The sequence below is a fragment of the Microbacterium sp. WCS2018Hpa-23 genome, assembly GCF_031843845.1.
Classification (GTDB): domain Bacteria; phylum Actinomycetota; class Actinomycetes; order Actinomycetales; family Microbacteriaceae; genus Microbacterium.
This window is the reverse complement of sequence record NZ_JAVTIZ010000006.1, coordinates 1-55,624: the sequence shown is the minus strand read 5'-3', so window position 1 is coordinate 55,624 and position 55,624 is coordinate 1. Positions and strand designations below refer to the sequence as shown.

The window sequence follows — 55,624 nt, the reverse complement described above, 5'->3', positions numbered from 1 at the left end:
AGCTGCGCCGATTCCGCGCGAGCGGCATCGCGACCGTTCTCGTCGACCGGTTCAGCGCCGACAGCGGGTTCTCGTCGGTCTCGGTCGACAGCGTCGCCGGTGGCAGGTTGGCCGTCGAGCACCTGATCGACGGCGGGCGGAGACGCATCGCCTTCGTCGGCGGCCCCTTCGACATGCGTCAGGTCACCGATCGGCTCGCGGGAGCACGCGCCGCAGCCGAGAACGCGGCGGTGCATGTCGAACTCGAAGTCGTGCCGACCTCGGCGATGACCGTCGAAGAGGGTGTCGCCGCCGGTGCCAGGCTGCTCACGCGCCCGCGGCGCGAGTGGCCGGATGCGCTCTTCGCCGCCAACGATCTGCTGGCCCTCGGACTGCTGCAGTCGCTCGTGTCGGGTGGCCGTGTGCTCGTACCCGACGAGATCGCACTGATCGGCTTCGACGACAACCCGTTCGCTGCGGCTGCCGCCGTGCCCCTGTCATCCATCCGCCAGCCCAGTCGCATGATCGGCCGCACCGCGCTGCGCATCGTGCTCGAAGAGGCGGCCGACCCCGAGAGCATCCCGCGGCAGACCGTCTTCCCGCCCGAGCTGATCGTCCGCCGCTCCACCGGCGGCTGACGAGGGGCCTTGAGATGATTCCCACTCCCCTCCCTTTCTCCGGTAAGCGCTTTCCGTTATGATGGGCAGACACCGAAAGGCTGGGCACGATGATCCATGACGTTCTGCTCGTCGGCGCTCGCGGATTCGGCGCCTCGCACCTGCGCAATCTCGAGCGCCTGTCCGATCGCGCTCGGCTCGTCGCGATCGCCGACCCCGCGGGCCCACCCGCAGAGGGCTACGGGTCGGATGTCCCGGCGTACCCGAGCCTGGACGCCGCACTCGCAGCCGACGTGCGATCCGATGTCGTGATCATCGCGACCCCCACCGGAACCCACCACTCCCTCGCACTCGCCGCCCTCGAGGCCGGCGCCGACGTCTACCTCGAGAAGCCTCCCGTCGCGACGATGGCGCAGTTCCTCGACCTGCTGGCAGCCGAGCGAGCCTCGGGGCGCAGCGTGCAGATCGGCTTCCAGAGCTTCGGATCGCACGCCCTCGAAGATCTCGCCGCCCTCGGCAGACCGACCTCGGTCGCGACCTGGGCGACCTGGTCTCGGGATGCCGCGTATTGGTCGCGCTCAGCCTGGGCGGGCAAGCGGATGCTGAACGGCACACCCATCGTCGACGGCGTCGTCACGAACCCGCTCGCACACGCCGTGGCCACCGCACTGCGGATCGCGGGCGCCCGGCGTCGCGAAGACGTCGAGCGCATCGAGCTCGAGCTGTTCCGCGCCAATGACATCGAAGCCGACGACACGTCGAGCCTGCGCGTCACGCTGCGAGACGGACTTCGCGTCACTGCAGCCCTGACTCTCGCGAGCCCCGAGCAGACCGCCCCGCTGATCGAAGTGCGCACCCCCGAGGTCGACGTGCTCTTCGGATACACGACAGACGAGCTGACCTACCCGGACGGACGCATCGAGCACACCGGCCGCACCGACCTCGTCGAACAGCTCTTCGACCACCGCGAGCACGCCACCGCGCTGTCGTCGCCGCTGGTCGAGGCAGGAGCGTTCATGACGGTGCTCGAAGCCGTGCGCACCGCCCCTCGGCCCGCTCCCGTGCCCGTCTCCGAAATCACGGTGCTCACCGATCGGGAGTCTCCGCTCGCCACGATCGACGGAATCCAGGAGATCGTCGAGCGGGCCGCGCGCTCGGGAGCACTGTTCAGCGAGGTCGGGGCCGCGTTCGCCGTCTGACTCGGCCTGGCGGGTGACGCCCGCCGGACTCGGGACTCAGTAGCCGCGCGTGGTCGGGCGCCGCATCCCCCCGTACTCGACCGACGGCCATCGCTCGTCGACGGTGAGAACCTCCCAGCCGTCGGCGCTGCGCAGCATGGTGTCTTCGACTTTGGCGCCGGGCGCGGACGGGTTCCAGGCGAACGCCTGATTCTCGACGAGCGGATCTAGGGTGGATGCCGTGGCGCGCGGGTCACGCCCGGCATAGCCGGTCGGCCCACCCTGATGGTGCCGCCGCCACTCCTCGGGGTCGAACCCGAAGCGCTCATAGGCCGCGCATCCTGCGTCGAACGCCTCGTCGAGGCGGGCTCCCGGCACCGAGGCGTCGAGGAACGCGCGCTCCACTCCGAGAATCGGCTCATCGTCGACGCCGGCACCGATCCAGCGCGTGGCGTTGGCGATCAGGCCGTCACGGCGCCCGCACACCACGATCATGGCGCGCTCCCCCAGCAGCGCGGCCGTGGGAAGCGGATGCCGATACGAGACACGGGCGGCGCCCGTCACGAGCACGACCAGTGGATCGATGCCTCGGGACACGAGCCCGGCGGCGAGAACCGACGCGGCGTCCCACTCGCTGCTCTCTGGTCTGACGCCACCCGCCAGGGCATCCGTCACGGCGCGCGCGAGATCGCGGCCGAGCGAGCGATAGCGTGAGGTCTCAGCCGGCAGCATGCGTGCCCGTGCTGCGCGCAGCTCCCCGGCGACCGCAGCTTCTCCCACGGCCGACGCCGAGCCGGCGTCCTCCGCCGCCGCGACCGCCGGCGGAGTCCACCACGGCACCCGCACGATCCGATCGACATCCGGCGGCAGCAACTCCTCGGCGATCAGACGATCTGCCTCGTTGTCCGCGACGAACAGCGTGTCTCCGTCGGCGTCCGCGCGCACCGCCAGCACCGGCGGACCGGCCAGCGACACGTGCGTGCGCACCCCCTCGAGGTACCAGGACACCGCCTCGTGAGAGGTGATCAGGATCGGCGCCCCGGCACCCCGGCGCACTCGGGACACTCTGTCCTGCTTCTCGATACGATCCTTAGACGACCCGACCATGAGAACTCCTAGCAAACGTTTTCTCACATATGACCACATCCGCCGCCATTCGCGGAAGAGGGGACCCTGATGACACGCTCCACCCGAGCAGGCATCACCGACGTCGCGAAGCTCGCCGGCGTCTCGCTCTCCACTGTCTCCCGCGCGATGAACGGCAACCCCACCGTCGACCCGGTGCTCGTCGAACGCGTGCAGGCCGCAGCAGCGGAACTCGGCTACACGGCGAACCCCCTCGCTCGCAGCCTCGTGCTCGGGCAGACGCAGACGGTGTCGGTCATGATCCCCGATCTGGGCAACCCGACATTCCAGGCGATCCTGCACGGCCTCAGCCGCGCAGCCGCGACCGACGGCTATCACGTGCTCATCTCGGACACCGCCGAGCAGGTCGGCGATGAGGTCGCGCTCGCCACGACCACGCGGCGTCGCACCGACGGAGTGATCCTCTGCGCCCCGCGCCTGCCGCAGAGCGAGCTGTCTGCACTGCTGCCGTCGGTCGCTCCGGCCGTCGTGATCAACCGCCCCCCGCAGGTCGACGTGCCGACGGTCGCGGCCGACTACGAGGCCGCCATGGCCGAGCTGATCGCGCATCTGCGCGACCTCGGACACCGCCGGATCGCCTTTCTCTCGGGAGTCGTCGCCAGCGCATCGGGAGAGGCACGCGCGCGGGCTATCGCGGATGCGGAGCGGATCGGCGGTCTCGAGTTCGTCGAGATCCCCGCCGGCGTCGACTTCGACAGCGGCGCCGCAGCGGCGGACGCCGTCGTCGAGAGCGGCGCGACCGCCGTGCTGGCGTTCAACGACCTCGTCGCGATGGGCCTGCTGTCCGCGGTGACGACCCGAGGCCTGCGGGTGCCGGAGGATCTCTCTATCACGGGCTTCGACGACATCCCGTTCGCCGCGTACACCACGCCACCGCTCACGACGGCGACCGTGCCCGCCGCCGAGATGGGGCGACTGGCCTGGGACGCGATGCACGCGCTGCTCACCGGAAGCGAACCCGTCGCGTCTGCGACCTTCACGCCGAAGGTGGTCGTCCGCTCGAGCACGGGTCCCGTCAGGAGCTGATGCCGAGGTGCGCGCTCCCGCCCCGGTAGTCGCGTAGGTCGCTGAGGCCCTGGCGCGCGGGGCGGGAGCACGTGCCGAGCACGGGCCCGGGCACCCCGTGGACGCGCGGCACATGTGCGCAGAACTGACTGTTGTCGGCTCCTGCCTCCCATGCTAATCTCGGGAAACCGGTTACTTGAGGAAACGCTTTCTCATTTTCTCAGCACCCGACCTCGATGACGAGAACAGGAAGGCGCACCGATGGTGAGCGTTGACGCGACGGCGGGGCAGGCACCCGCCACGTACCGCAGACGCCCGTGGTGGCAGAGCATCTGGCGCCAGCGCGCGCTCTACCTCATGGCCGTCCCCGGCATCGCGTACTTCATCATCTTCAAGTACGTGCCGATGGGCGGCCTGGTCATCGCCTTCCAGGACTACTCGCCGTTCCGCGGCATCGCGGGCAGCCCCTGGGTCGGTTTCGAGCACTTCATCCGGTTCTTCAGCGAGAGCACGTTCGTGATGCTGCTGGTCAACACGGTGACCGTCTCGCTGCTCCTGCTCATCTTCGCGTTCCCGGTGCCGATCATCCTCGCGCTGCTGCTGAACGAACTGCGCTCGAAGCTGTTCCAGCGCAGCATCCAGACGGTCATCTACCTGCCGCACTTCATGTCGTGGGTCATCGTCGTCTCGCTCTTCTACGTGCTGCTGACCACCGACGGCGGCAGCATCAACAGGCTGCTGGAGTCGTGGGGCATGCAGGCGGTGCCGTTCCTCACCGATCCCGACTGGCTTCGACCGCTCTACACGATCCAGGAGATCTGGAAGACAGCGGGCTGGGGCACGATCATCTACCTAGCCGCGATGACCGGCGTCGACATGGAGCTCTACGAGGCCGCCGAGCTCGACGGCGCCGGACGCTGGCTGCAGACCTGGCACATCACACTGCCGGCGATCCGCCCGACCATCATCGTGATGTTCATCCTCGCGATCGGCGACTTCCTCGAGCTCGGGTTCGAGCACATGTTCCTGATGCTGAATTCGCTGAACCGCGAAGTCGGCGAGATCTTCGACACCTACGTCTACACCGCCGGAATCCAGAACGGCCAGCTCAGCTACGCGACTGCGGTCGGTCTGTTCAAGGGGCTCGTGGGGCTCATCCTCGTCATCGGCGCCAACAAACTCGCCAAGAAGCTCGGCGAGGAGGGCGTGTACTGATGTTCTCCTACGAAGCGTTCATGCGCCTGAACCTGTTCCTCCGGGCCGTCTACCGGGTGGCCTACCTCAACCTGCTGTGGGTCGCCGCGACCGTTCTCGGACTCGTCGTGTTCGGCATCGGCCCGGCGTCGTACGCGGTCGCCGCGTACCTCGACGGCTGGTTCCGCCGCGGCGAGACTCCACCCGTCACCGCCGCCTTCATCGGGCACCTGCGCGCCCGCTACTGGCCGGCCACGGCGATGGGGGCGATCCTCCTCGCCGCCACCGCGATCGTCGTCACGAACATCTTCACCGGCTCCAGCTGGCTGCTGCAGTTCGTGAACGTGGTGGCGCTCGTCGCGATCGGCATCATCGCCGCATACGTGTTCCCGGTGATGGCGGCCACCGACACCCGCGGCATCCACCGTCAGATCGTCGCCGCGCTGCTCATCGGCCTCGGCTCGCTGCACTGGACGATCGTCGCCACGGCAGCCGTCGCCGGCGTCGTGTGGCTGCTCGCCTCCTTCGCGCTGCCGATCCTCGTGCTCTTCGGCATCGGCATCCCCGCCGCCGCGATCGGCGCCGTCACCCGCACCGTCTTCGGCCGGCTCGCCGCCGAAGAGACCCAGACCTCACCCCCCATGCCGCGCGAGACCTCGCCGGCCCTGCTCCACCTTGCGAGAGGAAGATCACAATGAGGAATCACTCCAGGCTCGGAATCGCCGTCGCTTCCGTCACCGTCGCAGCACTCGCGCTCACCGCGTGCGGCTCGTCGGGCGATGCGACGGGAGACGGCGGCGGCGATGTGAAGCCCCCCGAGAGCGTCACCTGGATGACGATGCTCCACACCCCCACGACGCCGGAATCGGACGGTCCGATCCAGACCGCGCTCGAGGAGTACACCGGCACGGAGCTCAACTTCCAGTGGGTGCCCGATGCGTCGAAGGACGAGAAGATCAACGCGGCGCTCGCGTCCGACACCCTCGCCGACATCACCTCGATCACGAACACCACGAACACCTCGGTGCGCCAGGCGCTCAAGTCCGGTCAGTTCTGGGACGTCGAGCCGTACCTCGAGGACTACCCCAACCTGTCGCAGATCGACGAGCAGACCATCGCATCGGCCCGCGTCGACGGCCACCTGTACGGCGTGCCGTTCCAGAAGCCGAAGGCCCGCTACGGAGTGCTGATCCGCCAGGACTGGCTCGACAACCTCGGTCTCGAGACGCCGCACACCATCGAGGACCTCAGCGAGGTGGCGGTGGCGTTCGCGACGCAGGATCCCGACGGCAACGGCCAGAACGACACCACCGGCTTCATCGATCGGCTCGAGAGCTTCAAGCTCGGCTTCAAGTCGCTCGCCGGCCACTTCGGTGCGGGGAACAACTGGGCGGTCACGGATGACGACGAGGTCGTCCCGTCGTTCCAGACCGACGAGTTCAAGCAGGCGATGGAGTGGTACCGCGGCCTGTACGAGCAGGGTGCGGTGAACGGCGAGTTTGTGACGATGCAGAAGCAGAACCAGCAGGACGCGATCGCACAGGGCAAGGGCGGGATCGTCGTGACGGGTCTGTTCGAGGCGAAGAACTACATGAACCTCGCCCTGAGCGCCGACCCGAACACCCCCATGGCTTGGGCACTCGTCAATGACATGACCTTCGAAGACGTGCCGCGTCGCACCCTCTCGGACACGGGCGGCGGCTTCGGCGGATGGCTGGCGCTGTCGACCACGCAGGTGAAGGACGAGGCCGAGCTGAAGTCGATCCTCGCGTTCATCGACAAGCTGCTCGACGAAGAGGCGTTCGCACTGATGACGAACGGCATCGAGGGCGAGCACTACTCGGTCGACGGCGACGGCGTCGTCTCGATCACCGATCAGGCCAAGTGGGAGCAGGAAGTGCAGCCCTACAACTCGTCGCGACCGTCTGACATCGTCACGACGTTCAAGAGCTCCGCTCCGTACGTCGACGAGGGCAACGAGAAGATCGCCGAGAACGCCGAGTTCGCGATCGTCGACCCGACGCAGCCGCTGACCTCGGCGGCCTTCGACCAGAGCTGGTCGACGATCCAGCAGGCGGCCAACGACGCGTACAACAAGTACATGGTCGGCCAGATCGACATGGACGGCTACGAGGCCGCGATCGACAAGCTCGGCGGACAGGGACTCGACACGATGATCGAGGAGTTCACCGCCTCGTACGCCGAGAGCAAGTGACATGAGCGGAACGCAGGTGCAGAGCAGCGAGAGCACTGTCGAGCGCACGACGCGCGCGCTTCAGGATGCCATCGATCGGGCAGCCGCCGAGGGGGGCGGTCGCGTGAGCGTCTCCCCCGGCGTGCACGAGACCGGTGCTCTGCGCCTGCGTTCCCGCGTGGAACTCCACCTCGAGGCGGGGGCGGTGCTGCGATTCGTCGCCGATCCCGCCCTCTATCCTCCGGTCGAGGCACGCTGGGAGGGCGCCTCGACGACCATCCACTCCCCGTGCATCTACGCCAAGGATGCCGTCGACGTCGCGATCACCGGTCGCGGCGAGGTCGACGGCGGCGGCGCATGGTGGTGGGCGGCGTTCCGCGCCGGAACCCTGGCGCACCCGCGTCCGACCCTGATCGGTCTGCACGGATGCTCGCGGATCGAGATCGCGGGTGTGACGTTGCGCGACTCCCCCGCCTGGACCGTGCATCCGCTGCTCAGCGACGACGTGCGGATCACCGGCATCCGCATCATCAACCCGCCCGACTCCCCCAACACCGACGGCATCGACCCCGAATCCTGCCGCAACGTGCGCATCAGCGACTGTCACATCGACGTGGGCGACGACTGCATCGCGATCAAGGCCGGCAGCGAGGGATCACCCGATCGCGTGCCGTGCGAGAACATCGCGATCACGAACTGCACCATGATCCACGGACACGGCGGGGTCGTGATCGGCAGTGAGATGTCCGGCGGCGTGCGCGGCGTCGTCATCTCGAACTGCGTCTTCCAGGGCACCGACCGCGGCATCCGCATCAAGTCACGACGCGGCCGCGGCGGCACCGTCGCCGACGTGCGCGTGTCCAACATCGTGATGGACCGGGTCATGTGCCCGCTCGTCATCAACCCCTTCTACTTCTGCGGGCCCGAAGGCAAGCTGCCGATCGTGTCGGATCGCTCGCCGCAGCCAGTCGACGGGGGCACGCCGCGGTTCCGCGGCATCCACCTTTCGCACATCACCGCGACGAACGTGCAGTCCTGCGCCGCGTTCATCTCGGGTCTGCCCGAGGCACCGCTCGACGACGTCTCGCTCGACCACGTGAGCATCTCGTTCGCGCCGGATGCCGAGCCGGCCGTTCCTGCGATGGCCGATGGCGTTCCGGCGATGGCCGCGGCGGGGATCCAGGCGCAGTTCATCACGGGCCTGCGCATCTCGGGCCTGCGCCTCGACGGCGTGATCGGCCCTGACCTGGTCGCCGACGACACCGTGGAGGTCGCCCGATGACGGCCACGGCCGTCCGGGAGGCGGACACCGTGTCACCCCCGTTCCGGCGCCGGGCCGAGCTCATCATCGCCGGCATCGGCATGGCCGCGTGCGCCGTGCTGCAGGGCGGCTTCGCCCTGGTGATCACCCGCAGCGACGACGCCACCCTCGAATCGACGATCGTCCCCGCCCTCCGGGCTGCGGGCCTCGACCTGGCTGACGCCGACGCGCATGTCGTGCTCAACACGATGGCCGCGTGGTTCGGGTTCTCGTTCATCGCGGTCGCGCTGTGCACCGCGATCGGCTTCTTCTTCGCCCGGCTGCGCCCGCGCCGCCGGGCGACCGGCTTCTGCTTCCTCGCCGCGGGACTCGCCTGCCTGTTCGGCACGCAGTTCGTGCTGTACCCGGTCGCCTTCTTCTTCCTCGTCTCCGCCGCACTGTTCGCGGTGCGCACCGCAACCCCTCGGAGTTCGTCATGACCAGCACCCTGCCCCGCGTCGACGACGCCACCGTCCCGATCCGCGTGCGAGAGGCCGCGCGCAAGCGCCGCTCGGTCACTCCCGGCCGCCGCGTCTTCATGGTGGTCAACGCCGTGATCCTTACGGCGTTCGCCCTGGCGTGCCTGCTGCCGTTCGTGAACGTGCTGGCGAGTTCGCTGGCGACGCCGGGCGAGCTGGCGACGAGGCCGTTCATCCTCTGGCCCGAGACCTTCAGTCTCGACGCGTATCGCTACATCCTCTCCACCCCGACCATCTTCCGCGCCCTGGGGGTGTCAGCCATCGTCACGATCGGCGGCACGTTCATCAGCCTGATCCTCACGGCGTTCATGGCCTACGCGCTGTCGAAGAAGCACCTGAAGGGTCGCCGGGTGATCAACTTCCTGGTGCTGTTCACGATGCTGTTCTCGGGCGGCATGATCCCGACCTTCATCGTCGTGAAGAACCTCGGCCTGATCGACTCGCTGTGGTCGCTGATCATCCCGGTCGCGATCAACGCGTTCAACTTCGTGATCATGCGCAGCTTCTTCCAGGGCATCCCGGAGAGCCTCGAGGAGGCCGCGCGGATCGACGGCTGCAGCGAGCTCGGCGTCTTCTGGCGCATCGTGCTGCCGCTGTCGCTGGCCTCGATCGCGACCATCGGGCTCTTCTACGCCGTCTACTATTGGAACACGTACCAGAGCGCGATCCTCTACATCAACAGCTCCGAGCTGTGGCCCATGCAGGTGCTGCTGCGCCAGATCGTGATCGTCGCGAGCGGCATGAACGCCGACGGTGCGGCCGTCGAGGTCGTGCCGCCCGCGCAGTCGGTGCGGATGGCCGTCATCTTCGTCGCCACGCTGCCGATGCTGCTCGTCTACCCGTTCGTGCAGCGCTACTTCGTCAAGGGTGCGCTGATCGGCTCGGTCAAGGGCTGACCCCCGCCGCTTCGCGACGCGGCCGCACGAATCACGACGCCAGGTAGCTGCCGCGCCAGGTCCATTCGGGTCCGATCCCCGGTCCGAACCCCTGCGACATGACGGTGAGGATGCCGTCATCGGTCGCGACCAACCGCAGCCGCACCGATGCGATGTCGTCGGCGGACGCGCTCACCCGCACGTCGAGCACGCCGGGCGCTGACCACCCTGCAGTGACGACCGCGTCGCCGAGCGGCAGCGTCGTCACCGTGGGGCGCGCGGTGTCGAACCGCAGAGCAGACCCGGCGACGTCGAGCTCGCCACCGTCGGCGTCGGCGTCGACGGTGATTCGCTGCGGCGCTCCTTCGCCCGAGACCAGTGTGCAATCGCCGCGCAGGGGCCGCGCCGACTCCGGGTCGTGCGGCGGCGTCGGTGGGTACAGCAGCACGTCGCCATCGAAGTCGCCTCCGAGGGCCGCCACCACGAGGTCCACGAGCCGCTGATCCCCACTGGCCAGGGTGGTCGTGTCCGCAGTGACCACCGCGGCGATCCGCCGGGACGGGTCTCCGTACACCAGCTGCCCGCCCAGTCCGAACATCAGCCAGCATCCCTCGCCCGGCAGCCAGACCTGCCGTCCATACCCGTGACGGAGTGCCGCGCCCCAGGTCTGGGTCGCCGGGCTGCTGCGGTGTTCGAGCAGCCTCTCCCGGACGGATGCCGGCAGAACCTCGACCTCGCCGTTCACGGCCTGCGCGACTCGCAGCATGTCCGCCGGCGCGGCGATCAGCCCCGAACCGCCGTGACTGATCCCCTCAGGCCCGGTGAGGAACGTCATGCTGTGCCCCGCGCCGAGCGGATCGAGCAGCCGCGGCCGCAGATAGTCGAGCATCGGCATCCCCGCCAGCCGTTCGACCAGGGCGCTGAGCACGTAACTCGCGCTGGTGTCGTAGGTGAACAGCGTGCCGGGTCGATGGGTCGGCGGCACCCGGAAATACGATTCCAGCCATCCGTCGCCGTCGGCGTCGTAGGTGGTGCGGCTGTGCGGTCCGGTCATCGCGAGCATGTCGTCGATGCGGGTGGCGGCGAGCCACGGGTGCACGGGCCCCATCTCCGGGAAGTGGTCGGCGATCGGGTCGGCGAGACCCAGCCGCCCCTCCTCGGCGAGCAGCAGGATCGCCATCGCCGTGACCGACTTCGACACCGAGTACATCCGGTGCGGCACATCGTGTCCCCACGGATCGACCCCGGCGCGAACGACATCCTCGCCGGCGACGCTGACGGCGAGAGAGTGGATCGCGAGATCGGCGGCGTGCGCCCGGTCGAGCATCTGCTGCAGCTGTGCGGCCATGGCTCACGCACTCAGTCGTCGTGCGACGGCTGCCGGATCGACAGGCGGGCGCTCGAGGATCGACACTCGGAGGTCGAGCTGCAGTTCTTCGCCGGCGGCGAGGGCTCTGCGCCCGCCCACGGCGACGGCAGGGCCGAAGCCGACGTACCCGTCCGCGCGGACGAACCAGGGCATGTCGTGGTTCGAGGTGGTCGCGACGAGCGAGACGCCCGGCCCGTCGACGGCGAGCCACGGCGAGAGCGAGCCGTGCGCGGCATCCGCCCCGTCACCGCCCGCACAGCGCACCCGCCCGGTGAGGAACGACGCCCGCCAGAAGATCCCTCCGTAGAAGGCGCCGTCGCGGCCGTTGGTCTGCGGGCTGCCGACGCTGACCGCACCGTGGGCGGCGGTCAGGACCGTGCTCCAGAGCACATCGATCCCGTCTCCGCCGGCGCGAGCGATGATGGTGCGACGCTCGTCGAGCAACGCAGTCTCGTCGGGGGTGACCCAGACCAGCTCCTGGGTGACCCGCCCCTGGCCGACCTCGCGTGAACGCTCCACCTGCCGGCCGTGATTCGCCAGCATCCGCGAGCCCTCGCCGCGCACGAAGGTGCGCCCGCCCCAGAACGTCGTGCCGTTCACGTCGGGGATCGCCACGCTCACGCCGAGGTGATGCCGGTGGTCGTCGGGACCGACGGCGGTCGCGGCGACACCGCCCGCCGTCGTGGCGGTGAGGTAGGGGCGCGCAGACAGCAGCGGATCGACATCGATGCCGTCGTGATAGCGGACGCCGCCCGACTCGGTCACGAGCAGGTCGACGCTCACGAGATCGCCCTGGTGCTCGCGCGGGTCGCCAGCTCCGGAGAGAACATGATCGGCTCGCGAATCGGATCGTCGGTCATCTCGGCGCGCAGCACCTCCCAGATGCGCGCGCCGATCTCTGACAACCTCGACGTCATCGTGGTGAGAGACGGCGAGGAGAAGCGCGAGAACGGGATGTCGTCGAATCCGGCGACCGAGATCTCCTCAGGCACTGAGACGCCTTCCTCCGAGAGACGGCCGAGGAGCCCGAGCGCCACGACGTCGTTGTATGCGATCACGGCTGTGGCGCCTGTCGCGCGCAGAGCGGGCCAGACGTCGTAGCCGTCTTCGAACGAGTGACCGCACGGCACATCGATGATCTCGACGTCGGATTCTGCGCCTCGCAGCTCGTCGAGTCCGCGCTCGCGTTCCCAGTTCGCCCGCGCGTAGGCGGGACCGGCGAGGAACGCGATGCGGCGGTGACCGAGCTGCATCAGATGACGCGCGAGCAGGAGTATCCCCTCGTGGTAGTCGATGAGCACCGATCCGGCGTTCTTGCCGGTCGTGCGGTTGAACACCGCGACCGGTGCCACCCTCGGCAGCAGCTGCAGCAGGCTCTCCCTCGGCATTCGAGGCGCGAACAGCGCGACGGCATCGGTTCGGTCGCGCAGGTCTCTGGCGAGCTCCGCCTCGGCATCGGCGTCTTCGAAGGCATCCGTGACGATCACGTGATAGCCGTCCTGCGACGCGGCGCGATTGAAGCCGTGCAGCACCTGGTGGAACATGGGGTTCCCCAGGTCGGGCAGCAGCACCCCGACCGTGCGGCTCGAGCCGAGCGACAGCGACCTGGCGGTCTGGCTCGGCGTGTATCCGAGCTCGTCGATGACCGTGCGGACCCGCTGCGCGATCTCCTCGTTCACGGTGCTCACGCCGTTCGCGACGCGCGAGACCGTCGCCTTCGAGACCCCAGCCACACGGGCGATGTCATTGATCGTCGTCTCGCGCGTGGGGGTGCTGCGTGCCCGTCTGATGGCCATGGTCAGCTTTCCTGCGCGTCGATCGTGAAGTCTGCGAAGCGTCCGATCGCCTCAGGTGCTCCGTACGGGGCTGCGGCGAACAGTGACAGCGACGCGCCGACCCAGTGGCCCTCCACTGCGGTGAACTGCGGATCGACCGGGGTCGCGCCGAGCGTGAAACGCACGCGGGCATCGGCATCGACGGTGACGCCCACCCGGATGCGAGCATCGTCGAGCGGGAACGTCGCGATGACGCGCTCCGCCTGGTCGTCGCGGGTGCGGACCGCGACGACGGCCTCGATGCCGGCATCCGCGCGTCGTATGCCCGCCCAGGCGTAGTCTCTGCCGAGCACGGCGATGCCGGCGCGCTCGTCCGCGCCGGAGGTCTGCAACGCGACCTCGACATGAGCGACGCACGGCTGACCGGGGAGGTTCTGCGAGAGCACCCGGGGCAGAGTGCGCACATTGCCGCCGTCCGGGCTTCCCCGCAGGCCCAGCCCTGACCCCTCGCCGACCACCGTCTCAGGATCGACCCTCGCCTCCCACTGCCAGTGATCGCTCGGCCGTCCGTCGACGAAATCATCGGATCGCGCGAGAGTGCGCGGGCCCTGAGCCGTGCCGAACGGGGTCGGATGCCGCAGCACCGGCTGCGCGTCGCCGCCACTCACCGCCTCACCCATCACGGGCCACCCGTCGGCGCCCCACGCCATCGGCTGCAGGTGCAGCACCCGGCCGTAGACATCGCGGTCCTGAAAGTGCAGGAACCAGTGACCACCATGACCGTCGTCGACCCAGGCGCCCTGGTGCGGGCCGTTCACCGGCGTCTGCCCCTGCGCGAGGGTGATGCGGTGCTCGTACGGACCGAACGGCGTCGGCGCACGGAACACGGTCTGCCAGCCGGTGGCGACACCGCCGGCCGGGGCGAAGATCCAGTACTCGCCATCACGTTTGTAGAACTTGGGCCCTTCGAGCGTCGAGAATCCGTCGAGGAGGTCACCGTCGATGACGTCGATGGCAGAGCCGATCGGGTTCCTCAACTCGGCATCGACGGCGATCACGGTGACGATGTTCTTGCGTCCCGCCCGTGAGCGCGCCCAGCCGTGCACGAGAAATGTGCGACCATCGTCGTCCCACAGGGGGCACGGGTCGATGATGCCTAGACCGGGGAGCAGCAGATGCGGCTCGGACCACGGTCCGGCAGGGTCGACCGCGGTGACCACGAAGACCCCCTGGTCGGGGTCGGGGTAGACGACGTGGAAGAATCCGTCGTGGTGCCGGATCGACGGCGCCCACACACCACCGCCGTGTCGGGGCTGCGCGAACCATGCCTCCGGAACCGAGCCGTCGAGCGCATGGCCGATGCGCTCCCATGTGACCAGATCGTCCGATGCGAAGATCGGCAGTCCGGGGGCACGGTGAAAGCTCGACGCCACGAGGTAGAAGCGATCTCCGACGCGGATGGCGTCGGGGTCGGGAACATCGGCATCGATGATCGGGTTGCGATAGGAGCTCACGTCTTCGATGAGTTTCATCCGTCTCAAGGTAGTCGGGAAACCGGTTCCTGTCCACGACGGCAATCATCCGGATCGTGGAGAGAAGCTATCGGAGGGTCGCGGTTCCTGCTATTCTGAGAAAACGTTTCCTGAGATTCGGAGTGTTTGATGTCCCGTCTGCGTTATGCCCTCGCCGGAGCCGGAGTCCGCGCACAGATGTATGTCGATGCGATCACCGGCGTACACCGGGACCGCGCCGAACTGGTAGCGATCGTCGAGCCCAACCCCGTGCGCGCGGCCTTCCATTCCGAACGCGCGGTCGACGCCGGTGCACCCGCTCCCCGCCTCGCGACCCCCGACGAGCTCGAGCAGGTGATCCGCGACGAACGCGTCGACCGCGTCATCATCTGCTCGCGCGACGACCTGCACGCCGAGCTCATCGTGCGTTCACTTGAGGCAGGCGCCGACGTCGTGGTCGAGAAGCCGCTGACGATCGACGCGGCGAGCGCGGCCCGCATCGAAGACGCTGTCGAGCGCACCGGCCGTCAGGTCGTGCTGACGTTCAACTACCGATACTCCCCCCGCAACAGCGCACTGCGCCAGATCATCCAGGACGACACGATCGGGCAGGTCACCTCCGTCGACTTCCAGTGGATGCTCGACACCAACCACGGCGCCGACTACTTCCGCCGCTGGCACCGCGAGAAGAAGAACTCGGGTGGACTGCTCGTACACAAGTCGAGCCATCACTTCGACCTCGTCAACTGGTGGATCCGCTCGCAGCCGACCCGCGTCTATGCGTCGGGCGGCCTGCGCTTCTACGGCGCCGAGAACGCGGCCAGCCGCGGCCTCGGCGAACGACCGGCGCGAGGAACCCACGACGGGGGCGACCTCTTCGAACTCGACCTCCGCACGGATGAGCGCCTGACCGCGCTCTACCTCGAAGCCGAGCAGCACGACGGCTATGTGCGCGACCTCGACGTGTTCAGCGAGGGCATCACCATCGAAGACAACCTCGCGCTCGTCGTCGACTACGCCTCAGGCGCGACCATGTCTTACTCGCTGAACGCCCACTCACCGTGGGAGGGCTACCGCGTCGCGGTCAACGGCACGCTCGGTCGGGTCGAGCTGGAGGTCGTCGAGCGCGGAGCCGTGCTCGCCGGCGAGGGGCTGCACCCTCACATCGACCCGAGCCTCTCGGGTGGCGACGGCACCACCGCGCTGCGCCCCGAAGGCGAGCGCATACTCGTGCAGCGGCACTGGGAAGCGGCCTATGAGGTGCCTATCGACGGCGGCGACGGCGGGCACGGCGGCGGCGATGCCCTACTGCTCTCGGATGTCTTCGAAGGCCCGGGCGACGACCCGCTCGCCCGCCCGGCGGACTGGACAGACGGCATCCGCTCGATCGCCGTCGGCATCGCCGGCAACCGCTCGCTCGAGACGGGGCTGCCCGTGAAGGTCGACGAGCTGGGGATCGCCCTGCTGGCACGGCGATGAGGATCGTCGTCACCGGCGGATCCGGTCGGCTCGGGCGCACGCTCGTGACGGGCCTCGCCGATGCCGGGCACGAGATCGTCTCGATCGATCGCGAGCCGACGGACGACCTCGATCACCTCGGGATCACGCAGTTCTCCCTCGACCTGACCGATGCGGATGCCACGGCCTCGACACTCGCCGGCACGAAGGCCGACGCACTCATACACCTGGCAGCGATCGCGGTGCCGTTCAGCGCCCCGGAAGACGTGATCCTCCGCACCAACGGCGCTCTCGCGCAGTCGGTGCTCGGCGGAGCGGTGCGCGCCGGCATCCATCGGGTGGTCGCTGCGTCCAGCCCGACCGTGATCGGCTACGGCGCTCCCCGCGGATGGACGCCGGAGCGACTACCCCTCGATGAGACATCAGCCGCGGAGCCGTGGAACGCCTACGCCCTGTCGAAGCTGCTGATCGAGCAGACCGTCGACATGCTGCGACGTCAGACCGGCGACGACGTGCGCTTCGCCTCCTTCCGCCCCTGCTACGTGATCGCCCCCGAAGAATGGGCCGGCGCTCCCACTCAGCAGGGGCACACCGTGCTCGAGCGACTCGACGACCCGGCGCTGTCTGCGCCCGCCCTGTTCAACTACGTCGACGCCCGAGACGTGGCCGGCTTCGCCGACACCCTGCTCGCCGCCCTCGACGACATCCCGAACGGCGAGGTCTTCTTCGTCGGCGCCGACGATGCGCTCGCCCGCCGCCCCCTCAGCGAGCTGCTTCCGCAGTTCCACCCCGGCACCGAGAACGCGGCCAGCGCCCTGACCGGCAGCGCCCCCGCCTTCTCGTCCGCCAAGGCCGCCCGTCTGCTCGGCTGGCACCCGACCCGCAGCTGGCGGGCCGAGCTCGCCTCCGCCACCGCATCCGCCACCGCATCCGGCGCCCCATCCGTCTCCTGAAAGGCTCGACATGGACTTCGATGGAATCCTCTTCTTCCCGGTGACCCCGTTCACCGCTGACGGCACGATCGACCACGAGCTGCTCGCCGCCCATGTCGCGACCGGTGTCGAGGCGGGAGCCGGCGGAGTGTTCCCCGCGTGCGGCACGGGCGAGTTCCACGCCCTGTCGGAGAGCGAGGCCGCCGCCGTCACCCGCACGGCTGTCAGCGCTGTGGCCGGACGTGTACCGGTCATCGCCGGTGCCGGTGGTCCGCTCGGCCACGCGATCGAGGTGGCGAAGGCCGCAGCGGATGCCGGCGCCGACGGACTCCTCGTGCTGCCGCCCTATCTCGTCGGCGGCACACAGGCGGGGCTCGCCGCCTACGTCGAGCAGATCATCGACGCCGCAGACCTGCCGGTGATCATCTACCACCGCGGAAGCGCGCAGTACTCGGTCGAGACGGTGCGCCGACTCGTCGCGAACCCCAAGGTCGTCGGCTTCAAGGACGGCACCGGCGACATCGGTGCGACGCAGTTGATCGTCCGCGCCGTCGCCGAGGAGGGCCGCTCGGACTTCGCCTTCTTCAACGGGCTGCTCACGGCCGAGCTCACGCAGGGCGCGTATCGCGGTATCGGCGTTCCCCTCTATTCATCGGCCGCCTTCGCCATGGCGCCCGACATCGCGAACGCCTACTACCGCGCGTACGCCGAGGGAGACGAGGCACGGCGCCTCGCCCTGCTCGACGGCTTCTACCGACCTCTCGTCGAGCTCCGCGATGAGACCCTCGGATTCGGCGTCTCTCTGATCAAGGCGGGGCTACGGCTGTCGGGACTCGCGGTCGGGTCGGTACGCGCACCGCTCGTCGACCCGACGCCCGCCCAGGAGGCACGCCTCGCCGAGATCCTCGCCGCAGGACGCGCGCTGCTGTGACCACGATCCGGAGTCTGACGACGCGTCTGCAGCGGGTGCCGCTGACGCGCCCGTGGGCTGCCGACGTCACCTCGGTCGGCGTCATCGCGACGCATGTCGTGCGCTCCGACGGCGTCGAGGGCTGGGGCTTCTCGTGGAGCCCGCAGATCGGGGCGCCCGCGGTGAGGGCTCTGCTCGAACACGACATCGCACCCGCCGCCGTCGGACGATCGGCCGTCCCCGGCGAGGCCTGGCAGGGTCTGTGGGAGCACCTGCACGAAGCCGGAGGCGGAGGCATCACGACCATCGCGCTGGCAGGGCTCGATCTCGCGCTGTGGGATGCCGAGGCCCGGTCGGCCGGCGACACGGTGTCAGGACTGATCGGCCGCCGCCGCGAGCGCGTGCGCGCCTACGGCTCGGGAGTGAACCTGCACTATCCGCTCGAGGAGCTGCTCGCGCAGGTGCAGCGGTGGATCGATTCGGGGTTCACCGCCGTGAAGATCAAGGTCGGCAAGCCCGATCTCGCCGAAGACCTCGATCGCGTCGCCGCCGTCCGCGAGCTGTTGGGGTCCGATCGGTCTCTGATGATCGACGCGAACCAGCGGTGGGACCTTGCGCGCGCGACCACGTCGGTCGAGGCTCTGTCCAGGTTCGACCTCGCCTGGATCGAGGAACCGCTGCGGGCCGACGACCTCGACGGCCACACGGAGCTCGCACGGCGCATCGATGTGCCGATCGCGCTCGGCGAGAACCTTCATACCGTGCACCGCTTCGGCGACTTCCTGCGCGCGGGGGCGGCACAGATCGTGCAACCCAACATCGTGCGTGTCGGCGGCATCACCCCGTTCCTCCGCATCGCCGAGCTGGCGGCATCGCACGGCGCCGCCCTGCATCCGCATCTGCTACCCGAGCTTTCGGGACAGCTCGCTCTGACGCTGCCCGAGACAGCGGCCGAGGTGCTCGTCGAAGACGTCGAGGACGCCGGGTTCGGCGCGCTCGGCGCCCTGGTCGACCCCTCGCCCGTGACGATCGCCCACGGCTGGCTCACCGAGAACGCACACGACGGCCTCGGCATCCGCTTCTCCCCTCTGCTCGACACACCGACGCTCACCGACGCCACCGCACGTACCGACGCCCCTCTGCTCGATATCCCCGCGTTCACCGCACGAAAGGACCCCTCGTGACCACGTCTCCCGAAGACCTCGACGCGATCGTCCGCGCCGCAGCCGCCGCCGCCCCGATCTGGCGTCGCTCGCCCGCCTCGGACCGCTCGAGCTGGCTGCGCGCTGCGGCCGATGTGCTCGACGCGAACGTCGCCGAACTCGTCGCGATCGCCGATGAGGAGACCCGCCTGGGCGCGACCCGCCTGACCGGCGAGGTCGCCCGCACGAGCGGCCAGCTGCGGCTGTTCGCGACGGTCGTCGAGGAGGGGTCGTACCTCGAACTCACGGTCGATGATGCGGATGCCGGCGCCACCCCGCCGCGACCGGAGCTGCGCCGCCTGCTCACCGCTCTCGGCCCGGTCGCCGTCTTCTCGGCGTCCAACTTCCCCTTCGCGTTCTCGGTCGCCGGTGGCGACACGGCCTCGGCCCTCGCCGCCGGAAATCCGGTCGTCGTGAAGGCGCACTCGGGCCATCCTCGACTGTCGGCGCGCACCGCCGAGCTCGTCTCCGCAGCACTGGAGGCCGCAGGGGCCCCCGCCGGTTCCCTCGCGCTCGTGGAGGGTCGCGAAGCGGGCAACGCGCTCGTGCAGCATCCGCTCGTCCGGGCCGCCGGCTTCACGGGTTCGGTGTCGGGCGGACGCGCACTGTTCGACCTCGCCTCGGGGCGCCCCGACCCGATTCCGTTCTACGGCGAGCTCGGCAGCATCAATCCGGTCGTCATCACCGAAGCCGCGGTCGCCGCACGCGGTGACTCCCTGGCTCAGGGGCTCGTCGGATCGTTCACGCTCGGCGTCGGCCAGTTCTGCACCAAGCCGGGTGTCGTCTTCGTTCCCGCAGGCTCGGGATTCGAGGATGCCGTCGCTGCCGCCGTGCCCGCGACCTCGGGCGGCCCACTGCTCACCGATCGGATCACAGCGGCGTTCCCCGCCGGCCTCGCTCACCTCGAGGGAGACCCCTCGGTGTCGATCCTCGCCGAGGGCGCCGAGGTCGACGGTGTGCGCCCGGTCGCCCTGCTCACCGATGCGCGTGCAGTGGCCGCGCGGCCCGAGACGCTGCTCGAGGAATGCTTCGGCCCGGTCACCCTCATCGTCCGCTACGACTCCGAGTCCGACCTGCACGCGGCGCTCGCCACCGTGCCGGGGAGCCTCACCGCGACCCTGCACGCCGAACCGGGCGAAGACTCCGCCACGACGCTCGACCTGCTGCAGGAGCGTGCAGGACGCGTGCTGTTCTCCGGCTGGCCGACCGGCGTAGCGGTGACCTGGTCGCAGCAGCACGGTGGCCCGTGGCCGGCGACGACGTCGCTGCACACCTCGGTCGGCGCGTCCGCGATCCGCCGGTTCCTGCGCCCACTCGCGTTCCAGGACGCACCGCAAGCACTCCTGCCCGAGGCACTCCGCGACGAGGCGCTCACGCGGCTTCCGCACCGCCGCAACGGCGCGCTCGTGCTGCCGGCCTGATCGCGGCACCGGAATCGCGCACGATCCGAAACGCCCTCCCCGTCGCAGGACGGAGAGGGCGTTTCGGCATCCGGGGAGGGCGGTCAGCTCTGCGTCAGCACTCCCGCGTTCGCGCCGGCGAGCAGCTGCTCGATCTGCTCGTAGGTCACATCCACGCCGGGGAAGCCGATCAGGCGTCCGATCGGGAACGACGCCATCATCTTCTCCATCGCCTCGTCGTTCGGCATCATCGACGCGGCCGACGAGTCGGCTCCGGTGAGCCCGTCCATCAATCCGCCGAGTGCGGCCATCGCGATCGGGCCCGCGACGGGGTGCGCGACCACGTCGCCGATCGACGAGTTCATCGTCAGGGGCAGCGAGACGACGTCGCCTTCGACCGAGACAGTCGACGACGAGCGGATGTCACGGCTCGACGCCGCGACCTCGACCGTGCACTCACCGCTCTCGACGATGAATCGATCGACACGGATGTCCCAGTACGCCAGGTCCTCCCGGCGGACGACGAGTTCGACCGTGCGGGTCTCTCCCGCGGCCAGCGCCACCGACGAGAAGGCCTTCAGCTCACGCGGCGCGCGCTGCACCGACGATGCGACGGGAGCGACATACACCTGCACGACCTCGCGGCCGTCGCGCGCTCCCGTGTTGGTGACGTCGACCCGCACCACGATGTCGCCGTCTGCGTCGGCCGACACCGAGGCCTCTCCGTAGGAGAACGTCGTGTACGACAAGCCGTGGCCGAACGGGAACGAGACGTCGAGGCCCTTCGCGTCGTACCAGCGGTAGCCGACCAGCACACCCTCGCCGTAGCGGACATGACCGAACTCCCCAGGGAAGTTGCCGAACGAGGGGTTGTCCTCGAGTCGCACCGGGACGGTCTCGGTGAGCTTGCCCGACGGGTTCACCGCACCGTACAGCACGTCGGCGACGGCGCCTCCGCCTGCCTGGCCGAGCAGCCAGGTCTCGACGATCGCCGGCACGCGGTCTGCGAACGGCAGCGCCACGACGCCGCCGTTCGAGAGCACGACCACGGTTGCGGGGTTCGCCTCGATCACGGCATCGAGCACCGCGAGCTGGTCGGCGGGGAGGTCGATGTGCTCGCGATCGAAGCCCTCCGACTCCTCCGCGGCGGGAAGCCCGAGGAAGACGACGGCCACGTCGGCTGCGGATGCTGTGGCCACCGCCTCGGCGCGCAGGTCGTCATCGGAGCGACCGGATGCCGCGACAGCCCCACCCACGACGGCGAAGCCCGGCGCGTACGACACGTCGTCGCCTCCGAGCGCGCGCAGCTCGTCGAGCGCCTTGTCGACTCGGGTCGGGTTGATCAGCGACGATCCCGCGCCCTGGAAGCGCGGTTCGGTGGCGAAGGCGCCGATGACCGCGACCTTCTGGCCGGCAGCGAGCGGAAGCACGTCGCCGTCGTTCTTCAGCAGCACGATCGAGCGACCGGCGGCCTCCCTCGCGAGCGCATGGTGGGCGTCGATGTCCAACGGCCCTGACACGGCCGGACGCTCGCCGGCCTTGCGGACCAGGTCGATGGCTCGGGCTGCCGCGGTGTCGAGCACACTCTCGGCGAGATCACCCGCGCGCACGGCAGCGACGAGCTGAGCATCCGTGCGTCCGCCCGACGACGGCATCTCGAGGTCGAGTCCGGCGGCGACGCCGGCGACCCGGTCGTTCACCGCGCCCCAGTCCGACACGACGAGGCCGTCGAAGCCCCAGTCGTCGCGCAGCACCTGGGTGAGCAGCCACGGGTCCTCCGAGGTGTACACACCGTTGAGACGGTTGTACGAGCACATGACCGTCCACGGCTGGGCGTCCTTGACGACGCGCTCGAACCCGCGCAGGTAGATCTCGTGCAGCGGGCGCGGATCGACGTCGGAGCTCGCGCGCATCCGGTCGAATTCCTGGTTGTTGGCCGCGAAGTGCTTGAGCGACGTGCCGACACCCTGCGACTGCACGCCGCGCACGGATGCCGCGCCGAGGACGCCCGACACGATCGGGTCTTCGGAGAAGTACTCGAAGTTGCGTCCGCACAGCGGCGAGCGCTTGATGTTGATGCCGGGGCCGAGCACGATCGCGACGTCCTCGATCGCGGCTTCCACGCCGATCGCGGCGCCCACGCGCTCGATGAGCTCGGGGTCGAACGACGACCCGATGCCGACGGCGGGAGGGAAGCACGTGGCGGGCACACTGCTGGCGAGGCCGAGGTGATCCGTGCCTCCGGACTGCTTGCGGAGGCCGTGCGGGCCGTCGGTCATCATGATCGACGGAAGGCCGATGCGGTCGATGGCCTTGGTCGTCCAGAAGTCCGCTCCGCTCGTGAGCGAAGCCTTCTCTTCGAGGGTGAGGTCGGATGCCGAGGGCTCGGTCATGGTCTTCCTTTCGCAGGCGACAGCAGTGTCTTGCGAAAACTATATGCGAGTAGGTATTGGATTTCAAACGTTGTTCAGGATTACTCTCGAGAGATGACACGACGAGGTTCTTACGCGAAGGGCGTCGCACGACGCGGAGAGATCCTCGAGAGCGCGCTCGATGTGATCGGGCGCAAGGGGTACCAGAACGCCTCGCTCAAGCAGATCGCCGAGGTCGTCGGGGTCACCCCGGCGGCCCTCCTGCACTACTTCGGGAGCAAAGAGGAACTGTTCACCGAGGTGCTCCGCACCCGCGATGAGCACGATCTGATGAGTCCGCAGCCGTCGGATCCAGCCGACGCGAAGGCCGCCTTCGTCGACGTGATCCGCCGCAACGCGGAGGTCCCCGGGGTCGTCGAGCTGTTCTCCCGCCTCTCGGTCGATGCCGTCGACCCTGAGCATCCCGCCCACCGATACTTCCTCGATCGCAGCGAAAGACTGCGGGAGAGCATCGCGGTCGCCTTCGAGAGCGGCGATGAGCGTCGCGCGGCCCTCGACCCCGACACCATGGCCAGGGTGATCCAGGCCGTCTCCGACGGACTGCAGCTGCAATGGATGATCGATCGATCCGTCGATATGCCGGGAATCATCGAGGCGCTGATGGACGTGCTCTACCCGCCGACCCCCGAGGCGACGTCGCCGCCGGCGGAGCCGACACCCGAGGCCTGAACGCGAGAGCCGCCTCTCCCGGTACGAGGAGGGGCGGCTCTCAGCGAGTGATCTCGCGGATCAGCGGACGTTTCCGTTCGAGCAGGTCTGCTGGGCGGCCGAGTTGCCCTTGATCGAGTCGGGCAGAGCCACCACGTTGTCGGGGGTCGCCGCAGGATCCGGCGTCGCGACCGCGTCCGTGGGAGCCGCCGGGACCGGATCGGTCACGACGACGCCGTCGTTCGCGGTGTTCTCGTGCGTGACCTGCAGCTGCGCGTTGGCGTTGATCGCGTCCCACATGGCCTGGGCGGCGGTCTTGTTCGCGACGACCTTGTTCGGGTTGGCCGCGTCGGTTCCCGTCGGGTACTGCAGGAAGACGATGTCCTCGAACGGCACGGACTTCACAGCCAGAGCGATCTGCACGATCTTCATCGGATCGGCGAGCGAAGTGCTGGCCTCGACGTTGCTGAGTCCGGTGTTCGCGAGCTTCAGCATCATCGGGACGTTGCCGAGCGTCTCGCTGCTGATCAGCTTGCGCACGAGGCTCGACATGTACTGCTGCTGGTTGCCGATACGACCGAGATCGCTGCCGTCTCCGACACCGTGGCGGGTACGCAGGAACTGCAGGGCCTCGAGGCCCTGCACGGTGTGCGTGCCGGCGGTCATATCGAGACCCGTGTAGCGGTCCTTGATCGGGGTCGCGAGGCACACGTCGACGCCGCCGATCGCATTGGTGATCTCGATCACACCGCCGAACGTCACCGAAGCCGCGAACTGGATCTCCTGGCCGGTGAGCTCGGTGACGGTCTTCGCGACGCAGTTAAGTCCGCCGTCGGTGTACGCGACGTTCAGAGGCTGCTTGCTCATCGCGGAGTGGACGTCGCCCTCGGCATCCTCGCACTCGGGGATCGACAGCAACAGGTCGCGGGGGAAGCTGACGACGGTGATGCGGCGCGGCTCCTGAGAGACGTGCACGAGCAGGTTCACGTCGTTGAGGGTGCCCTCGGCGTCCGAGCCGCTGCACCGGTCGCCGAAGTAGGCCGCATATGCCTCTTCGCAGGTGTCGACGCCGGTGAGCAGGAGGTTGAAGCCCTCCTTGTACTCGCCGATGTCCGGCGGCAACTCGGTCTTCGTCTCGAGTTCGACCGCGTTCGCGGTGACGGTGCTGGAGAGGTCGTAGACCACGTACGCGGCGACGCTCGCGCCGCTGACGAGGACGACGGCGAGACCGATCGCGATGAACTTCAGAAGCTGGTTCAGTGGTCCGGGAGTGCGCAGCTGACCGTGTCGCGCGATGGTACGACGGCGTCGGGTGTTCGGACTCACTCGGGGCCTTTCGGTTCAGCGTGCGGTGCGGGGATACACCGTTCCCTGTAAAGCGGAGGGTGTGGGATTCGAACCCACGAGACATCTCTGCCCACTGGTTTTCAAGACCAGCTCCATCGGCCGCTCGGACAACCCTCCCGACAGACGAATCTGCCGACAAGCCGTGAGTCTAGCCGAGTTCTATTCTCCCGCGCTGACCTGGGCAGGTGCTGGAAGCGTGTTCAGCGCCGCCGCCAGACCGCCGTCCTCGACATTCGCGGTCACTTCGCCGGCGGCATCCTTGACCTCGTCGGGGGCCTGTCCCATCGCCACCGCACGCCCGTCGAGCCCGAGCGCCCAGCCGAACATCCCGATGTCGTTGCGGCCGTCTCCGGCGACGAGCACCTGGCCGCGCTCGAATCCGAGCTCGGTGCGCACGCGCTCCAGCGCCGTGCCCTTGTCGACGCCCTGCGGGGCGATGTCGAGCCAGGCCGTCCAGCCGATCGCGTACGAGACCTCGTTGAGCCCAGCATCCGAGACGAGCCGATGGAAGTCCTCCTCGTCGTGCCCCGGAGAGACGACCACGACGCGCGAGACAGGTTCGGCGACGAGCTCCTCGAACCCGACCTGACGCCCGCCGTCGAGCGTCCAGTCATCGAGGTGCTCGGTGTACAGGCGCAGGCCCGACCCGAGCTCGACCATGTATCGTGCCTCCGGCAGCCGCTCTCGCAGCAGCGCGAGAACCGGCGCGGGGTCGAAGACCTCGATGTGCCACCGCTCCCACTCGTCGCCGACGCGCCGCATCGTCACGGCCCCGTTCGAGCAGACGACGAACTCGGCCGTCAGACCGAGCAGTTCGACGTAGCGACGTGTGGCCATCCAGCTGCGCCCCGTGGCGATGGTCACCTCGTGACCGGCACCCCTCAGTCGCGCGACGGCCTCGGGGACGCCGGGGCTCATCGACTCGTCCTGCAGGATTATCGTGCCATCGACGTCGAGGCCGACGAGCCAGGGCGCTGTCATGCCTCAGGCTCCAGCACGTCGAGGCCGCCCAGGTAGGGGCGCAGTACCTCGGGCACGCGTACAGAGCCGTCCGCCTGCTGATGCGTCTCGAGCAGCGCGACGATCCAGCGAGTGGTGGCGAGGGTGCCGTTGAGCGTGGCGACGGGCTGGGTCTTGGCCGTCTGACCGTCCTGAGCCTCCGGACGGTGACGGATGTCGAGTCGACGAGCCTGGTACGTGGTGCAGTTGGAGGTCGACGTCAGCTCGCGGAAGGCACCCTGCGTCGGAACCCACGCCTCGATGTCGTACTTGCGCGCGGCGCTCGATCCGAGGTCGCCGGCAGCCACGTCGATCACCCGGTACGCGAGGCCGAGCGAGGTCAGCATCTCCTCCTGCAGCGCCACGAGGCGCAGGTGCTCCGCCTCGGCGTCCTCGGGATTCGTGTATACGAACATCTCGAGCTTGTTGAACTGGTGCACGCGGATGATGCCGCGGGTGTCCTTGCCATGCGAGCCCGCCTCGCGCCGGTAGCAGGTCGACCAGCCGGCATAGCGCAGCGCGCCCTTGCCGAGGTCGAGGATCTCGTCCTTGTGGTACCCGGCGAGGGCGACCTCGCTGGTCCCGACGAGGTACAGGTCGTCGTCCTTGTCGAGGTGGTAGACCTCGTCGGCGTGCTCGCCCAGGAACCCGGTGCCCTGCATGATCTCGGGGCGCACCAGCGTGGGGGTGATCAGCGGCACGAAGCCGTTCTGCAGCGCCTTGTCGAGCGCGAGGTTCATGAGCGCGATCTCGAGACGAGCGCCGATGCCGCGGAGGAAGTAGAAGCGCGCACCCGAGACCTTGGCGCCGCGCTCCATGTCGATCGCGCCGAGGATCTCGCCGAGCTCCAGGTGGTCACGGGGCTCGAAGTCGAACGCGGGGACCTCCCCCACGCGGCGGAGCTCGACGAAGTCGGCCTCCCCTCCGGCAGGCACGCCGTCGACGACGACGTTCTCGATGCGGGCGAGAGCGGCGGATGCCGCATCCGACGCCTCGTTCGCGGTCTGCTGCGCCTGCTTGACGCGCTCTGAGAGATCCTTGACCTGCGCGACGAGCGCGGCCTTCTCCTCCTTGGGCGCCTTCGCGACCTGCTTGCCGAACGCGTTCTGCTCGGCGCGCAGCTCTTCGAAAGCGGCGAGGGCTGCGCGACGCGATCGATCGGCCTCGAGTGCGATGTCGACGGTGCCCTGGTCGTTGCCACGGGCGGCCTGAGAGCGGCGGACGATCTCCGGGTTGTCGCGGAGGAGTGCGAGGTCGATCATCCACCAAGTCTATGGTGCGGGCCGGGCGAGTCCTCCGCGAACGAGTGGGGCGGATGCCGGGGCTAGAGTAGCGCCATGATGATGAGCGCCCCTGCCCGGCGACAGGCGGCGCTCGTGTACAACCCGATCAAGGTCGACGGGAAGCATCTGCGCGCGAGGGTCCGCGCACTCTCCCGCGAGGCCGGCTGGGAGCATCCGGCGTTCTATCCGACCACGATCGAGGACCCTGGGCAGAAGGCGACGGCTCAGGCGCTCGCGCGTGAGGTCGATGTCGTCCTGGTCGCCGGGGGCGATGGCACGGTGCGCGCGGTCTCGGAGGCCATCGCGAACAGCCGGGTGCCTCTCGCGATCCTCCCGAGCGGCACGGGAAATCTTCTGGCGCGCAACGTCGGTCTTCCGCTCGGCAACCCCGACGAGATGATCCGCGCAGCTCTGGGCGACTTCCGCCACGCGATCGACATCGGGTGGGCGCGGCTCACCCGTGAGAACGGCGAGCACGAGGAGCACGCCTACGTCGTCCTCGCCGGAGTCGGGCTGGATGCCGACATGATCGCGAACACGCGATCAGACCTCAAGAAATCGGTCGGGTGGATCGCCTACGTCGATGGCGCCGCGAGGTCTCTGGTGACGGCCGAGCCGTTCCGCGCGGTGTTCCAGATCGACGACGGGCGGCTGCATTCGACCAAGGTGCACAGCATCCTCTTCGCCAACTGCGGCCTGCTTCCGGCGGGCATCGCGCTGATCCCCGACGCATCCATCACCGACGGCATCCTCGATGTCGCGGTGATCCAGCCGACGGGGATGCTGGGGTGGCTCGGCGTCTGGCGCAAGATCTGGTGGGACAACTCGGTGCTCCGCCGCTCGCGCGCCGGTCGCCGCGTGCTGGAACGCCGCGGCCGGGATGCGTCGGTGCACTACTTCCGCGGAAGCGTCGCCGAGGCGGCCGCGAGCTCACCCACCCCGATCGAACTCGACGGCGACGAGTTCGGCACCGCAGTGCGCATCACCTGCCGGGTGGATCCGGGCGCGCTGCTGCTCGCCCTCCCCGCGGACCATCCGGTCGCCGGGCTCTGATCCGCGGAGCGGGTCAGCGCGTCGTTTCAGCCACGGACCTCGACCGTGCCGTCGAGCCCGCCGCCGACCAGCGTGAGGGTGAAGGCGTCGTCGTCCACGGCATCGTCGCCGAAGGCGATGATCGTCGCCCGAGGTGCCATGTCCATGGTGCACACCTGGGTGTCATCGGTCACGAAGGTGGCGGTTCCCGTCGCACCCGCGCCCTCCACACCCTCGACCACGGGGGCACAGCTCGAGGAGCCCCAGGTGAGCAGCACGAGCGAGCCGTCGCCGATCCATCCTGCACTCGGCGTGTACTCGGTCGATGACCCCGGCGTGCCGGAGAAGGACGGGTCACCGTCGAGGTCGACGTCATCGGACGCATCGCCGTACGTCACCTGCAGCGTGATCTCCTTCGTCGGGTCCACTCCGTCGGGAAGCGCCCCGACGCTCGCGCGCTGCACCATGTCCGCCGTGCACGCGGCGTCTGCGTCGGCGTCGACGAGTTCGACCGACACGGTCTGACCCTCGGCCGACACCTGGTCGACCTGCGGAACGCAGGTGGATGAGCCCCAGGTCACGACCGCGAACATCCGCCCGTCGTCGAGAAGCGCGCCCTCGACGTCGTCGAAGTCATCGTCGCTCCCCGCCGACGGCGAGGTCGACGGCGCGTTCGTGGGTGCGTCCGCACCGGGGGTCGACGTGCATCCGGCGATCAGCGCGACTGCGGCGAGGGCGGACAGGGCGGCGATGAGGCGTGTGGGGGTGGCCATGCACAACAGGGTAGCGGCCGACATGATCGGCGGGCACCCCATCCGGGCGGATCGGCGGGCTACTGCAACGCAGAGGTGAGTCGCGCGAGATTGTCGAGGACGGTCGAGCGCAGCGGCTGCTGCATCCACTCCTCCAGAGTGAGCTCCCGGCTGAGCGAGCGGTAGTGGTCTTCGACCTCACGCATCTCGGTCACGAACTCCTCGCCGCGCACGAGCATCGACACCTCGAGGTTGAGACCGAACGATCGCATGTCCATGTTGCTCGATCCGATCACGGCGACCTGATCGTCGATCGTGAGGCTCTTCGTGTGCAGGATGTAGGGCTTGCGGTACATCCAGATGCGGACGCCGGCCTTCAGCAGCACTTCGTAGTAGCTGCGCTGGGCGTGGTAGACCATCGCCTGGTCGCCCTCTTCCGAGACGAACAGCTCGACCACGACGCCACGGTCGACCGCGGCGGTCACCGCCAGCAGCAGCGCCTCGTCGGGGACGAAATAGGGGCTGACGATCATGATCTTCTCTTTGGCCGCGTACAGCAGCCCGAGGAAGAGTCGCAGGTTGTTCTCGACCTCGAATCCCGGTCCCGACGGCACGACCTGGCAGTCGAGGTCTCCCGAACCCGCTTCGGCGTGCGAGATGTCGATCTCCTGCAGCACCTCGTCGGTCTCGCTGTACCAGTCGCTCAGGAAGATCGCGTTGACGCTCAGGACGACGGGGCCGTCGATGCGCACCATGAGGTCGACCCAGTGCAGACCGCGCTTTATGTTCTTCGGGAGGTTGTACGTCGAGTCCGTGACGTTCTGCGACCCGAGGAACGCGACCTTGCCGTCGACGACGAGGAGCTTGCGGTGGTTGCGCAGGTCGGGTCGCTGCATGCGCCCCTTGAGCGGCTGCACAGGGAGCATCAGATGCCAGTTCGCGCCCATACGGTTCAGTCGACTGATCGTCTGGCGGTACTTCGGCTTCCACCGGTTCGCCCAGTGATCCAGAAGCACACGGACGTGCACCCCGCGCGCGGCCACCTCTTCCATCGCGCGGAAGAAGTTGTCGGTCGATGCGTCGGACTGCAGGATGTAGAACTCGACGTGGACGTAGTCCTCGGCCTTGCGGATCTCGTCGGCCATCGCATCGAGCGAATCCTGATATCCCGAGATCAGGTGCGCTCCGTTGTCGCCGGAGATGGGCAGGGCGCCGAGCCGATGGTTCATCTCGACGAGCGGGGGGAACCAGCTCGGAGCGTTCGGTCGAAGGGTGCCGAAGTGCAGGTGCTCGCTCGTCTCGGCGATGTACTCGTTGATCTGGTCCTGCTTGCGCCGACGCGCACGCGGAAGGCGCGGGTTTCCGATGAGCAGGAAGAGGAACACGCCCACGAACGGGATGAAGAACACCGCGAGCAGCCAGGCCATCGCCGCGGTGGGGCGCCGGTTGCGCGGGATGATGATGATCGCCGTGATGCGGATCGCCAGATCGAGGGCGAGCAGGAACGCCGTGATCCACCAGGCCCAGGTCTCGGGCGTCATCCCTCGTCCTCTCGGCCGGTCGGCACTTCGACGGTGCGCCTCAGTGGGCACCTGGGAGGTGCACTGGCTACACAGTAGCCGATGGTTCGGACGTCGCTCAGGAGCGCGGGGGCAGACCGCGCGCGGCGCGCTCCTCGGCCTCGATGCGCGCATGCACCTTGCGCTCGGTGCGATCGAAGCGCAGGATCCCCCGGAGCACGAAGAAGAACACGACGCTCACTCCGATGGTCGGGATGATCGACCATGCGGCTGCGAGCCAGAAGTTCTCCATGGCTCCATGGTACGCGACCGACTGCTCCTCCACATTCGAAAGCCCACGGGACAGGGGCGGCCTCGGCTGTGGATTCGCCCCGCTGCGGTGGCGGCGCGACGACACTCGCAGCATGACAACAGTGCTCCGAGCCTCCGGCTCCGCTGAGTTCCTCAGCATCGTCCCGTCCCTCGCAGGCTTCACCCCCACGGAGAGCCTCGTCCTGCTGCCCTTCCACGGCTCCCGCACCTGCGGAGCGATGCGACTCGATCTCCCGAGAGACGACGTCGATCTGCGGGACTACGCGGATGCGGCGATCGGACTGGCGTCCCGGGTCGACAGGACGGATGCCGTCGCCGTGGTCGTGTACACCGATGACGAGGTGCACTCGACACGCGATGGACTCGTCCTGCCGTTCGCCGTCGAGGTCGACGAGGTGCTCGGGCGCGCCGAGGATGCAGGACTCCGCATCGTCGACGCACTCTGCGTCACGGCCGACGGCTGGTCGAGCTACCTCGACGGCGAGCCCGAGCTCCGCTCACTCGAGCGCGCTTCTCCCGACGTGCCGGGCGTCGGAGACGTGTCGGGCGACCAGCTGGCCGGTGCCCCACTTCCGAGCGTCGATCTCGCCGCGAAGGAACGCGTGGCGCGAGCACTGCGCGACATCACCGACCTCCTCGAGCGCAGCAGATCGGGCGATCTGTCGGGAGTCGAGAACCCGCAGGCGCTCGCGGCCCTCGTCCTTCTCGAGGACGTCCCTGCGTTCTTCGAGTCGGTGCTCGCCTCACCCGACGACCTCCCACCGTTCGCGACGGCCGCACTGCTCTGGTGCCTCGATCGTCCGCTCTTCCGCGATGTGGCGCTGACGCAGTGGGCCACCGATGCTCTGGGCGGCGCACGCACGCTCGAGGCGCAGCTCGCCTTCGCCGACACGAGGTCGACCGTGCCCGACGACCTCGGCGACGTGTTCCTGGGCCGGGGCGCGGCGCCCGACCCCGAGCGACTCCGGCGAGCCCTCACCCTGGTGCGCTCAGCTGCCGCCCGCGCACCACTCGAGTCACGGCTCGGCCCGCTCACTGCGGCCGCATGGCTGTCGTGGGCGCTCGGCCGATCGAGCCATGCGGCGCACTACCTCGACCTCGTGCGCGAGATCGACCCCGAGTACGGCCTCGCGGCCCTGCTCGAGACGATGATCGGCGCAGCGATGCTGCCGGAGTGGGCGTTCCGACGCGGCGCGTCGGCGGTTACTTGACCAGCGGGAACAGGATGGTCTCGCGGATGCCGAGCCCGGTGATCGCCATCAGCAGGCGGTCGATGCCCATGCCCATGCCACCGGACGGCGGCATGCCGTGCTCGAGAGCCCGGAGGAACTCCTCATCGACCGGCATCGCCTCAACGTCACCGCGGGCGGCGAGCTTCGCCTGCTCGACGAACCGCTCGCGCTGGATGACCGGGTCGACGAGCTCGGAGTATCCGGTCGCCAGCTCGAAGCCTCGTATGTACAGGTCCCACTTCTCGACCACGCCGGCGATCGACCGGTGCTCGCGCACGAGGGGCGACGTATCGACGGGGAAGTCCATCACGAAGGTGGGGCGCACGAGGTCGCCCTTCACGAAGTGCTCCCACAGCTCTTCGACGAGCTTGCCGTGCGTCGCCTGGGCCGGCAGATCCACACCGTTGGCCTCGGCGAAGGCGATGAGGTCCTCGACCGGGTCGCGCGGGGTGATCGTGCGGCCGGACGCCGCCGACAGCGATTCGTACATCGAGATGCGGTCCCACTCGCCGCCGAGGTCGTACTCGGTGCCGTCGGCCCAGGTCACGGTGGTCGAACCCGACACCGCGACCGCCGCCTGCTGCACGAGCTCCTGCGTGAGCGCGGCCATCTGGTTGTAGTCGCCGTAGGCCTGGTAGGCCTCGAGCATCGCGAACTCGGGGCTGTGGGTCGAGTCGGCGCCCTCATTGCGGAAGTTGCGGTTGATCTCGTAGACCCGCTCGATGCCACCGACCACCGCACGCTTCAGGTAGAGCTCCGGAGCGATGCGCAGGTACAGCTCGGTGTCGAACGCGTTGGAGTGCGTCACGAACGGACGCGCCGACGCTCCTCCGTGCTGCACCTGCAGCATCGGCGTCTCGACCTCGAGGTAGTCATGGCTGCCGAACGTCGCGCGCAGGCTGGCGTTGACCGCGGCACGGGCACGGACGGTGGTGCGCGCCTGCTCACGGACGATGAGGTCGAGGTAGCGGCTGCGGACGCGGCCCTCCTCGCTGAGCTCCGAGTAGGCGTTCGGGAGAGGCAGGATCGCCTTCGAGGCGATCGTCCATCCGTCGGCCATGATCGACAGCTCGCCACGACGGCTGGAGATGACCTCGCCGTGCACGAACACGTGATCGCCCAGGTCGACATACTCCTTCCAGTCGGCGAGCGACTCCTCGCCGACGTTGGCGAGCGAGATCATCGCCTGGATACGCGATCCGTCTCCCGCCTGCAGCGTGGCGAAGCAGAGCTTGCCCGTGTTGCGGCTGAACACGACACGGCCGGCAACGCCGACGACGACGCCGGTCTCGGCGCCTGCCTCGAGATCGTCGTACTCGGCGCGCAGAGCGGGGATCTGGTGCGTCACCGGAACGCTGACCGGAAAGGCCCCGCCCGCGGCATCCGCCCGATTCGCGACCAGGCGCTCGCGCTTGGCGAGACGCACGGCCTTCTGCTCGTGGACGTCTTCTTCGGTGGCGGCGGTGGCCGTCTCGGGCGCGGCAGACGCGTCAGTCATTCGGGGGCTCCTTGAAAGTCGTGTCCAGTTTACCGAGGTCGCGTCCCTCACCCCGCGGTCGAGTCTGGGTAGCCTCGATGCATGGCAGCCATCAGCCTCGCCCCCGCTCTCGTCACGGTCGGTCTTGCCGCCACGGCACTGCTGGCGCCGGCCGCCTCCGCGACTGCGGCGAGCGCCAACACCAGCGCCGACGCAGACGTCGATGACTTCTCCTATGCCTCATGGGACGCACGGTTCGACGTGAGCCTCGACGACGAGGGCCGCTCGCGCATGCACGTGACCGAGTCGCTGACGGCGAGATTCCCGGATTCCGACCAGAACAAGGGCATCGTGCGCGGGCTGCCTACGAGCTACGAGAACGCCTGGCTCGAGCTCCAGGTGCTCTCGGTGACCGATGAGACCGGCGCGGACGTGCCCTACGAGACCGATGAGGACGACGGGCTGCTCTACGTCCTCACGGGCGACGACGACTACGTGCAGGGGCTCACGACCTACGTGATCGAGTACGAGATGCGCGACGTCGTCCTGGCGGCTGACACGGGCGTCGACGAGTTCTACTGGGACCTCCTCCCCCTCGACAGCACCCAGCTCATCGAGGAGTTCCGCGCCGAGGTGGTGTTCGACGACGAGATGACCGAGCGCATGACCGGAGACGTGCGCTGTTACGTCGGCTTTGCGGGCTCGACGAGCGAATGCCCCCTCACCCGGTCATCGGGCGGCTCGGAGTTCCACGTCGAGGCGAACGAGCTGTCCCCGGGCGAAGGCGTGACCCTCGCAGTCGGCTTCGAATCAGGCACTACCGAACAGCCGGCGGCTCGTCGACCCGATCCCGTGACCGACACCGTGCCCGCGATCGCCGCGCTCGGCGGACTCGGCCTCTCGGTCGGCGGCTGGTTCGCCGTGTCGTCGTTCAAGCGGTCCCGCCGCACCTCCAGCGGCGTCATCGTGGCCCAGTACGACGTTCCGGACTCGATGCCACCGCTGCTCGCCGCAGCGATCGTGCCCGGGGCGAAGGATGCGATCCCCGCCGAGATCGTCCACCTCGCCGTGCGCGGCACCTTGCGCATCGAGGAAAGCTCCGAAACCGAGGAGCCGCGGCTCCGTCGCCTCCCCGGAGGCCGTCTCCCCGACCAGCTCGACGTCGAGGCGCTCGATGCCCTGTTCACAGATGCCGACGCCGATGGCGTCGCCGAGCTCCCGAGCTCGAGCGAGGACTTCGCCGCACGCATGACAGCCCTGGCGAAGACCGGCGCCGACGCGTCGATGTCGCGGGGTCTGGTGACGAAGGCGCGCAGCCGGGGCGCGATGATCCTGCAGTGGTGTGCGATCGCCGTCGCGGTCGTCGGCTTCGGTCTCGGCCTGTGGGGCATCATCGCCGGCAGGGTCACGGCGTTGCCCGCATTCATCGCCATCGCATTCGGTCTGTTCCTCGTGCTTCTCTCCTCGCTCTACAGCTTCTCGAAGCACACGGTCCTGACCGCCGAAGGCGCCCGAGAATACGAGTACCTCATGGGAGTGAAGGAGTTCATCCGGGTGGCCGAGGCCGACCGGCTGCAGATGCTCCAGTCGTACTCGGGCGCCGAACGTCGCCAGGACGGCAGCGCGAGCGTGATCGTCGTCTACGAGCGCCTCCTCCCCTACGCGATGCTGTTCGGCATGGAGGACGAATGGGGCCAGGTGCTCGAGAGCGCCTACACCGCGGAACAACGCGGGGCGGCGTGGATCGGCGATCCCGGCTCACCCTTCGTGCGTGGGCAGCTGGTCGCATTCGCCGCCTCGTCGAACGCGGCCGCGAGCTACTCGGCCCCGAGCGCGAGCAGCTCGTCGAGCTCCGGCGGGTCCTTTGGCGGAGGCTTCTCGGGCGGAGGCGGAGGAGGCGGCTTCTCGGGCGGCCGCTGACCTCGGAGATCCTCCGACCTCGGGAGGCCGCTGGCCTCAGATCAGGGGCGAGGGACCGGACGCGTCCCGCAGCGCCCGCTCGACGGTCGACTGCACCAGCGCCGACAGATACCCGCCGGGGTTCTCGATGCCGATCTCGCCGAGACGCGTGGTCGACTGCACGATGATCGACCGCGAGAACTCGGTCGCCGCCTGGATCACATCCGCGTACGCCGCGCGATCGGCTTCGGCGATGACCACGGGCTCGCACCCGATCTCCACCGCCAGCGCCTGGGCGATGGGGAGCACCGCCGCCGGCGCCGTGACTGCGGCATAGCTCGCCTGCAGCTGGCGCAGGTCGATCGTCGTGCCCGTGAACGTGATGGCCGGGTGCACGGCGAGCGGGATCGCACCGCTCTCGGCCGCCGGTCGAAGCACGTCGATGCCGTACCCGGGGTCGGTGTGCAGGACGAGCTGTCCGAGCTGCCACCCGCCCACCTCGGCGATGCCCGCGATCAGAGCCGGCAGCTGGTCGTGGGGAACGGCGATGACGACGAGTTCGCTGCGCCGTACGACCTCGAGCGCGTCGAGGATGGGCACGTCGGGCAGCACAGCGGACGCCCGATCGTCGTCCGATCCGCTCGTGATTCCCGTGATGGCGTGACCGGCACCGGCGAGCGCCGCACCGATGACCGGCCCGACGCGCCCAGCGCCGATGATGCCGACTCCGAGGCGCCCGTCGCGGCGCGACGGATCACTCACCGTTCGGGGCCGGGGGCACGGGCGGAGCGGCAGGCGGCGCAGGACGAGTCACCGGCGGAGCGGGCGGCGCGGCATGCGGAGCCGCAGGCGCCGTACCCGGGCCCACGTACGGCGGAGGCGGAGTCACCGGCGGAGCAGGAGGGGAGACGGGAGAGGCAGGAGGCGCGACCGGAGGTACCGGCGGCGCACCAGGGCCCACGTACGGCGGAGGCGGGGTCACCGTCGAGGGTGCACCTACGGGCGGCATCGGAGGAGTACCGAGAACACCGGGGTCGGCCTCGGCGCCCGCTCCCGGATACCCGCCGGGCACCTGCGCGCCCTCGGCATCCGTCACATACTCGCCCCACCGATGCGTGTGATCCCGCGCCGCAGCGGCTACCGCGGCCGAGCTCACACCGTCGAGGAGGAAGAGCGCATCATCCCGCTCGAGCCCCGACAGATAGCCGGTGATGAGGCCCTGCACCGAGTGCACCTGCGCCCCCGAGACACGCTGAGCGCGGTCGATCGGCCCCTGGGAGAGCGAGACGCCCTGCAGTCGGGCGAGTGGGAAGACGGCCAATTTGCGCCAGACGGTTCCCCTCCGCAGCAGCAGGCCGAACTCGGTGAGCACGTAGCCATGCCGCTTCCACGACAGCGGCCTCCGCCACCATGCCCGACGAGCCATCGTGCGGTACGGGTCGCCCTCGACCGGGCCGAGGATGCCGTGCTCCCAGACGAGCGGGATGTCGGCGACCGGTGCATCAGGCAGGATCAGCGCGAGCACGCGTTCGACGTCGGCGCGCTTGCCGACCGGCAGCACGACGTTGAACTGCTGCGCCGAGCCTGAGGACTGCTGTGCCGCGCTCTTGCCGCTCATGCGGTTGATCTTGATGGTCCACCAGCCGAACGGACGCCACAGCAGCGACTGCGTGACCTCCACGGCGAAGATGCGCCCCGGGGGCAGCGTCTCGGTGACGGTCGTCAGCAGACCGTATGTGATCCGCACACCGTCAGGCGTCGGCGCGATCGAGTACCGCAGGGACTTCGAGATCTGCGCCCAGGTGATGCCGACGACGGCGATGACCATCGGGATACCGATGCCGAGGGTGATGCCGAGGCCGAGGAAGCCTCCGATCGGGTCGCCGTCGATCAGTGAACCGATCGCGACGCCGCCGACCGCGACGCCGAAGATCACGCCGAAGAAGACGACCCACAGCACGCTCGAGATCAGCTGCGACCCGATCAGGCGTCCGGCGGGGATCTTGACCACGCTCTCGGGTTCGACATCGGCGAGGTCGACGCCGCCGATCAGGCCGTTGACGCCGTCGTTCACGGATCCGACGAGCTGCGCCCTGGCCGATCCAGGCACACCGGGAACGGCTGCGGCAGGATTCGCCGGACGTACGCCGGATGCCGCATCCGCTGCCGTCTGCCGGGCGGCGCGAGCCCCGGAGGCGAGACGCAGGATGTCGGCGCGCACCGATTCGGCACGAGGCGTGGCGAGGTACTCGAGCTCGACGTTCGAGTCGGTGCCGGCACCCACCACCTCGAGCTTCGCGAGTCCGATGATGCGCGCGGGGAACGGGCGCGTGAGGTTGACTCCCTGCACCCGATCGAGCGGCGCGCGCCGGTGCGAGCGGAAGACGATTCCCTTGCGCACCTCGACGTGGTCGCCCGTGATGCGGAACTGCTGGAAGCGCCAGACGAACCAGAAGATACCCACCAGCACGACGACCAGCGCCAGCACGCCGAGCAGCACCACGAGGATCAGGTTGTTGGCCAGCACCCAGTCGACGGGGTCGCCGCCCGTGTAGTCGTATTGCACCTCTTCCGGAGCGAAGAGGTCGACGAACCACGCGATGAGACGGTCACGCAGGTTCGCGATCGCGATACCGGCGATGATGATGAGCGCCAGCCCGCCCTTGAACAGCGGGGTGAGCGGGTGCATCCGATGCCACTCGCCGTCGGCGAGGGTGGTCGACTCAGCCCGCGGCTCGGCGTTCACCGCCGCCGGCGGCGGTGGGAACTGCTGCTCGCTCACAGGCCCGTCCGGCGGGTCTCGGCCACTTCGATGAGCGTGTCGCGCAGGGCCTCGGACGCGGCCTGGGTCAGCCCGGGGATCTGCACACCGGTGGTCGCGGCGGCCGTGACCATCTTGAGCTGCGTGACGCCGAAGGCGCGGTCGAGCGGCCCCTGTGTGATGTCGACGAGCTGCATACGCCCGTAGGGCACCGCGATCATGCGCTGCCAGAGGATGCCCTTGCGGAAGACGATGTCGTCGGCGCGGAGCATGTAGCCGATGGCCTTCGCCTGCCGCGGCAGGATGATGAGCGTGATGAGCGTGATCAGCACGACGACACCCGCGGGGATCCACACCCACGTCTGGTCCAGCATCAGCGCGAGAACCAGCGCCGCGGCCAGCACGAACGCCACGAAGATCAGGTTCTGCAGGATCTGCGACACGACGTATCTCGGCGAGATCTGGTGCCAGCTGCCGTCGAGCTCCAGCCTCGCCTCACTGCGCGCGGTGCGCAGCTGGGAGTAGGTGCCCTGGTCGAGAGCCGCGAGGTCAGTGACCTCCGCCGAGTTCAGCGGGGCCGGGATCCCCGGCTCGATCTCTGGGTTCTGAGTCATCAGGATCCTTCGGAAGTATGCAGAACTGTTCGGCGATGAGCGCGGCGACCACGAGCACGATCGCGCTTCCGATCAGTGCCAGCATCGCCACAGTCGACCCTACCGGGGGATCGACTGGCCTCGACAGGAGGAACACCAAGAGTCCTGCTCCGACCCCCGCCATGATCGCACCCACCAGGCTGGATGCCCGGGCGAGGGTCACGGCACGCGTCGCGCGGAACGGGTCGATGCGGATGCCCTGGCGCACGCTCGAACGCACCGGCCAAGCCACGCCGAGCGACGCGGCGGCGATGAGCAGAAGCAGCACGGGCAGCAGAAGCGACGGAGTGAACGTGGTGCGCCCCATGGCGGTGAGCATGTGGTCGAGCACGTACCCCGCGGCCCCTGCGAGGAGTGCGAGGACGACGAGCAGCCCGACAGAGGTGCGCTTCATCACTGCTCCGAGGCGCGCAGACGAGTGACGAGGTCAGCGACCCTGCCGCGGCCCGGCAGCTCGGCATCGGCATCGAGCTCGAGCCAGGGCTCGAGCACGAACAGCCGCTCGAAGGCCCGCGGATGCGGCAGCTGCAGGCGCTCGTCGTCGGAGGACTCGTCGCCGTAGGCGATCAGATCCAGGTCGAGTGTCCGGTCGCCCCAGCGCTCGTGGCGTTCCCGGCCGTGCTCGTCTTCGATCGCGTGCAGCATCCCGAGGAGGATCGACGGCGCGAGTCGCGTGGTCACGAAAGCCACGGCGTTGACGTATCCGGGAGCCTCGGGGTCGGGGCCGTCGAGACGCAGCGCGACCGTCTCGATGAGCGGGGACAGACGGACGTCGCTGACGAGGGGCAACCGCGCGATGCGCTCGGCCGCCGCGCGGATCGTGCTCTGCCGGTCGCCGAGATTCGCCCCGAAGGCGACGACCGCCACCGCTTCGTCCCTGCCGGGGCGCGGACCGGGGATGCTCGGCGGGTTCGCCAGGTTTCGGCTCATCGCGACACCTCCACTGCCGAGTGCTTCTGCACGCGGTGCACCGTCACGGCGACGTCGCCGAAGGTCAGCGCGATCGGGGCGTGCGGCTTGTGCACCGTGACCGTGACGGCGTGCACGCGAGGATTGGCCAGCGCGACATCGGCGATGCGCTCAGCCAGCGTCTCGATGAGGTTGACGGGTTCTCCGCCGACCACGGCGGCCACCTTCTCAGCGAGCTCGCCGTAGTGCACGGTGTCGGCGACGTCGTCGGATGCCGCGGCCTCACCCAGCGGCATCATCAGGCGCAGATCGATCGTGAACTCCTGACCGTTCTCGCGCTCGTGGTCGTAGACGCCGTGTCGGCCGAACACGGTGAGTCCGGTCAGAACGATCTCATCGATGAAATCCATGGTCCTACTTCCCATCCCAGGCGTGTGTGATGGCGAGCGCGTCGCGTGTGGCTTCGACGTCGTGCACCCGCACGGCCCACACTCCCGCTCGCGCGGCGAGGGCGCTGGTGACCGCGGTCGCAAGATCGCGTCGCGCCTCCGAGACCTTCGTGGGGTCGACGCCGATGGTCTCGGCGAGGAACCTCTTGCGCGACGTGCCGATGAGCACCCGCGGCCCGAGGGCGACGATCTCGTCGAGTCCGCGCAGGACGCCCCAGTTCTGGCCGCCCTTCTTCGAGAATCCGATGCCCGGATCGAGGATCAGCCGAGACGGCGCGATGCCCGATGCCGCGGCTTCGCCCATGCGCTCCTGCAGCTCCCCGGCCACCTCGCGAGCGGTACGACGGTAGATGGCGTTCGCGTACATGTCGTCAGGGGCATCGCGCCAGTGCCCGATCGCGTAGTCGGCGCCGGATTCGGCGACCGCCGCGAGCATGTCGGGGTCGGCCAGACCGCCCGACACGTCGTTGACTATCCGCGCGCCCGCTCGCACCGCGGCAGCGGCGGTCGAGGCGTTGAGGGTGTCGATGCTGACCGGTGCGCCCTCGGCGACCAGCCGCTCGATCACGGGGAGCACGCGCCGCTGCTCCTCCTCAGCCCCCACGCGTTCGGCGCCTGGCCGTGTCGACTCGCCGCCGATGTCGAGCACCGTGGCACCGTCGGCCCGCAGCTGCAGGCCGTGGGCGACCGCGCGGTCGACATCGAAGTACCGCCCTCCGTCGCTGAACGAGTCGGGGGTGATGTTGACGATGCCCCAGATGCCGGTCATGAGTGCGCCGACCCGGCCGATGCGCCGATCAGCGCGATGAGCTCGGCCCGAGCGACCGCATCCGTGTACTCGCCGCGCGCGGCGATCGTGAGGGTGGATGCCTCGGGCTGGCGCCCACCGCGCATCGTGACGCAGCCATGGCTCGCGTCGAGCACGACGAGGACTCCGCGGGTGTCGAGATGCTCGGCGATCGTGTCGGCGATCTGCTCGCCGAGACGCTCCTGCACCTGGGGGCGGGCCGCGAGAGTCTCGACCACCCGCACCAGCGCGCCGAGACCGACGACCTGCTCGCCCGGAAGATAGGCGATGTGCGCCCGCCCGGCGAACGGCAGCAGGTGGTGTTCGCACACCGACCGGAACCGGATGTCGCGCAACAGCACAGCGCCGGAAGGCAGGGTGTCGGGTGCAGGACCGCGCGCGACGCTGATCGTGTGCGCGAGGGGTGCCGCGGCGTCCTCGCCGACACCGGCGAAGAACTCCGCGTACAGCTCGCCCATGCGCGAGGGAGTCTGCTTCAGACCGGGGCGATCCGGGTCCTCCCCGATCGCCTCGAGCAGTTCTCGTGTCAGTCGCTCGACACGTGCACGGTCGACGGACACGGGTCAGGCCGTCGCGGGTCGTGCCTGACCGGCGTTCGCGGATCCCTGCTGCGTGCGCGTGGCCGCCGTCGGAGCCTCGACCGATGCGGCGAGCGAGACGTCCTTCTTCGGGACCTCGATCGGAGGACGCTCCGACACGGGGCGGTCCTCGCTCGAGAGCCACAGCGGACGCTCGGGGAGCTTCTTCACCTCGGTGAAGATCTCGGCGATCTGGTTGTGATCGAGGGTCTCCTCCTCGAGCAGGGCCAGGGCGAGCCTGTCGAGGATGTCGCGGTTGGCGCTGATGACCTCGTAGGCCTCGTTGTGGGCCTGCTCGATGAGCGCGCGCACCTCGGCATCCACCCGCTCGGCGACCTTCTCGGAGTACTCGCGTCCACGCCCCATGTCGCGTGCGACGAACATGTCGCCGCCCTCGGAGCCGAGCTTGACCGGCCCGACCTGCGTGGTCATGCCGTATTCGATGACCATCTTGCGGGCGATCGAGGTCGCCTTCTCGATGTCGTTCGATGCGCCGGTGGTCGGGTCGTGGAAGATGATCTCCTCAGCCACACGGCCACCCATGGCGTACGTGAGCTGGTCCTGCAGCTCGTTGCGCGTGACGGAGTACTTGTCGTCGAGCGGCAGCACCATCGTGTAGCCGAGAGCCTTGCCTCGGGGCAGGATCGTGATCTTCGTGACGGGGTCGGTGTAGTTCATCGCCGCAGCTGCGAGAGCGTGGCCGCCCTCGTGGTACGCGGTGATGAGCTTCTCCTTGTCCTTCATCACGCGGGTGCGACGCTGGGGACCGGCGATCACGCGGTCGATGGCCTCGTCGAGAGCGCGGTTGTCGACCAGCTGCGCGTTCGAGCGAGCGGTCAGCAGGGCGGCCTCGTTGAGCACGTTCGCGAGATCGGCTCCGGTGAAGCCCGGAGTCTTGCGGGCGACGACCTCGAGGTCGACGCTCTTCGACAGCGGCTTGCCCTTGCTGTGCACCTCGAGGATCTTCTGGCGGCCGCGCAGGTCGGGGGCGTCGACGCCGATCTGGCGGTCGAAACGACCGGGACGGAGCAGCGCGGGGTCGAGGATGTCGGGGCGGTTCGTCGCCGCGATCACGATGACGTTCGCGTTCGGGTCGAAGCCGTCCATCTCGACGAGCATCTGGTTGAGCGTCTGCTCGCGCTCGTCGTTTCCGCCGCCCATGCCGGCACCACGGTGGCGACCGACGGCGTCGATCTCATCGATGAAGATGATCGCGGGAGAGTTCTCCTTGGCCACGTTGAACAGGTCGCGCACTCGGGATGCACCGACGCCGACGAACATCTCGACGAAGTCCGAACCCGAGATCGAGTAAAACGGTGCTCCGGCTTCGCCGGCGACGGCGCGGGCGAGCAGCGTCTTTCCGGTTCCGGGAGGGCCGTACAGCAGCACGCCCTTCGGGATGCGGGCGCCGATGGCCTGGAACTTGGCCGGATCCTGCAGGAACTCCTTGATCTCGTGGAGCTCCTCGATCGCCTCGTCGGCACCGGCGACGTCGGCGAAGGTGACCGTCGGGGTCTCCTTGTTGACGAGCTTGGCCTTGGACTTGCCGAACTGCATGACCTTGCCGCCGCCGCCCTGCATGGACGACAGCAGCCACCAGAACAGCAGGCCGAGCAGCACGAGGGGAAGAAGAAGGGAGAGGATGCCGTCGAACCAGGTCGCACGCGGAACGGCGTCGTTGAAGCCGTCCTTCGGGTCGGCGTCGTTGATCGCCTTGACGACCTCGTCGGCACGGGCGTCGACGTAGTAGAACTGCACGTTCTCGGAACCCTCGAACGCCTTCGACAGCGTCATGTCGACCCGCTGGTCGCCGTCGGTGTTGACGACCTCGGTGACGGACTCGCCGGCGAGCAGCTTCAGACCCTCCTGGGTCGTGATCTGCTTGGGCGCGCCGAGGTTCGAGATCAGAAGGAAGCCGCCGAACAGCAGCAGGCCGATCAGGGCGACGTAGATCAGCGGGTTCCGCGTGAGCTTCTTGACATCCATGGTCGGATCAGCGTATCGCGCGCGCCCTAGGTGGCCGCTGTGCGTTCACCCACGGCGTATCGGTGCGCGCCCGGTCGTTGAGCGAGGAGCCTGCGACGAGACGAAACGCGCTCAGCTGTACACGTGCGGTGCCAGCACGGCGACGTCGCGGAGGTTGCGGTAGCGCTCGTCGTAGTCGAGGCCGTAGCCCACGACGAAATCCGTGGGGATGTCGAAGCCGACGTACTTGCAGTCGATGACGACCTTCGCCGCCTCCGGCTTGCGCAACAGCGCGAGCACCTCGATCGACACGGCACCGCGCGACTCGAAGTTCTCGAGCAGCCAGCTGAGGGTGAGGCCGGAGTCGATGATGTCCTCGACGATCAGCACGTGCTTGCCGTTCAGATCGGTGTCGAGGTCCTTGCGGATCTGCACGACGCCGCTCGACTTCGTGCTCGCTCCGTAGCTCGAGACGGCCATCCAGTCCATCGGTGCGTGGAAGGGCAGCGCGCGAGCGAAATCGGCCATGACCATGACCGCCCCCTTGAGGACGCCGACGAGGACGAGCTCTTTGCCCTCGTAGTCGGCCGCGACCTGAGTCGCGAGCTCGTCGAGCTTTGCGATGATCTCCTCCTCGGTCACGAGGATCTGAGCAAGGTCGTCCTGGATTTCCGCGGCGCGCATGGATCGATGTTACGTCGTCGGACCGCCTCGCCAGAAACCGGTCGGCGCCGCTGCACGCGGCCACCGGACCGACGGGTCAGTCGCAGGCGAGAGAGCCCGAGACCGTGGCGGCATCGTCGACGATGCCCAGGATGTCGAGGTCGGCGCCCTGTTCGACGACCGAGCCCTCGAAGCCGTCGAAGGCGACCGAGTCGTCGTCGGAGTCCGTGGTGCCGCTTCCCACGAACCAGCGATCGTCTTCGAGGTGGATCGCGACAGTGGCCTGATCGCCGAGGATCGAGACCGTCACGGCAGCGCGACCATCGACATCACCGCCGCCGGTGAACGACCGGAGTTCCTGCGTCTCCGAGCACTGGATGCCGTCGACGTCGAGGTCGTCCTCCGTCGGCGCATCGCCGTCGGCGTACGTGATCGTCAACGTCTGTGTCTGTGCCTGTGTCTGCGGAGCCGTGTCGCCCACCGGTGCACACGCCGTCATCGCGGCGAGGAGCATGATGCCGACGGCGCCGCCGCCCGACGCCGCGGGAGAGATCCGTATCGTGGCCGCGGCCCGAACGTCCGACCGCCCGACGAATGATCGCGATGAGTGTCTCGGCATCCTCTGCTCCCCCCTGGATCGCCCTCGAGGGCGCACGTCAGGATACTGCGCGCAGTGGGCTGATCCCCACTACTCTGGGCGGTGACACGGGCTGATGCCCCAGACGGAAGGAATCTCCATGGCTCTCGACGACATCCTCACGCAGGTCCCGATCGACGACATCGCCGCGAAGCTCGGAGTCTCCCCCGAGGTCGCCAAGTCGGCTGTCGAGCAGGGCGGCGCCGTGCTGCTGGGCGGCCTGGCGAAGAACGCCTCGACCGCAGAGGGCTCCTCCGCGATCGAGAACGCGCTCAAGCGCCACGAGGGCAAGGCCGGCGCCTCGAAGGTCGACGACATCGACCAGGCGGACGGCGGCAAGATCGTCTCGCACATCCTCGGCGCCGACGAGAAGAAGGTCACGCAGAAGCTCACCGAGTCGAAGGAGACCGCAGGCATCGACTTCGGCAAGCTGCTCCCGATCCTCGCCCCGATCGTGATGGGCCTGATCGCCAACGCGACCAAGGGCAAGTCCTCGAAGTCCGAGACCGCAGAGGCGCAGTCCGGCGGCGGCGGAATCGGCGATGTGATCGGCGGCCTGCTCGGCGGAGGCAATTCCTCGGGCGGCGGCAAGATCGGCGACCTGCTGGGCGGCCTGCTCGGCGGAGGCAACTCCTCGGGCGGCGGCGGAATCGGCGACCTGCTGGGCGGCCTGCTCGGCGGCGGCAAGAAGTAGTACCCGGCGGAGCGGTCGACGCGCGCCGCGTCGGTCGCTCCGCGCCCTCACTCGTTGAACGAGGCCCCGGGTCGTTGAGCCAGGCCCCGGTCGTTGAGCGAGCGAAGCGAGACGGAACGGATGCTCCGACTCAGCGCGCGGTGAAGACGATCCGTCCGCCGAGCCTGGCCGCGGAGCACGCGGGCAGATCGATGGGGCCCTGACCCGACCAGTCCGTCGCGAGACGCGCGACCTCGAGGGTCTGCAGCCTCGTCAGGCTCACGCCGAACTCGCTGTCGACGACGAGGCGGATGATCCGGTTGCGGAGAGCGGCCGGGTTGGCGGCGAGAGCGGCGACGCTCACCGAGATCCCCGCCTCCGCATGCTCGACGATGTCCTCGATGGTCTCGTGGATCATCTCGTCGAACGCCTCCGCATCCTCGCGAAGCTGTTCGGCGGTGCGGGCGAGAGCCTCGGCGATGCCCGGGCCCAGCTCTGACTCGAGAACCGGCAGGACCCGCTCGCGCACGCGCACCCGCGCGAAGCGGTCCTCGGAGTTGTGGGGGTCGTCCCAGACCTCGAGATCGGATGCCGCGCAGAATGCGCGCGTCGTCTCGCGCCGCACCCCGAGCAGCGGGCGCACCCACCGCACTCCGTCGTCGTCCTCGCGCACAGGCGCCATGCCCTGCAGGCTCGCGGCACCCGATCCACGGGCGAGTCCGAGCAGCACGGTCTCGGCCTGGTCGTCGAGCGTGTGTCCGAGGAGCACGGCGGACGCACCGGCATCCGCTGCCGCGGCCTTCAGCACGCGGTATCGGGCATCGCGTGCCGCTGCCTCGGGACCGCCTTCCTCGCCGACCTCCACGCGGACGATGCGAGCGTCGATCCCGAGAGACGTCGCCGTCTGCGCGGCGCGGGCGGCGACGGCATCCGAGTCACCCTGAAGACCGTGGTCGACCGTGAGGCTTCCCACCCGCAGTCCGAGCTTGGGCGCCTCGAACGCGGTCGCCGCGGCGAGGGCGAGCGAATCGGCGCCTCCGGAGAGCGCGACGATCACAGTCGACCCCTCGGGCAGATCGGCGAGCGCGGTGCGCACGGCGAGGCGGATCTCGGCGATGGCGGGTGAGAGCGAGGGCACAGGTCCACGGTAGATCACGACGAGGTTCACGGTAGATCACGACGAGGGATCGCCGTGCGGCGGTCGCGCCGCGCGCACATGTGGCCCTAACCTGACGCCGTGGCAGAACACCCTGACGACATGAGAGAACACCCTGACGCCGTGGCAGAACACACAGTGCGGTTCCGGACCGAGCGGTTCAAGGCGTTCGTCGATGCGGTGGTGGCGATCGCGATGACGCTGCTCATCCTGCCGCTCATGGAGTCGGTGTCGGATGCCGCGTCGAACAGGCTGAGCACCGCGGAGTTCTTCGACGAACACTCCGGCCAATTACTGAGCTTCGGGCTCAGCTTCGTCCTCATCGCGACGTTCTGGATGGGACATCACCGCCAGTACCGCGACGTGGAGTGGATCACGAGTCCGCTGCTCTGGATCAACATCGCGTGGATGGCCACCATCGTCTGGCTGCCCGTGCCCACCGCGATGATCGGCCAGATGGACACCGACCTGCTGCAGCCGGTGGTCTACATCGGCACCCTGATCCTCACGCAGGTCACGACGCTCGCCGGATGGCTCTATCTGCTTCGCCACCCCGACTTCACCACGACACCGGTCGAGACGCTGCGGGCGGGAGTCATCGGCGATCTGGCCGCCATCATCCTCTTTCTCATCGCCCTGGCGATCGCGGTCTTCGTCCAGCCCTACGGGTATGCGGGGCTCCTCGTCCTGCTGCTGAGCGGCGTGGTGACGAAGCTGCTGGACCGCTTCGCACAGCGCCGCCACGCAGCGGGCTGACCGTCTCACTGCAGACGCGTCCGAGGCGTTCCGCCGCCCGCGGGTAGGCTAGTGCGCGGCATCCAACCGTCTTTTCTGAGGAGCACACGCATGGGCGCACACGACGCCGTCATCGAGATCCCGCGCGGCAGCCGCGTGAAGTACGAGGTCGACCACGAGACCGGACGAGTGCACCTCGACCGCGTGCTCTACACGACCTTCGGTTACCCGGCCGACTACGGCTACTTCGACAACACCCTCGGCGAGGACGGCGACCCGCTCGACGTGCTCGTGCTCCTCGACCACGCCATCTACCCGGGCGTCGTCGTCGAGGTGCGCCCCGTCGCCGTGCTCAAGATGAGCGACGAGGCCGGCGGAGACGACAAGCTCGTCGCCGTGCTCTCGAAGGACCCCCGCTGGGCGCACATCCAGGACATCGGCGACATCGCCGAGTACACCAAGAAGGAGATCGCGCACTTCTTCGAGCACTACAAGGACCTCGAACCCAACAAGTGGGTCAAGGTCGACGAGTGGGGCGACGCCGCTGAGGCACAGCGCATCCTCGACGAGGCGATCGTCCGCGCGGCCGAGCAGGGTCACTGATCCCAGGCTTCACGACGAAGACCCCCGGTTCCGCGCAGCGGTCGGGGGTCTTGTTCGTTGCAGACGCGATTCTCAGACCGAGATGCCCCGGTCGGCGAGGAAGGTGATCGGGTTCGTGTACGCCCCGTTGAGGTAGACCTCGAAGTGCAGGTGGCACCCGACGGATGCTCCGGTGTTGCCCGCATAGGCGATGACCTGGCCGGAGCTCACCCGCGCGCCGTTGCGGACGGCGAATCCGCCGTCACGGATGTGCGCGTAGCCCGACGAGACGCCGCCGCCGTGCTGGATGCGGATGTAGTTGCCGTAGTTCCCTCGCGGGCCGGCGTAGTCGACGGTCCCCGAGTTCGCCGCGTAGATCGCCGCTCCGCAGCCGTTGGCGAGGTCGACCCCATAGTGGTAACCGGAGCAGGCCGCACAGGGCTTGGGCCGCGAGCCGTATCCCGCGCTGCGGTGGCCGCCGTGCGGGCGAACCCACCCACCGGTTCCCGGTGATCCTCCGGTGCCGCCACCGCCGCCGCCACCGCCGTTGTTCCCGGCTGCAGCTGCTGCAGCCTCGGCCGCCTCGCGCTGCCTGCGCTGCTCCTCGGCGATGCGCACGCCCTCCTGGTAACCCGCGACGGTCGTGGCCGTCGCATCCTTGAGGGCTGCGAGCTGAGCCTGCATCGTCGAGAGGTTCGCCGTCTGCTCGTCGAGGGCGACCTGAGCGGCATCCGCTGCGGCCTGCGCCTCGATCATCTTCTGCTCGGCGATCTGCTGCAGACGGTCGCGCTCGGTGCGGGCGACGACGGCCTGGTCGGTCAGCGATTGCGCGGAGTTGCGTGCAGCGACCGCGTTGTCATGGACCGTCTGGTTGTACTGGTAGACCTTGTCCATCGAGCCGAGGCGCGAGAGCAGCTCGTCGGCGTTGTCGGCGGAGCCGGCGAAGAACAGTTCGAGGGCGGTGTCGTCGCCGCCGTTGCGGTACAGCTGGGCGGCGAGCTGGGCGGCCTTCTTGGTCGCGTCGTCGGCGACGACAGCCTGCGCGTCGGCCTGAGCCTGCAGCTCCTCGGCGACGGCGATCGCGTCGAAGTACGCCAGCTGAGCCGTGTTGTACTCCTCACCGGCGAGCTGCGCCTTCGCCTGAGCGTCGGCGACCCGCTGCGTGAGCGACTGGATGAGCCCCTCGATGCGGGTGACTTCGGCGGCCTTGGAGGACTGGTTCGCCATCGCACGCTGCACGTCGTCCCAACTGGGGTACGTCGCCGCGTATGCGGCGGTCACCCCGGAGGAGACACCGAAGGCGCTGAGCGCGACGACGCTGAGAGCGCCCATCGTGAGCGCACTACGACGAGTGACCGAGCCGTTCTTCCAGAACGCTCGGCTTTCTGCAGGTGTGGGCGCGCAGCCGCAATCGTCGGATGCCGCCGAGGCAGCATCCTTCGAGGAGTGCTTGTCGTTCACACGGCCCCTTCCGCCGGTTTCACAAATGCCACACTAACAACATCTTTCACATCCGCACCAGGGGCGGACAGCGTCGGAGGGCACAGTGATACGACCCCATCGTCCTCCCGAACACGCCCGGGCGACAGCAGGCTCGCCCTCGATTCGCGTTTTGCTCAGATCTTCCCTTATGCTTGAGCGTCGGCAAGGAAGTCCTCCGGGACAGACTTCGGCCCCATCGTTTAGCGGCCTAGGACGCCGCCCTTTCACGGCGGTAGCACGGGTTCGAATCCCGTTGGGGTCACTCCTTCCGGTACAATTGAAAACAAGTATGGCCCTGTAGCGCAGTTGGTTAGCGTGCCGCCCTGTCACGGCGGAGGTCGCGGGTTCAAGTCCCGTCAGGGTCGCTCTAAGCGACGGGCCCTTTTCTTCGAGAAGGGCCTTTCGTCTAGATGCGGCAGGTTCAGCCGGTCGCATGGCTCTGTAGCTCAGTTGGTAGAGCGCACGACTGAAAATCGTGAGGTCACGGGATCGACGCCCGTCGGAGCCACAGGGTGATCATTACAGTCACCTTAGGAACCCTCGCCTAGCTTCTACATGGCGGGGGTTTCCGCTTTTTCCAGGACGAGGCGAGCTCGCTGCTCTAACGTTGAGCGCATGCATGCTCGACACAACCCCCGAGGTGGGGCAGCGTCTGCCCCGCTCCTCCTCGGCCTCCCTGTGGGCGCGCTCGTCGGCCTCGGCATCGGGGCACTGAATGACCAGCCGGGACTCGGTGCAGCGATAGGCACCCCGTCCGGCCTGATGATCGGACTGATCATCACCATCTTCTGGGAGCAACTGCGAAAGCGCGACCGTCGGAGCGAGTGACCTCGTGCGCTGCTCAGCGAGAAGCCTTGAAGCGAGGCGTCTCCGCTCATGGACGCCCGCCCCCTGGGCATCCCACTCCGCCTGATACCGTCGAGGGCATGTTCATCGCCGGTATCGTCGCCGCCGTGATCGGCATCGTGCTGTTCCATGTGGCGCTCGGCAGGACTCTGCGAGCGAATGCCGGGGTACGCATCCCCTTCGGCGGGCGACCACGTGAGATCCCGCCCGGCTCGATCGAGATGCGCGCGATCGCCGCGGGACTCATCGTGCTCGGCGCCGTGTTCGCCAGCACCGAAGGGTGGCACTGGACGTTGATGGTCGTCGCAGCCGGCCCCGTCGCGGCGATGATCGTGCTGAGCCTCCACAACCGTCGCGTCAGCCGCGAGGCACGCTCCGCCGACGCCTGACGTTGCTCCCTTTACTTGGGAGAGCGCTATGAAAAACACGCTTCCTTTGTTAAGCGTCGTAATATATCGATATGGGACCTGAACTTCCCGTTGCGCCTGGGGCGCAGCGGAACCTGGGGCCGGACGAGCTCTTCCGCCGCCTCGCCACATCGATCGCCGACGGCACGTATGCGCCCGGGGCGAAGTTGAGCGACAAGGCGATCGCCGACGACCTCGGCGTCACGCGCACACCGGTGCGCGAGGCCGTGCAGCGCCTTGCTCGTGCGGGACTGATGGAGGTGCACGCCAACCGCTACTCGATGGTCACCGACATCACGGACGAGCGGTCGCGCATCACCCGCGAGTTCGCCGCATCTCAGGGCGGCGAGATCATCCGCGAGGCAGCGCTCGCGCTGTCGGAGAAGGACCTCGTCATCGCCTGCGAGCTGATCCACGAGGCGATCGAATCGGTCGAGTCCGGCGAAGGCTGGATCGAGGCGCACGTCGAGCTGTTCGAGTTCCTCACCGACCGCGCTCTCAACGACCTCTACCGTCTGATGCTGAGCGACTTCTGGTACCTGGTCTTCCGCGACCTCTACCTCGGCGAGCCCCGGGTGAACACGAGAGACTCCCTCGAAGAGCTCGAGTCGGCGATGCGCGCGCGCAGTGCGAATGCCGGCGTGAAGGCCGTGCAGAGGATGCTCCGCTTCAAGTAGCCGATCGACTCGAGGGAGTTGGTCCCGGCCCTCCCTCGCCCGAACGGGGAGGACCGGAGCAGCCGATTGAGAAGGTCCGCAAGCGTACCCACCCCCATGTGGGCGCTCAAGACCGAGAGAACTCGAGGGCACCGTCTGGTTCGACCGACGGAGAGCGGCAGAATGCGGCTCGTCGTGATCCCAGCGTATGGCGACGGGTCTCCTGACGCTCGTCGAGGCCGGACCGTTGACGCGGAGACGCTCGACCTGCTAGGCCCTCCGAGTCCGCGCGCTCAGCTCGTGGCGAGGACGTGAGCCCGGCCTCGATACGCTCGAACCATGCTCGAGACTCTCACCGGATTCGCCGTCGTGGGAGTCGCGATCACCCTCGGTTACGTGCTCGGACGGATCGACCTGCTCGGACCGCACGCCCGGCACGTGCTGGGCCGCCTCATCTTCTTCGTGCTCTCCCCTTTCCTGCTCTTCACGGTGCTCGCCCACGCCGACGCGAAGATGCTGTTCTCGGCACTCCTGCCGGTCTCGGCGATCGCCGCCGTGTCGATCATCGCGGTCTACACCCTCGTCGCACGCCTGTGGTGGAAGCGCCCCGTCGGCGAGACGCTGATCGGCGCCCTCTCCGCCGGCCAGGTCAACTCGAACAACATCGGCATCCCCCTGTCGCTCTACCTGTTGGGCAGCGCCGCCTACCCCGCACCCGTCGTGCTCATGCAGCTGCTGGTGTTCACACCCATCTCGCTCACCATCCTCGATGCGGTCACCAGCGACAGGGTCTCGCTGCGCAAGACGCTCGTGCGCACGGCGACGAACCCGATCATCATCGCCTCGCTGCTCGGGACCCTCGTGTCGGTGCTCGGCCTCACGGTTCCGCCGATCGTCATGGAGCCCGCGCAGCTCATCGCCGACGCAGCGGTGCCGGTGCTGCTCATCAGCTACGGCATCTCCCTGCACGGTCAGCGGGTGCTCGGCGCTCCGGGCCACCGCCGGGACATCATCCTCGCGACAGTGCTCAAGCTCATCGCGATGCCTCTGATCGCGTGGGTCGTCGCGGAGTTCGTGTTCGGACTGTCATCGACCGAGGTACTGATCGTGGTCATCCTCGCTTCCCTGCCGACCGCGCAGAACGTCTTCAACTACTCGCAGCGGTACGACATCGGCGAGACGATCTCCCGCGACACTGTGTTCCTCACGACGCTCGGATGCCTCCCGGTGCTGATCCTCATCATGCTCCTGCTGGGCTGAGCCTCTCGGCATCCGCAGACCGCCGAGCGTCGGTCAGCACCAGCGGGAGATCCCGCATCACGACCACGCTGTCGAAGACCGCGGATCCCTCGGGAAGCGCGTCGAAGAACGATGACCGGACGTGATGCAGCTGCGCGCCCTCGATCTTCCATTCCTCCGTCGACAGCGCCACCGGCTCGACGGTGCGCGCGTCATGGCCCAGCGACCATCCGATGCGACCCGCTCGGTAGAAGTCCGATGCCTCGTCGACAGAGGCGAAGACCCCGCTCGTCCACTCGCCGCCCACCTCGACGTCGGCGTCGAGACTGTGCGCCCCCGCCTGCATCGAGAGTGCGTAGCGGTCGCCCGACTCCCGAATGCGGAACCGCGCCCTGCGATGGACTCCGGGAAACATCCGGCCGCCGAACAGCACCGGATGCCACGCCGAGCTGTGCCGCTCGAAGATGAAGACGCCCTGCTCGACGCCCTCCGGGCCATCCCACTCGACGGCGATCCGATGCGCGGCATTCTCGGAGCGGAGGCCCCATCGGCGATCGGCCCAGCTCGGCCGGATCGATTCCAGCCCCAGGACGCACACTCCGGCGAGGGCAGATCCGCCGACGATCTGCGGACGGAAGCCGTCGGGCAGGAGCGTCGCGGCGACCGCCGGGTCGACGCGGTAGCTGATGAGGAGTCGCCTGCGGAGCTGTGCTCGGACATCGCGGATGATCGACATGTTCCGAATCTAGCACTGTAGCTAAATTACTCCAAGGGTTCGCCCGCGGCACCCGCCCCGTAGGTTGGACGCGTGGACAACCCACTCTTCTTCATCGTGCTGATCGTCGCCGTCATCGTGCTGGCGATCTTCCTGCCGCGATGGGTCCGGCGGTCGAGCCGGTCAGCCGGAGAGCGCGCGGAGCAGCGCGTCACAGCATCCCGACTCGAAGAGATCCTCGGTGAGCTCGGCTCCACGGTGGTGCTTCACGCGCCAGAACCCGTCGCACGCGAGATCGTCGACAGCGTCGTACTGCAGCAGCCGCGCAAGTTCGCGGTGCTCGCGGACGGCGGCTACGGCATCCGATTCGTCGAACCGGACGACTCCCTCGTCCGCCTCGTCGAGGACGAGGACGGCACTCGCGTGCAGGTCGAACGGTTCCGGGAGTACCTGGGGAAGCCGCAGACCACCGAGTTCTGGGCGGATCTGCGCTCCCGAGTCGCCTCTGCGGCGAGCGCTCGCGGCGTCGCGACCGCCGCAGGGCCCGCACTGCGCCATCGTCGCGACGACGCCACCGGTGTCTGGTCCCTCGAGTAGACCGTTCTCCGACCGGGTGCATCTCACAGCCGCCGCAACTAGGCTGTGGTATTGCCGATGACGCCCCGACCAGCCCCCTGCAGCCGGACAGCGACGGCATCACTTCTCATCACAGTTCTCAGTCCCTGTGACCTGCGCCGGAAAGGCTGACCCATGAGTGCATCACCCGACAACGACCGCACCCCCGACTTCTTCGACAAGCTGATCGAAGAGAACCCTCGCGAGCAGCAGCGCGAGCAGTCCGGCTTCACTGCCTCGTTCCGCGGCTACGACAAGGCGGAGGTCGACTCGGCTCTCAGCACGCTGCGCAACCAGCTGCAGCAGGCCAAGGCCGATCTCGCCGCGACGGAGGCCCGTCATGAGGATGCCGTCGAGGCCCTCCGCGACGAGGAGCGCATCGCTCGCGAAGAGCTCGAGGCCGAGCTGCTCGCCGCCAAGGCGAAGGCAGCCGAGACCGAGGCACAGGTCGCCACCCTCACCAATGAACTCGTCGACACTCCTCGGGCCGATGGCCAGGAAGCACCGTCGCGCGAGCAGTTCGAGGCCATCCTCCGTGTCGCCGAGGAGCAGGCGAACGTGCTCATCCAGAACGCCGCGGTGCAGGCCGACCGCCTGATGGCAGCCGCTCGCGAAGAGGTCACGACGCAGCGTGCCGAGGCCGACGCCGACGTCACGCGGATCATCGCGCAGGCGCAGCACGACGCCGATCAGGTGCGACTCAAGATCGACACCGAGTACACCGCGCACGAGGCCACGCTCGAGCGGGAGGCTGCGCACGCGGCCGAGAAGGTGCACCAGGCGACGCAGGAGGCCACGGCCATCCGCACCGAGGCCGAGAAGGGCGCGGCGGCGCTGCGGTCCCTCGTCACTCGGGAGACCACACAGCTGCGTGCAGACGCCGAGCGCGAGGTGCGCGAGATGAACGCCCGCGTGCTCGAGTTCGAAGAGACCCTCACCCGCCGCCAGGACGACGCACAGCAGGAGTTCCTGGTGCTGCACAACCAGGCCGTCGCCCACGCCGAGCGCATCACCACCGATGCCAACGAGCAGGTAGCCGCATCGCTCGATCACGCGCAGCGCATCTCGGGCAAGGCCGACGACTACGAGCGCCTGATGCGCTCGCAGGCGCAGACCATCGAAGCGGATGCCCAGGTGCGGGCGCGCGACACCCTCGACCGCGCCCGCGTGAAGTCGCAGAAGATCGTCGACTCCGTCACGAGCCACACCTCCACGGTGCTGCGCGACGCCGAGGACCAGGCCAGGCAGCTTCGCTGGCAGCAGCAGCAGCTCGCCAGCTTCATGGCCGAGGTGCGCGAGCTGATCCGCCCCGACGGCATCTTCAGCAATGAAGCACCGGCCGTCGGAACCGTCGCGACCGCAGCGGATGCCGCGGCGGACGACGACGTCGACACCGTCGAGGCCCTCGACGCCGAGCTGATCGACGACACCGAGGCCGACGACACGGATGCGGCTGACGAGCCTGCCTCGGAGTTCCGCGGCGACGAGGCGCTGGACGACGAGCTGCTCGACGACGACGCCGAGACCATCGACGGCAAGATCACGATCGAGGTCGTCGAGACCGACGAGAAGGCATCGCGCTGAGCATCCTCTCCTGACTGACAAGCGGGGGGGGGGGGGGGGGGGGGGGGGGGGGGG

54 protein-coding genes and 4 tRNA genes (1 of these 58 cut by a window edge) are annotated in these 55,624 nt (G+C 68.6%); 30 read left to right on the top strand and 28 right to left on the bottom strand.

Going from position 1 to position 55,624, the window contains the following annotated elements; all coding sequences use genetic code 11:
- Nucleotides 1–617, top strand: partial view of a LacI family DNA-binding transcriptional regulator gene (locus tag RQG77_RS11235; protein WP_311244788.1) — the 3' portion only. Its footprint begins 391 nt before the window's first position; the window shows 617 of its 1,008 coding nt (coding positions 392–1,008); its start codon lies off the left edge, out of view; it ends in the stop codon at nucleotides 615–617.
- A gap of 89 nt (nucleotides 618–706) precedes the next feature.
- Nucleotides 707–1,795, top strand: coding sequence for a Gfo/Idh/MocA family oxidoreductase (locus tag RQG77_RS11230; RefSeq protein ID WP_311244787.1), 1,089 nt, complete (start codon nucleotides 707–709; stop codon nucleotides 1,793–1,795).
- A 36-nt stretch (nucleotides 1,796–1,831) separates the two neighbouring features.
- Here the strand turns inward: RQG77_RS11230 and RQG77_RS11225 are convergent, their stop codons facing one another.
- Nucleotides 1,832–2,881, bottom strand: coding sequence for a peptidase M24 (locus RQG77_RS11225; protein WP_311244786.1), 1,050 nt, complete (start codon nucleotides 2,879–2,881; stop codon nucleotides 1,832–1,834).
- A gap of 69 nt (nucleotides 2,882–2,950) precedes the next feature.
- On the opposite strand from RQG77_RS11225, the gene RQG77_RS11220 reads away from it, so the two are divergent.
- The 7 genes from RQG77_RS11220 to RQG77_RS11190 all read left to right on the top strand — a co-directional run bounded on the left by RQG77_RS11220 (nucleotide 2,951) and on the right by RQG77_RS11190 (nucleotide 9,988).
- Nucleotides 2,951–3,946: a LacI family DNA-binding transcriptional regulator gene (locus RQG77_RS11220; protein WP_311244785.1), complete on the top strand. Its 996-nt coding sequence runs from the start codon at nucleotides 2,951–2,953 to the stop codon at nucleotides 3,944–3,946.
- Nucleotides 3,947–4,186: 240 nt separating this feature from the next.
- The gene (locus tag RQG77_RS11215) at nucleotides 4,187–5,140 is read left to right on the top strand and encodes a sugar ABC transporter permease (protein ID WP_311244784.1); all 954 of its coding nucleotides are present in this window, start codon (nucleotides 4,187–4,189) and stop codon (nucleotides 5,138–5,140) included.
- Nucleotides 5,140–5,817 (top strand): DUF624 domain-containing protein, encoded by a 678-nt coding sequence (locus tag RQG77_RS11210; RefSeq protein ID WP_311244783.1) that lies wholly within the window; start codon nucleotides 5,140–5,142, stop codon nucleotides 5,815–5,817. The genes RQG77_RS11215 and RQG77_RS11210 overlap by 1 nt, the downstream gene beginning before the upstream one ends.
- Complete coding sequence (locus RQG77_RS11205) at nucleotides 5,814–7,334, top strand: extracellular solute-binding protein (protein ID WP_311244782.1); 1,521 nt, start codon at nucleotides 5,814–5,816, stop codon at nucleotides 7,332–7,334. Before RQG77_RS11210 ends, RQG77_RS11205 begins: the two co-directional genes overlap by 4 nt.
- Nucleotide 7,335: 1 nt before the next feature.
- Entirely contained in the window at nucleotides 7,336–8,595 is a 1,260-nt protein-coding gene (locus RQG77_RS11200; protein WP_311244781.1) for a glycoside hydrolase family 28 protein, read from the top strand.
- Between the two features lie 29 nt (nucleotides 8,596–8,624).
- A complete protein-coding gene (locus RQG77_RS11195; RefSeq protein ID WP_311244780.1) occupies nucleotides 8,625–9,053 on the top strand; it encodes a hypothetical protein in 429 nt (142 codons plus the stop codon).
- Nucleotides 9,050–9,988 (top strand): carbohydrate ABC transporter permease, encoded by a 939-nt coding sequence (locus tag RQG77_RS11190; RefSeq protein ID WP_311244779.1) that lies wholly within the window; start codon nucleotides 9,050–9,052, stop codon nucleotides 9,986–9,988. The genes RQG77_RS11195 and RQG77_RS11190 overlap by 4 nt, the downstream gene beginning before the upstream one ends.
- Before the next feature lie 31 nt (nucleotides 9,989–10,019).
- Here the strand turns inward: RQG77_RS11190 and RQG77_RS11185 are convergent, their stop codons facing one another.
- Genes RQG77_RS11185 through RQG77_RS11170 form a run of 4 tightly spaced genes read right to left on the bottom strand, consistent with a single transcriptional unit; the run spans nucleotide 10,020 to nucleotide 14,643 of the window.
- On the bottom strand, nucleotides 10,020–11,315 hold the full coding sequence (locus RQG77_RS11185) for a serine hydrolase domain-containing protein (protein ID WP_311244778.1): 1,296 nt from the start codon (nucleotides 11,313–11,315) through the stop codon (nucleotides 10,020–10,022).
- A 3-nt stretch (nucleotides 11,316–11,318) separates the two neighbouring features.
- A complete protein-coding gene (locus RQG77_RS11180) occupies nucleotides 11,319–12,119 on the bottom strand; it encodes a DUF6807 family protein (protein WP_311244777.1) in 801 nt (266 codons plus the stop codon).
- Entirely contained in the window at nucleotides 12,116–13,132 is a 1,017-nt protein-coding gene (locus RQG77_RS11175; RefSeq protein WP_311244776.1) for a LacI family DNA-binding transcriptional regulator, read from the bottom strand. The genes RQG77_RS11180 and RQG77_RS11175 overlap by 4 nt, the downstream gene beginning before the upstream one ends.
- A 2-nt stretch (nucleotides 13,133–13,134) precedes the next feature.
- Entirely contained in the window at nucleotides 13,135–14,643 is a 1,509-nt protein-coding gene (locus RQG77_RS11170; protein ID WP_311244775.1) for a family 43 glycosylhydrolase, read from the bottom strand.
- A 129-nt stretch (nucleotides 14,644–14,772) separates the two neighbouring features.
- On the opposite strand from RQG77_RS11170, the gene RQG77_RS11165 reads away from it, so the two are divergent.
- Genes RQG77_RS11165 through RQG77_RS11145 form a run of 5 tightly spaced genes read left to right on the top strand, consistent with a single transcriptional unit; the run spans nucleotide 14,773 to nucleotide 20,545 of the window.
- Complete coding sequence (locus RQG77_RS11165; RefSeq protein ID WP_311244774.1) at nucleotides 14,773–16,101, top strand: Gfo/Idh/MocA family oxidoreductase; 1,329 nt, start codon at nucleotides 14,773–14,775, stop codon at nucleotides 16,099–16,101.
- A complete protein-coding gene (locus RQG77_RS11160; protein ID WP_311244773.1) occupies nucleotides 16,098–17,033 on the top strand; it encodes an NAD(P)-dependent oxidoreductase in 936 nt (311 codons plus the stop codon). The genes RQG77_RS11165 and RQG77_RS11160 overlap by 4 nt, the downstream gene beginning before the upstream one ends.
- Nucleotides 17,034–17,043: 10 nt before the next feature.
- A complete protein-coding gene (locus RQG77_RS11155; protein ID WP_311244772.1) occupies nucleotides 17,044–17,943 on the top strand; it encodes a 5-dehydro-4-deoxyglucarate dehydratase in 900 nt (299 codons plus the stop codon).
- The gene (locus RQG77_RS11150; protein ID WP_311244771.1) at nucleotides 17,940–19,106 is read left to right on the top strand and encodes a mandelate racemase/muconate lactonizing enzyme family protein; all 1,167 of its coding nucleotides are present in this window, start codon (nucleotides 17,940–17,942) and stop codon (nucleotides 19,104–19,106) included. The genes RQG77_RS11155 and RQG77_RS11150 overlap by 4 nt, the downstream gene beginning before the upstream one ends.
- Entirely contained in the window at nucleotides 19,103–20,545 is a 1,443-nt protein-coding gene (locus tag RQG77_RS11145; protein ID WP_311244770.1) for an aldehyde dehydrogenase (NADP(+)), read from the top strand. The genes RQG77_RS11150 and RQG77_RS11145 overlap by 4 nt, the downstream gene beginning before the upstream one ends.
- Before the next feature lie 83 nt (nucleotides 20,546–20,628).
- Here RQG77_RS11145 and RQG77_RS11140 read toward each other — a convergent pair whose 3' ends face one another.
- Nucleotides 20,629–22,917: a glycoside hydrolase family 3 C-terminal domain-containing protein gene (locus RQG77_RS11140; protein WP_311244769.1), complete on the bottom strand. Its 2,289-nt coding sequence runs from the start codon at nucleotides 22,915–22,917 to the stop codon at nucleotides 20,629–20,631.
- Between the two features lie 93 nt (nucleotides 22,918–23,010).
- Between RQG77_RS11140 and RQG77_RS11135 the strand changes: the two genes are divergently transcribed.
- Nucleotides 23,011–23,625, top strand: coding sequence for a TetR/AcrR family transcriptional regulator (locus tag RQG77_RS11135; protein WP_311244768.1), 615 nt, complete (start codon nucleotides 23,011–23,013; stop codon nucleotides 23,623–23,625).
- 60 nt (nucleotides 23,626–23,685) lie between these two features.
- Here the strand turns inward: RQG77_RS11135 and RQG77_RS11130 are convergent, their stop codons facing one another.
- From RQG77_RS11130 to serS, 4 genes are all read right to left on the bottom strand, one after another.
- The gene (locus RQG77_RS11130; RefSeq protein WP_311244767.1) at nucleotides 23,686–24,930 is read right to left on the bottom strand and encodes an LCP family protein; all 1,245 of its coding nucleotides are present in this window, start codon (nucleotides 24,928–24,930) and stop codon (nucleotides 23,686–23,688) included.
- A 53-nt stretch (nucleotides 24,931–24,983) separates the two neighbouring features.
- A tRNA-Ser gene (locus tag RQG77_RS11125) sits at nucleotides 24,984–25,068 on the bottom strand.
- 42 nt (nucleotides 25,069–25,110) lie between these two features.
- Complete coding sequence (locus RQG77_RS11120; protein WP_311244766.1) at nucleotides 25,111–25,932, bottom strand: HAD family hydrolase; 822 nt, start codon at nucleotides 25,930–25,932, stop codon at nucleotides 25,111–25,113.
- On the bottom strand, nucleotides 25,929–27,212 hold the full coding sequence (gene serS, locus RQG77_RS11115; RefSeq protein ID WP_311244765.1) for a serine--tRNA ligase: 1,284 nt from the start codon (nucleotides 27,210–27,212) through the stop codon (nucleotides 25,929–25,931). The genes RQG77_RS11120 and serS overlap by 4 nt, the downstream gene beginning before the upstream one ends.
- A 75-nt stretch (nucleotides 27,213–27,287) precedes the next feature.
- Between serS and RQG77_RS11110 the strand changes: the two genes are divergently transcribed.
- Complete coding sequence (locus RQG77_RS11110; RefSeq protein ID WP_311244764.1) at nucleotides 27,288–28,286, top strand: diacylglycerol kinase family protein; 999 nt, start codon at nucleotides 27,288–27,290, stop codon at nucleotides 28,284–28,286.
- Nucleotides 28,287–28,312: 26 nt separating this feature from the next.
- Here the strand turns inward: RQG77_RS11110 and RQG77_RS11105 are convergent, their stop codons facing one another.
- The 3 genes from RQG77_RS11105 to RQG77_RS11095 all read right to left on the bottom strand — a co-directional run bounded on the left by RQG77_RS11105 (nucleotide 28,313) and on the right by RQG77_RS11095 (nucleotide 30,829).
- Nucleotides 28,313–29,038, bottom strand: a complete 726-nt coding sequence (locus RQG77_RS11105) for a hypothetical protein (protein ID WP_311244763.1) — start codon at nucleotides 29,036–29,038, stop codon at nucleotides 28,313–28,315.
- Between the two features lie 59 nt (nucleotides 29,039–29,097).
- Nucleotides 29,098–30,558, bottom strand: a complete 1,461-nt coding sequence (gene cls / locus RQG77_RS11100) for a cardiolipin synthase (protein ID WP_311244762.1) — start codon at nucleotides 30,556–30,558, stop codon at nucleotides 29,098–29,100.
- Nucleotides 30,559–30,655: 97 nt separating this feature from the next.
- Nucleotides 30,656–30,829 (bottom strand): hypothetical protein, encoded by a 174-nt coding sequence (locus tag RQG77_RS11095; RefSeq protein WP_164481682.1) that lies wholly within the window; start codon nucleotides 30,827–30,829, stop codon nucleotides 30,656–30,658.
- Nucleotides 30,830–30,941: 112 nt separating this feature from the next.
- On the opposite strand from RQG77_RS11095, the gene RQG77_RS11090 reads away from it, so the two are divergent.
- A complete protein-coding gene (locus RQG77_RS11090) occupies nucleotides 30,942–32,060 on the top strand; it encodes a DUF4192 family protein (RefSeq protein ID WP_311244761.1) in 1,119 nt (372 codons plus the stop codon).
- Here RQG77_RS11090 and lysS read toward each other — a convergent pair.
- Nucleotides 32,053–33,579: a lysine--tRNA ligase gene (gene lysS / locus RQG77_RS11085; RefSeq protein ID WP_311244760.1), complete on the bottom strand. Its 1,527-nt coding sequence runs from the start codon at nucleotides 33,577–33,579 to the stop codon at nucleotides 32,053–32,055. The genes RQG77_RS11090 and lysS overlap by 8 nt on opposite strands.
- An 81-nt stretch (nucleotides 33,580–33,660) precedes the next feature.
- On the opposite strand from lysS, the gene RQG77_RS11080 reads away from it, so the two are divergent.
- Nucleotides 33,661–35,478: a DUF2207 domain-containing protein gene (locus RQG77_RS11080; RefSeq protein ID WP_311244759.1), complete on the top strand. Its 1,818-nt coding sequence runs from the start codon at nucleotides 33,661–33,663 to the stop codon at nucleotides 35,476–35,478.
- Nucleotides 35,479–35,514: 36 nt separating this feature from the next.
- Here RQG77_RS11080 and RQG77_RS11075 read toward each other — a convergent pair whose 3' ends face one another.
- From RQG77_RS11075 to RQG77_RS11025, 11 genes are all read right to left on the bottom strand, one after another.
- On the bottom strand, nucleotides 35,515–36,219 hold the full coding sequence (locus RQG77_RS11075) for a DUF2520 domain-containing protein (RefSeq protein WP_311244758.1): 705 nt from the start codon (nucleotides 36,217–36,219) through the stop codon (nucleotides 35,515–35,517).
- Nucleotides 36,212–38,239, bottom strand: a complete 2,028-nt coding sequence (locus RQG77_RS11070; RefSeq protein WP_311244757.1) for a PH domain-containing protein — start codon at nucleotides 38,237–38,239, stop codon at nucleotides 36,212–36,214. Before RQG77_RS11070 ends, RQG77_RS11075 begins: the two co-directional genes overlap by 8 nt.
- Entirely contained in the window at nucleotides 38,236–38,832 is a 597-nt protein-coding gene (locus RQG77_RS11065) for a PH domain-containing protein (RefSeq protein ID WP_311244756.1), read from the bottom strand. Before RQG77_RS11065 ends, RQG77_RS11070 begins: the two co-directional genes overlap by 4 nt.
- On the bottom strand, nucleotides 38,768–39,265 hold the full coding sequence (locus RQG77_RS11060; RefSeq protein ID WP_311244755.1) for a DUF3180 domain-containing protein: 498 nt from the start codon (nucleotides 39,263–39,265) through the stop codon (nucleotides 38,768–38,770). Before RQG77_RS11060 ends, RQG77_RS11065 begins: the two co-directional genes overlap by 65 nt.
- Nucleotides 39,265–39,801 carry a 2-amino-4-hydroxy-6-hydroxymethyldihydropteridine diphosphokinase gene (folK, locus tag RQG77_RS11055; RefSeq protein WP_311244754.1) on the bottom strand — a complete coding sequence of 179 codons (537 nt, stop codon included), beginning with the start codon at nucleotides 39,799–39,801 and terminating at the stop codon, nucleotides 39,265–39,267. Before folK ends, RQG77_RS11060 begins: the two co-directional genes overlap by 1 nt.
- Nucleotides 39,798–40,190 carry a dihydroneopterin aldolase gene (gene folB / locus RQG77_RS11050; RefSeq protein WP_311244753.1) on the bottom strand — a complete coding sequence of 131 codons (393 nt, stop codon included), beginning with the start codon at nucleotides 40,188–40,190 and terminating at the stop codon, nucleotides 39,798–39,800. The genes folK and folB overlap by 4 nt, the downstream gene beginning before the upstream one ends.
- Nucleotides 40,191–40,194: 4 nt before the next feature.
- Nucleotides 40,195–40,998 (bottom strand): dihydropteroate synthase, encoded by an 804-nt coding sequence (gene folP / locus RQG77_RS11045; protein WP_311244752.1) that lies wholly within the window; start codon nucleotides 40,996–40,998, stop codon nucleotides 40,195–40,197.
- Nucleotides 40,995–41,597 (bottom strand): GTP cyclohydrolase I, encoded by a 603-nt coding sequence (gene folE / locus RQG77_RS11040; protein ID WP_311244751.1) that lies wholly within the window; start codon nucleotides 41,595–41,597, stop codon nucleotides 40,995–40,997. Before folE ends, folP begins: the two co-directional genes overlap by 4 nt.
- A 3-nt stretch (nucleotides 41,598–41,600) precedes the next feature.
- Nucleotides 41,601–43,601, bottom strand: coding sequence for an ATP-dependent zinc metalloprotease FtsH (gene ftsH / locus RQG77_RS11035; protein ID WP_311244750.1), 2,001 nt, complete (start codon nucleotides 43,599–43,601; stop codon nucleotides 41,601–41,603).
- Between the two features lie 111 nt (nucleotides 43,602–43,712).
- Nucleotides 43,713–44,264, bottom strand: a complete 552-nt coding sequence (gene hpt, locus RQG77_RS11030; protein WP_311244749.1) for a hypoxanthine phosphoribosyltransferase — start codon at nucleotides 44,262–44,264, stop codon at nucleotides 43,713–43,715.
- A gap of 76 nt (nucleotides 44,265–44,340) precedes the next feature.
- A complete protein-coding gene (locus RQG77_RS11025) occupies nucleotides 44,341–44,682 on the bottom strand; it encodes a hypothetical protein (RefSeq protein WP_311244748.1) in 342 nt (113 codons plus the stop codon).
- Between the two features lie 298 nt (nucleotides 44,683–44,980).
- On the opposite strand from RQG77_RS11025, the gene RQG77_RS11020 reads away from it, so the two are divergent.
- Nucleotides 44,981–45,574 (top strand): DUF937 domain-containing protein, encoded by a 594-nt coding sequence (locus RQG77_RS11020; RefSeq protein ID WP_311244747.1) that lies wholly within the window; start codon nucleotides 44,981–44,983, stop codon nucleotides 45,572–45,574.
- Nucleotides 45,575–45,704: 130 nt separating this feature from the next.
- Here RQG77_RS11020 and tilS read toward each other — a convergent pair whose 3' ends face one another.
- Nucleotides 45,705–46,691 (bottom strand): tRNA lysidine(34) synthetase TilS, encoded by a 987-nt coding sequence (gene tilS, locus RQG77_RS11015; RefSeq protein ID WP_311244746.1) that lies wholly within the window; start codon nucleotides 46,689–46,691, stop codon nucleotides 45,705–45,707.
- A 141-nt stretch (nucleotides 46,692–46,832) separates the two neighbouring features.
- Here tilS and RQG77_RS11010 point away from each other — a divergent pair, with 141 nt between their 5' ends.
- On the top strand, nucleotides 46,833–47,465 hold the full coding sequence (locus RQG77_RS11010) for a TMEM175 family protein (RefSeq protein ID WP_311244745.1): 633 nt from the start codon (nucleotides 46,833–46,835) through the stop codon (nucleotides 47,463–47,465).
- A 90-nt stretch (nucleotides 47,466–47,555) separates the two neighbouring features.
- A complete protein-coding gene (locus RQG77_RS11005; RefSeq protein WP_056309911.1) occupies nucleotides 47,556–48,047 on the top strand; it encodes an inorganic diphosphatase in 492 nt (163 codons plus the stop codon).
- Between the two features lie 72 nt (nucleotides 48,048–48,119).
- Here RQG77_RS11005 and RQG77_RS11000 read toward each other — a convergent pair whose 3' ends face one another.
- A complete protein-coding gene (locus RQG77_RS11000) occupies nucleotides 48,120–49,487 on the bottom strand; it encodes a M23 family metallopeptidase (RefSeq protein ID WP_311244744.1) in 1,368 nt (455 codons plus the stop codon).
- A 210-nt stretch (nucleotides 49,488–49,697) separates the two neighbouring features.
- On the opposite strand from RQG77_RS11000, the gene RQG77_RS10995 reads away from it, so the two are divergent.
- The 7 genes from RQG77_RS10995 (at nucleotide 49,698) to RQG77_RS10965 (ending at nucleotide 52,677) form a co-directional block, all read left to right on the top strand.
- Nucleotides 49,698–49,770: transfer RNA gene (locus RQG77_RS10995), tRNA-Glu, on the top strand.
- 29 nt (nucleotides 49,771–49,799) lie between these two features.
- A tRNA-Asp gene (locus tag RQG77_RS10990) sits at nucleotides 49,800–49,873 on the top strand.
- A gap of 70 nt (nucleotides 49,874–49,943) precedes the next feature.
- Nucleotides 49,944–50,016 (top strand) — tRNA-Phe (locus tag RQG77_RS10985).
- Nucleotides 50,017–50,123: 107 nt separating this feature from the next.
- A complete protein-coding gene (locus RQG77_RS10980; protein WP_311244743.1) occupies nucleotides 50,124–50,336 on the top strand; it encodes a hypothetical protein in 213 nt (70 codons plus the stop codon).
- Nucleotides 50,337–50,434: 98 nt separating this feature from the next.
- On the top strand, nucleotides 50,435–50,743 hold the full coding sequence (locus RQG77_RS10975; RefSeq protein WP_311244742.1) for a hypothetical protein: 309 nt from the start codon (nucleotides 50,435–50,437) through the stop codon (nucleotides 50,741–50,743).
- A gap of 71 nt (nucleotides 50,744–50,814) precedes the next feature.
- Nucleotides 50,815–51,438 carry a GntR family transcriptional regulator gene (locus RQG77_RS10970; protein ID WP_311244741.1) on the top strand — a complete coding sequence of 208 codons (624 nt, stop codon included), beginning with the start codon at nucleotides 50,815–50,817 and terminating at the stop codon, nucleotides 51,436–51,438.
- Nucleotides 51,439–51,756: 318 nt separating this feature from the next.
- A complete protein-coding gene (locus tag RQG77_RS10965; protein ID WP_311244740.1) occupies nucleotides 51,757–52,677 on the top strand; it encodes an AEC family transporter in 921 nt (306 codons plus the stop codon).
- Here RQG77_RS10965 and RQG77_RS10960 read toward each other — a convergent pair.
- Complete coding sequence (locus RQG77_RS10960; protein WP_311244739.1) at nucleotides 52,658–53,392, bottom strand: DUF2071 domain-containing protein; 735 nt, start codon at nucleotides 53,390–53,392, stop codon at nucleotides 52,658–52,660. The two genes, RQG77_RS10965 and RQG77_RS10960, sit on opposite strands and share 20 nt — an antisense overlap.
- Nucleotides 53,393–53,464: 72 nt before the next feature.
- Between RQG77_RS10960 and RQG77_RS10955 the strand changes: the two genes are divergently transcribed.
- Nucleotides 53,465–53,968, top strand: coding sequence for a hypothetical protein (locus tag RQG77_RS10955; protein WP_311244738.1), 504 nt, complete (start codon nucleotides 53,465–53,467; stop codon nucleotides 53,966–53,968).
- 153 nt (nucleotides 53,969–54,121) lie between these two features.
- A complete protein-coding gene (locus RQG77_RS10950; protein WP_311244737.1) occupies nucleotides 54,122–55,570 on the top strand; it encodes a cell division initiation protein in 1,449 nt (482 codons plus the stop codon).
- Nucleotides 55,571–55,624: the final 54 nt, after the last annotated feature.

What these genes read in the sequence shown, in the direction of transcription:
- RQG77_RS11230 (WP_311244787.1), top strand. Translation starts at nt 707, where the DNA reads ATGATCCATGACGTTCTGCTCGTCGGCGCTCGCGGATTCGGCGCCTCG.
- RQG77_RS11225 (WP_311244786.1), bottom strand. Translation starts at nt 2,881, where the DNA reads ATGGTCGGGTCGTCTAAGGATCGTATCGAGAAGCAGGACAGAGTGTCC.
- RQG77_RS11220 (WP_311244785.1), top strand. Translation starts at nt 2,951, where the DNA reads ATGACACGCTCCACCCGAGCAGGCATCACCGACGTCGCGAAGCTCGCC.
- RQG77_RS11215 (WP_311244784.1), top strand. Translation starts at nt 4,187, where the DNA reads ATGGTGAGCGTTGACGCGACGGCGGGGCAGGCACCCGCCACGTACCGC.
- RQG77_RS11210 (WP_311244783.1), top strand. Translation starts at nt 5,140, where the DNA reads ATGTTCTCCTACGAAGCGTTCATGCGCCTGAACCTGTTCCTCCGGGCC.
- RQG77_RS11205 (WP_311244782.1), top strand. Translation starts at nt 5,814, where the DNA reads ATGAGGAATCACTCCAGGCTCGGAATCGCCGTCGCTTCCGTCACCGTC.
- RQG77_RS11200 (WP_311244781.1), top strand. Translation starts at nt 7,336, where the DNA reads ATGAGCGGAACGCAGGTGCAGAGCAGCGAGAGCACTGTCGAGCGCACG.
- RQG77_RS11190 (WP_311244779.1), top strand. Translation starts at nt 9,050, where the DNA reads ATGACCAGCACCCTGCCCCGCGTCGACGACGCCACCGTCCCGATCCGC.
- RQG77_RS11185 (WP_311244778.1), bottom strand. Translation starts at nt 11,315, where the DNA reads ATGGCCGCACAGCTGCAGCAGATGCTCGACCGGGCGCACGCCGCCGAT.
- RQG77_RS11175 (WP_311244776.1), bottom strand. Translation starts at nt 13,132, where the DNA reads ATGGCCATCAGACGGGCACGCAGCACCCCCACGCGCGAGACGACGATC.
- RQG77_RS11170 (WP_311244775.1), bottom strand. Translation starts at nt 14,643, where the DNA reads ATGAAACTCATCGAAGACGTGAGCTCCTATCGCAACCCGATCATCGAT.
- RQG77_RS11165 (WP_311244774.1), top strand. Translation starts at nt 14,773, where the DNA reads ATGTCCCGTCTGCGTTATGCCCTCGCCGGAGCCGGAGTCCGCGCACAG.
- RQG77_RS11160 (WP_311244773.1), top strand. Translation starts at nt 16,098, where the DNA reads ATGAGGATCGTCGTCACCGGCGGATCCGGTCGGCTCGGGCGCACGCTC.
- RQG77_RS11155 (WP_311244772.1), top strand. Translation starts at nt 17,044, where the DNA reads ATGGACTTCGATGGAATCCTCTTCTTCCCGGTGACCCCGTTCACCGCT.
- RQG77_RS11140 (WP_311244769.1), bottom strand. Translation starts at nt 22,917, where the DNA reads ATGACCGAGCCCTCGGCATCCGACCTCACCCTCGAAGAGAAGGCTTCG.
- RQG77_RS11135 (WP_311244768.1), top strand. Translation starts at nt 23,011, where the DNA reads ATGACACGACGAGGTTCTTACGCGAAGGGCGTCGCACGACGCGGAGAG.
- RQG77_RS11120 (WP_311244766.1), bottom strand. Translation starts at nt 25,932, where the DNA reads ATGACAGCGCCCTGGCTCGTCGGCCTCGACGTCGATGGCACGATAATC.
- serS (WP_311244765.1), bottom strand. Translation starts at nt 27,212, where the DNA reads ATGATCGACCTCGCACTCCTCCGCGACAACCCGGAGATCGTCCGCCGC.
- RQG77_RS11110 (WP_311244764.1), top strand. Translation starts at nt 27,288, where the DNA reads ATGATGATGAGCGCCCCTGCCCGGCGACAGGCGGCGCTCGTGTACAAC.
- RQG77_RS11105 (WP_311244763.1), bottom strand. Translation starts at nt 29,038, where the DNA reads ATGGCCACCCCCACACGCCTCATCGCCGCCCTGTCCGCCCTCGCCGCA.
- cls (WP_311244762.1), bottom strand. Translation starts at nt 30,558, where the DNA reads ATGACGCCCGAGACCTGGGCCTGGTGGATCACGGCGTTCCTGCTCGCC.
- RQG77_RS11095 (WP_164481682.1), bottom strand. Translation starts at nt 30,829, where the DNA reads ATGGAGAACTTCTGGCTCGCAGCCGCATGGTCGATCATCCCGACCATC.
- RQG77_RS11090 (WP_311244761.1), top strand. Translation starts at nt 30,942, where the DNA reads ATGACAACAGTGCTCCGAGCCTCCGGCTCCGCTGAGTTCCTCAGCATC.
- lysS (WP_311244760.1), bottom strand. Translation starts at nt 33,579, where the DNA reads ATGACTGACGCGTCTGCCGCGCCCGAGACGGCCACCGCCGCCACCGAA.
- RQG77_RS11080 (WP_311244759.1), top strand. Translation starts at nt 33,661, where the DNA reads ATGGCAGCCATCAGCCTCGCCCCCGCTCTCGTCACGGTCGGTCTTGCC.
- RQG77_RS11065 (WP_311244756.1), bottom strand. Translation starts at nt 38,832, where the DNA reads ATGACTCAGAACCCAGAGATCGAGCCGGGGATCCCGGCCCCGCTGAAC.
- RQG77_RS11060 (WP_311244755.1), bottom strand. Translation starts at nt 39,265, where the DNA reads ATGAAGCGCACCTCTGTCGGGCTGCTCGTCGTCCTCGCACTCCTCGCA.
- folK (WP_311244754.1), bottom strand. Translation starts at nt 39,801, where the DNA reads ATGAGCCGAAACCTGGCGAACCCGCCGAGCATCCCCGGTCCGCGCCCC.
- folB (WP_311244753.1), bottom strand. Translation starts at nt 40,190, where the DNA reads ATGGATTTCATCGATGAGATCGTTCTGACCGGACTCACCGTGTTCGGC.
- folP (WP_311244752.1), bottom strand. Translation starts at nt 40,998, where the DNA reads ATGACCGGCATCTGGGGCATCGTCAACATCACCCCCGACTCGTTCAGC.
- ftsH (WP_311244750.1), bottom strand. Translation starts at nt 43,601, where the DNA reads ATGGATGTCAAGAAGCTCACGCGGAACCCGCTGATCTACGTCGCCCTG.
- hpt (WP_311244749.1), bottom strand. Translation starts at nt 44,264, where the DNA reads ATGCGCGCCGCGGAAATCCAGGACGACCTTGCTCAGATCCTCGTGACC.
- RQG77_RS11020 (WP_311244747.1), top strand. Translation starts at nt 44,981, where the DNA reads ATGGCTCTCGACGACATCCTCACGCAGGTCCCGATCGACGACATCGCC.
- RQG77_RS11005 (WP_056309911.1), top strand. Translation starts at nt 47,556, where the DNA reads ATGGGCGCACACGACGCCGTCATCGAGATCCCGCGCGGCAGCCGCGTG.
- RQG77_RS10980 (WP_311244743.1), top strand. Translation starts at nt 50,124, where the DNA reads ATGCATGCTCGACACAACCCCCGAGGTGGGGCAGCGTCTGCCCCGCTC.
- RQG77_RS10975 (WP_311244742.1), top strand. Translation starts at nt 50,435, where the DNA reads ATGTTCATCGCCGGTATCGTCGCCGCCGTGATCGGCATCGTGCTGTTC.
- RQG77_RS10970 (WP_311244741.1), top strand. Translation starts at nt 50,815, where the DNA reads ATGGGACCTGAACTTCCCGTTGCGCCTGGGGCGCAGCGGAACCTGGGG.
- RQG77_RS10965 (WP_311244740.1), top strand. Translation starts at nt 51,757, where the DNA reads ATGCTCGAGACTCTCACCGGATTCGCCGTCGTGGGAGTCGCGATCACC.
- RQG77_RS10960 (WP_311244739.1), bottom strand. Translation starts at nt 53,392, where the DNA reads ATGTCGATCATCCGCGATGTCCGAGCACAGCTCCGCAGGCGACTCCTC.
- RQG77_RS10950 (WP_311244737.1), top strand. Translation starts at nt 54,122, where the DNA reads ATGAGTGCATCACCCGACAACGACCGCACCCCCGACTTCTTCGACAAG.